Raw genomic sequence first — 54,469 nt, 5'->3', positions numbered from 1 at the left:
GGATTCGTCCGCTGAAGGCGCACGATTTTGCCGACCCGTTTCGCGCCGACCAACTCCGCAATGTAGTCGTGAGCAGCTTCAAAGGCCATCTTGCGGATGATCCACTGTTCGTCGTGATTGTAGACCTGATCGATTCCGCTGGGCTTTTGCCCAACACATAGACGCTGGATTTCGTTGTCGTAGCCACAGCGTGACATGATGGTACGCAAGCTGCGCCTTAAGTCGTGCATGGTGAACTTGGCGACGCTCGCTTCCTTGACCAGGCGGTTGACCATCTTGGTGAAGCCGGACATCTGGCCGCCGGTCTTTGGCGACGGGAAGACATAGTCGGAGGTTGCCCGCTGGAAATGTTTCGCGGCCGTGAGCACCTCGTCAACCAGGTGAGTGCGCGGCACATCGTGGTGCAGTCCCATCTTGGTCCACGCCGCATCGAAGGTGATCCGGTCGTCCATGATGTGCTTTCGCCACTCGATCATGGTAGGCTCGCTGCGGCGCGGGCCGCCAAGCAGGCACATGCGTGCCAGGAGACCGAAAGCCCCGAGCTTGCCTGATGCATCCCAGACCTTGATGATTTCCTCATCGGTCAGAGCGCGCCCCTTCGTTCGGCGTCCGACCCTTTGCGCCCGGGTTTCCTTGGGCGCGCGATAGCCGGCGAGCACGTTGTGCTCGACATAGCCCTCGCCGACACACCATTCGAGAAAGGTATGCACGTGCTTGCGCAAGTCCTTGGCTGCACCGCGCTTGCCGGTCTTGGCAATCTTGTCCACCGCAGCCATGATCTGCCGTCGCGTTAGGTCCCCTACGCCGGTCTCGGCGTGATCCTTGAGCCCGCGCCGCAGCGCCGACATTGCTGGCTTCCAGTTGACGACTTGACGTTCGGTCAAGGACATCTGGTAGGGACCATCTTCAACAATGAGGGCCGCGAGCGTGGTGCGCTGCTTCTCGGCTGCTTGTTGCCGCCTCGCCTCGCGCTTCGGGTCGTTCGGGTCCAAGCCCTTGACGACCTCGCCTGCGGCGATGGTGGCGGCCTTGCGCGCGGCCTTCTCACTATATTTGGGCCACGCGCCGAGGGTCTTGCGCTGGGTCCCCCTCACCCCCGGCTTGGTGAAGAGGTAGACCCAGGTCCGGCCGCCGGTGGCGCGCATGCGCAAGGCCAAGCCGGGCAGCTTGTCGTCGTGGAGATAATGCTGCGACTTACCGGGCGGCAGCGTTGCGTTGCGGATCACCGTATCAGTGAGTGTCAGATGGTTGGCCGGCTCCGTCATGATTCATTCCCTCTCTCTGTACCCGGTGTGCCCCCCAAGAAGGCGTTCAGCCCTCGAACAGAACCGGGCCTCAGACCTTCTCCTTGTTGTGTGCCCGCGCAGGGAGGATCCACAGACCCAAACAGAACCGAGTCTCAGACCTCCCCCGTTTTTTGTGCCCCAAGGGAAAACCCAGGGCGGGCACAACGGGGGCATACAAAATGTAGTAAGGTCACCTATGGGCTCTTATGGCCAAGTATGGCCATAACCACCATCAAATAAAGGAATTTCTACATTCCAACTATGGCTGGATTTGGTTGACTGGGATCTACCGATTGTGGTTCACACGGGAGAGGTCCAAGGTTCGATCCCTTGTGCGCCCACCATCAAAACCACTGATAACAAAGCATTTTTGTCGACTGCGTACTCGCGCCTATTCGGCAGGTGCAGGCACGAAAAAGCAGAACTAAGCAGCAACAAGCGGGGAAAGGTTGGGGAATTTGTTCTCGCCGTGTTCTGGCTTTTACAGCAGCCTCATCTCACCCTCTTCGTCCCACTCGAGATCGCAAAGCACCTCAGCTTCGATTGACGTCTCACCGTTGAAGTTCTTGGCGTGCTCAACAAGCATGCTCCGCGCCGTCTCCTCGGCCTCTGCCTTTGAGCTGCATTGCTTGTGAAATGTGGCCGTCGTCTCTGCCGTTCGCCGAGTCGAGTCCCAACGCATGATGGTTAGAACCGCGTACCACGTGCCCTTGCCGTTACGCCGGCGGGCTTGGATCTCGCGGTAGCGATCGGCGAGTTGCACAACACCCATCCAAATTGGGCGGCTTGTATCTCCCTTGGAGATTTCATAGGCCTCAAAGGAAAACCCCTTGAGGTCGGCTTCGCTTAGCCAGCGCAGCTTGTTGTCGATGCTAGTGATCCGGCCTTGCACCTCCTGTATGGCTTCCTTCGCTTCATACGTCACCCTCGGAGGCTTAGGGGCGGCTCCCTTGGCCCGTTCGATCCTGGGCTGACCGGCTTTTTTTCGCTGCCAGATGTCGTCCGCAATAGCGTCCAAATCGTCCTTGGATAGAGTCCACCGGTTCTCCCGCTCCCACTTCTCACGATTAAGCTTGGGAGTAAGGTCAACGATCGTTGTCTGTGGCTGTTTAAGCGCCCGATCAAGCGCCATTCCCGTCTCGAGCGCCGCGAACCCCGATGCCACCAGGTCCTTGTGCACCTGCCCGTTCTCGTCGAACGTCAGATAGCTTCCTTGTGTCCTCTCAATGCGGACCGGCTTCTTTCCATCGTTTTCGAGGATGACATCAGCGACCCTCTGCCTCGTGCCGGCATATTGCGGCATAGCATCTTTGCCGCGGATCAACCCCATCATCACGCGCTGCGAGATCACCTGAAGCCCATCCTCAGCGAAAAGGTAGAACCGAATTGAAAGACCCATGCCAGCCGCCTCGCCCGATCGAGCAGACATGTTTCTGCACATTGGCGAACTGGGCAACTACTAAGAGGTGGGAGATTTCCGACCGCCGACGGCGGGCCCCGCATCGAAAGCGTTTGCACTCCGGCTGGCACGCTCCTTGCGGAGCCAGCCAATCTCCGTCGGTCTTGGCAGGGAGCCGTTTCACGATGAAACAGAAATCTCGAGTCCTTAAGCCGCGCAAGCCCACTGTGGCACACATGGTCTCCGATCTGGTGAGATTGCTTAAAGCAATGGAGGACGTTGAGCAGCTCAGAGAGAAGGTGCGGCTCGCTGAGAACAGCCAGAAGCCGGATTAACCGGAATCCGCGTATCGCGAGACCGCTCTTACGCCCTCTCACCGGTCGTGCTTCATCCGTATTTTTATCGATCCAGCGAAGGCCCTATTGATCTCGCGCGCTGGTTGAGCTTGCATATCTCCTTCCGATGGGGGATTTCAGCATGCGCATTTTGGTAATCGTGGCGGCCTGCGCCACGTTGGCTGGCTGCATGACGGCCGGCGAGACTGTTTCGTTCAAAACGTCCAACCCACAGCAGCAAGCTCTGATGAGGGACGGGCAACCTGCCCTCGTCTCTCGACAGAAAAGCTCTGTGATCCTCGTTCGGCCGGCTGCCCGTCAGCTACAAGCGAACGGCCGGCCAGTCTTCGTGGTCGGCATCAACAATCTGAGCCGACAGCCTGTCGAGTTTCGAGTCGGGCAAGTGGAAGCGGTGCAGCACGCCGCTGGTTCGGACTTCGAAATGAAGATTGTCACGTACGAGATGCTGGTTCAGGAGGAAAAAAACCGGCAGGTCTCGGCCGCGCTCCTCACGGGGGTCGCGGCCGGTGCAAACGCATACAGCGCCTCGCGAGCCGGCTACGGCAGCTACACGACGCCGAGCGGACGAACCGGCACGTTCTACAGCCCGACGGCCGCGGCAATTGCGCAAGGCAACGCGACCGCTCAGAACGAAGCGATGATTTCTGCCACGATCGAAACAGGCCAACGCAATATGGCAGTTCTCGAGCAGGCGGTGATCAAAGACAATACGCTCCTGCCTGGCGAATGGTACGGAGGCCAACTGCACCTTGCGCCGCCGACGGATCAAGGCGGAGCTCAGAAGAGCTACACAATAGTGATCACCGTTGGTCCTGACCGCCATGTCATTGACGTCGCTCAAGGGCCGCCCGGAGTTTAGCAATGAACGTGTTCCGGCGAAAGGCGCGTACTGAGCGGTGGCACCAAGCTCTCTCGATCATCGTTGCAGCGGCGTTCGTGATTTGCGCGTCTGTCAAGACCGCCCACGCTGATTGCAGCAGCGCAATTTCCTCGTACAACTCCGCATTGAGCGACATCGAAAGTTACCTAAGGCGATACACTCGATGCCTGAGCTCGAGTGACGGGGCAGACGACTGCTCTTCTGAGTTTCGCCGGTTGCGCTCCGCGCAAAATGACTTCGAAAGCGCAGTGTCGGATTACCAGGCGTATTGCCGAAGGTGAACGAGTGTTGGCATTGCTCGCCAACTCGGCAGTCGACTACGAGGTGCGCTCCGCCATGATGGTCACTGACGTCCAAGATCAGGCGATAGCTGCTCGTATGGCCTTGATCGTTGGGGCGGACCGGTTCGACCGACTGTTCAGGGCAGTCCGGTTCGACGAAGTGGACGGCGATATCCTTTACGTCTACGCGCAGGACGAGGACGCAGCAGCTAAGATGGAAGACGAGTTTGCGCTGCACATTTCGATCGTTGCCGCGAAGGTCCTCGAGCGCGAAATCAATGGGGTGCTCGTGCTTCCGCGGCAGCTTATGAAATCGGAACGATAGCTGTCTAGGACGGCCTAGAGCATTGCCGGCCATGGAGTGCGCTACTCGGCGGCCGCTGCCGACGGTAACGGGCTCTGGAGGTGGCGTCGACCATTCGAATGTCCGTGAGACAGCCGAAAACCCAGTAGGAGCGATGGGGCTTCTGTTCTCAGGCGTAGTCGGCGTTCTCAAGCGCTACACTTTCATCCTTTTTAGCTCTCCGCGCCCCACAGTCTTCCTAACGTGGCTAATTGTGCCGGGTATCGTCTACGCATGGCGCCGGGGCCACAGGAGGATCGCTTGTCAGGCCACCCTTTTAATGTTTGCCGCACTCACAATTGATGCTCTTGGCGTTCGTCGTGGCCTGAAGGTCGAGTACTTCGTATTTACTGATCCGTTGATCATTATTGCTGGAATGTTGTTGATGGCCCGGATCGAGTTCGTGCGCTTCCATCGGGCAACGTACCCAATAGGGGCGACGCTGATTGCCTTGCACGTCGTTGTAGGCCAGGCGGAACCTATCAAGATGCTCATTAAGCGCAGCGGGCCAGAAAGTATTTGTGAGTGGCGCCACGATCACTTGTCGCGCCTCGACCTCCCTTGGTGTACGAAGGGATAGGCTTGCCTAAAGGGGCTCGCCCACTCGGGTTCGCCGACCCACAACGCGCGGTAGTAGTTCGCCCGTACTTAACGATTCAGTTCGCGCTTCAACGCGCGAATCAAATCGGTCGAGCGTTTAAACTTGTTCCGATAACGTTTTCCCACGACAGCCTCGGTCACTATCAACGGCCGCTCCGGAATGCGGTCTCTCGACGTCAGGATATAGTCGACAGCCGCCTTATTCTGCTGATCCAGCCTGACCACAACGGCGATACCGGAATGCTGCTTGGAGCTACGACGTAGCGTCCAGACCCGACAGTGCCGTTGGGGATGCTGCCAGCAGCGGGCGACGCGCAATGAAATGAAGGACCCATCCTTCACGGCCAGGCAACCTCCCGCTCGCTCAGGAATGAGACCGGGGCCCACGTTAGGCACGCCAGCAGCAATCGCCGCAGCGAGTTGCTGGATGAGACTCACGCGGTGGTCGCGCGTATCGATATAGCTGTAGTCTTCGGGAGGAACGAAACCGATCAGCGCATACGCTTTGCGAAGGCTGCCGAACCTGCGTTCATATATTGACGCGCAGGGCACACCCTTCGCCCGATTGATCGCATCGGCAGACAAAGTGCCTAGCCGGAGCTGAAGAACGCGCAACTTCTTGAGCAACATATCGGACGACAGCTGCTGTCGCACTCGACGCTCGATGATCCGCTGAGCGTCATCGAACACCTTGCGATGTACAATTGGCTCAAGGGCGCCCTCTTTGCGGATCCACTTGGCCTTGCCGTTGATGACGCGACGCTGCCGCAGGTAGCTCGATGTCCGATAATAGACAGCGTTGCCGATGTAGTTTTCATTGCGAAGCATGCGGCCGATCATCTGGAGATCCCACGGGACGCCGCAATGATTGACGATGCCTCTTGCGTTAAGCTCGCGGGCGATGTCGGTTTCCCCTTTTCCGCCAACGAAGCTTTCGAATATCCACCGCACGATCGCGATTTCATCGGGGGACCCGGCTCGCAGCAAGACTCTGTCGGTGTGCAATGCCTTCTGCTCGCCAGGCTGGAGAAAGCCCCTCGATTTGCCCGTTGCATCGACCAGTTCTCTGCGCAGTGCAAAACCCGGCCGACCACCCACCCGATAGCCGAGCCCTACGATCCGGCAATGTCCTGCAAAAACTTTTGCTGACTTGTCGCGGCTGTCCTCGGCCGCCATCAGGCGTTTCATGCTTTTCCAAAGGCCGGACATCGGGCTTCCATCGTTTTCGAAGATTTCAGCGCAATAGATCACCTTCACGCCGGCCAGCTTGCAGATAAACTCGTAGTAGGCGCTTTCATCCGTGTCCTGGAACCGTCCCCAGCGGCTGACGTCCCGCACCAGGATGTTGGCGAAGTCAGCGGCTCCCGATTGCACGTCATTGAGCAAATCGATAAGACCCTGGCGATTTTTGATCCTCAGCCCGCTAATGCCTTCATCCATATACGTGTGCACGATCTCGAGCCGGTGCTCCGTCGCGTAGCTCGCGATCAAGGCCATCTGATTTGCGATCGAGTATTGTTGTCGATCTGTCGACATTCGGATGTATTGTGCTGCCCGGAGCTCATTCTCGCGTCGTCGGAGCAACCTGGCATTCTGGACAGTGAGCGCAGTTCCCATGGAACGCCCCTACCGTTGGCCACGTCCAGCCTATCCCAGCCATTCTGAAAGCCAAGATGAACTGTGCTTTCCGATCCAGCCCAGCGCAAGCGAACCTACGATTGACGCCAACGCGGACCAAAGCCAGGATCGTCCACGCGCGGCGCTGATCGAACGGAGATATAGAAAGGCACCGAGTACCGGGCCGTAATTCCGTTTGAAATCCCCGTTGAGCTTGGCGATCTTGGAGAGATCGGAAGTCTCGACTTCGTCGGCCATTGCGCTGGTCCTCTCTTCGTTAGAGCCAGCGCTCTATAAACGCCTGTTTTGCCCGACGGAGCAAGTTGCATTTTCTCAATTCCGAATTATTTCCGTTAGTGTCGCGAGCCCTTAGAGTGGTCGCCAACGAACGCCCGCTTGGATCTGCAACAGCCGGGCGGGTGCTTTACCCCGCTATTTCTCTGTGTTGCGGGGGCGATCTGCTTATGGTCGTATTACGATATGAAAATAAAAAGCGAGTCCCACCCCTCCATGCTTCGCGCAACTGCAGCCCTGATAGGGTTAATCGCTATTTGGCTTTCTATAGGGATTGCCGTCACTGTCATTTGGCCAAAGTTGCATTGGTGACATCGCGTCAAATGGTGCGGTTCGCACTTGACCAACCTTTTGGCGCGATATGACGGCAGGTCTCTAGGGCTAGCGGCTTGCCTCTCGCCAGGTTCGCCGGAATCAATCTCGCATGAGCACCAAGTCGCGAGAGGTCATCTGGGGCGGCCGGATCATGGGCGCGAAGATCCATGCTGAGGGAGCCCGCGAGCGTGCCCAGCAGGCCATCCGTGAGGCAGACCGGGCAGAAGCCGAGGCCTGGTCGGTTCGCATGGAGGGTTACGGCGGCCCTGCCCAGCCCTCTCCGACGATCGGTCAATGCCTGAATGGCGGACTTGCATGGCTAGAGGTCGAGTGCGCCCGCTGCAAGACGCGAGCAAGCCTGCCGCTGGACGCGATCCGCCGGCGTCGGGACACCCCCCTTTGGAAGCTGGAAGCTTCTCTTAAGTGCCGATCATGTCGCACCACTCGCTACGCGCCGCCCGCCCGGATGATCAAGCTAACCGAGACAAGGCAGATCACCCCCTATAAGTGGGTGCACCCGACTGAGGAGCGTTAGGTCGGGCTAGGAACTCAGATCAGTGGAACATGTGCAATCTATATTCGATCACCACGACCAGGCCGCTATCAGCGCGCTATTCCGCGTCGTCAACAGGTACGTCGGCAACCTCGCGCCGATGCCCGGTGTCTTCCCTGACTACAAGGCGCCGATCGTCCGGACCGGCGCCGGTGGCCGCCAGCTCGCGACCGCGCGCTGGGGCATGCCGTCCTCATCCAAAGCGCTCATGGACGCGACTAGAAGCGGGCCGAGAAACTGCAGGCCAAGGGTAAGACGGTGGACTTCAAAGAATTGCTTCTGATGGAGCCGGATTCCGGAACGACCAACATCCGGAACGTGAAATCGAAGCATTGGACGCGTTGGCTGGGTCTGGAGCACCGTTGCGTGGTGCCGTTCAATAGCTTCAGCGAGTTCAACAAGGCCGAAGGCGGAGACATCTGGTTCGCACTAGATGAGACCCGGCCTCTCGCATGCTTCGGCGGCATCTGGACGAACTGGACATCCGTTCGGAAGGTCAAGGAAGGCGAGACAACAAACGACCTCTATGCGTTCCTGACGACCGAGGCGAACGCCGAGGTTGGCTCCATCCATCCAAAAGCGATGCCAGTAATCCTGACAATGCTCGACGAGGTCGAAACGTGGATGACCGCGCCCACGGAGGAAGCGTTGAAGCTGCAGCGGCCCCTTCCGGACGGGACGCTGCGCATCGTGGCCCGCGGGATGAAGGAAGACCCGGCATCCGGAACGTAGCGTTCTGCACAGGCACTTGGAACAAGTGGACAAGCCGAAGCCCTGACGATTGCGAATCCCTGCCCGTGCTAACCGTCCGGAACGAGCGAGAGGGCGAAAGGATTCTTCTCCGCAGGAGCGATCTTCTATGCTGATGACGAGGGAACGACGGCCGGCGAGCCGGACGCTGCACGGCTGGGCAATCAGCGTGCTGCAGGAAGCCGGAGCCATCCACGAATGCGAGGAGCACGGGTGGGCCAAAGACCGCTCCGATCCGCATGCGCGCGAACGGGCCTTGGAGATCGCCAGGCAGGAGCCGCCGGACGGAGTCTCTCCGGAAGAGGCGGCAGCGGAGGTCAAGGGCGTGCTGGATTCGATCGGAGACACCTGCCCCGAGTGCTCGCCGGAAAATTAGCCGGCGCGCCGCGCAGTACAACGGCGCGCGGTTAGTGACTACCGGCCGAGGCGCTTCTCGACCCGTTTACGGCTGGTGCCGACCTTCTTGACCGCTTTCTTAACGGCCGGGGCGGACCGCCCGGTCTTTTTCGATTCGTAGCTCACTTCGTAGTCCTGCCCGCCGGCCACGCGCGCCCGGTCCTGCTTGCGTCCGCGTGCCGTCTTCTTCGCTGCCGCCATCGGCTCCTCCTGTTCGTGTGTCGGATCAACGCAGCAAAGGATTCCGGGGTTCCGGAATAGCGGATGGCGGAAGCAGATTAGTCCGTCGCGGCTCTCCGGCCTCTGCCGGCCGTCACCGTCTTGCGCTCGACAACATCTTCGGCGACAGCTTTCGCGCGTTCTTCACAGCGCGCGCGCAGATCCTCCAGCTCGTCCGCGGTCAGGTGCTCGATTCCTACAAAACTGTTCTGGACGATGCCCGTCCGGATCAATTCATCCAGCTTCACCTGGATCGCGGCACTGTCGCGGTTCTGCGAGTTCTGGATCAGGAAGACCATCAGGAACGTCACGATGGTCGTGCCGGTGTTGATGACCAGTTGCCAAGTGTCGGAAAACCGGAACAGCGGTCCCGTGACCGCCCAGATGACGATGACCGCGCAGGCCAGAACAAAGGTCGACGCTCGGCCGGCCGCCTGGGAGGCCTTGTTGGCGATCGATGCAAACAGTCGCCGGTGGCGGCGGTCGCTCTCCTGATGGCTCTGCAGCATAGCACTCCTCCTTTCCGAACGACTCCCGATTAGCCACCGGTCGCGAATCCTGGGTAGAGGCTCATCCCTCCGTCGACGAAACCAGCCAGGCCACCGCCTGCGCGATGTCATCCGGTTCACCCACGGCACGGAGACGCCGTGGTCGAAGCGCGCGACCAATTCGCTCCGCATCTCGACCCGGCCACCGAGTCCTTCGACGATCCGAACGAGGCGATGGGCGGCATGAAGTCCGTGACACGAACGCTGCCGCCGACGGTTCTGAATGTCGTCTCCAGGATCAACGTGCCAAGCCGGTAGCGGCGCTCGGCTGAGCTCGACCCCACGGGCGCGCCGCGCCAAAAGCCGTTGTTTTCGGATCCGAGCAGCCTTGCGAAGCAACTGTCGGAGTCGAATCGAGGCAGGCAAAGCCAGTCGATGGAGTCGAGCCCCACCAGTGCTGCGGTCTCGCAGTCGCCAATCAGTGCGTAGTCTTCGATTCGGGCCATAAGGAAACTACTGCGGGACGGTAGATGCTGCCTCCCGACTCCAGCCGGGTCAGGAGCGCATCGATTTCCTCCAGTTCGCGCTCGACCGCGGCAAACCGTGCGGGCCCAGCTTCCTGACGTCGATCGAGCAGCTCCCGCTTACGTTCGAGAATTTCGGCGACACCGCGCATAGTCGGCTCCGAAGCGTCGCCCCCGGAATGTATTTCCGGCTCAATGCTTCTTGCCCTCCAATGTTCCTTGGGCGCCGCTCGGAGGGCCATCCTGCTGCTCGTGCAGCGCCCGCTCAAGCTCCGCGGCGAGGGTATTGAAGTGGTCCGCCAACCGGGTGAACAGCTCGCGCTTCTTCGGATCAGTCGCCAGGTCGCTGATCATTTCGCATTCCGCGGTCTGGACCTGCAGCTTCTCCAGATGCGCTCGGATGTCCTTCATCGGACGTCACCTTGGCGGCTGCAAGCCCGGCGACGACAGCCATTTGTCGATGCGATCGGCCGTTTCGATCTGCTGGATCTTTTGAAGCAACTGCTGCTTGGCGGGGCCAGACGGTAGTGTCTCCGCCCATAGCTGCAGGCGGATCCTTTCCTCGGCAAGCCGTTCTGCGAATGAATGCGGTTTGGAACGCCGACGCTGCATGGCGCTTCTCCGCGTTTGAGGGGGCGGGAGCGCGATCGGTCTCGCAGTCACCGATAGATGCCACAGGGCGGCGCGATGATCACGTAAGTAGATGCTCGTTTGGTTCCCGAGTCGAGACAAATCGGCAATGACCGCCGGGCTCGCGCTACGCCGCCGCTATTCGCGCGCCCGACGGAGGGCTGCCTCGAGCTTCTCCGTCTGCTTCTCCCACCGGCTCTCCTCGTCCTGAGCTTGTTTTTCGACAGCCGCACGCTCGGCCTCGATGCCGCGCGCGTTGGCCAAATGTTGGTCCCTTGCCCGTTCGAAAGCCGCCTGCGCCTTCGCTACTGCCTTTTCCCGCCGCTCGCGCTTCCTTGCCATGGCGGCCTGTTCTCGCAGGCGCTCGGCATCGCGGCGTTTCTGCTCCTTCTCGAAATCGGCCGCGGCCTTTCGGGCCGCCTGCTCGCTGATCTTCGGAGCGGTTCGCTTCGCAGGCCTCGGGCGACGTCTCGCCCGCTGACCCTCTCTTTCGCTGGACTCCAGGTTGGACGGGAGATCGGAGTGCTCGGCGAAGCGACCGTTCGATCCGGCGGGACGCTTGAGCACCACGCCCGGTTTCGACATCGTCGCGACGACCACATCCGGATCGTCGGTCTCCTTGGCGGCGCCCTGATGGAAGAGATTGCTGCCTGCGCCCCACGCCTCAAGCGCCGCCTTCATCGAGGGCGCCGCGATCGCGAGATCGTAGAAAGCCCAGCGAGGCCTGAAATGTCTTGAGCTTCGGGGGCATCAGGTTTGTGCCGCGGCTGCCAGCTCTCCTAGCGCCGGCGAGCCACCCACACGCCCAGCAAGAAGGCGACAAAGAGCGACTGCAGCGGCGCCTTCACGGCCACCTTGCGCAACTGGTCGGTCCAGCGCATCGCGGCATCCGAGGACGGGCGGAGCTGTCGTGGATTGCCTGCCTCGCCAACAGGCTTGGCTCCTGGCACGAGCGTAGCGCCCTCCGGATCGTCGACGAGACCGGAGGCTTCCGTCATCGCAGAGGTTTCCCGCATATCCATGGCGATCCTCCCGTGGCCGTAGCGGAGCAACCGGCGTTCGGGCCGCTTGGTTCCTGCGCGGGGGCACTAAGCCGACTTCCTCTGCGACCTGGCCGCCGGCTTCTTGGCGACCGCTTCTTTCGCCGGCCTCTTGCCGGCGATCGGCATCAGCATCTCCTTCTGGCCGGCCGCCGCCTTGCGCGGCTTCTTGGCCGGCTTCTTTGTGGCCGCAGTCTCGGCCGCAGCGCCGCCGACGCTCCGCCGCAGCGCCTCCATCAGGTCGACGACGTTGCCGGGGACTGGCTTCGACTTGGGCGTGATCGGCTTGCCGGCGCGCTTCTGGTTGATGAGCTCGATCAGAGCGGTCTCGTAGTGGTCCTCGAACTTCTCCGGATCGAACTGGCCCGCCTTCTGGTTCACGATGTGCTTGGCGAGATCGAGCATGTCCTTGGTGACCTTCACGTCCTGGATCTCGTCGAAATACTCCTGCTCGCTGCGGACCTCATAAGGGTAGCGCAGCAGCGTGCCGACGAGACCCTTGCCCATCGGCTCCAGGCCGATGATGTGCTCGCGGTTGGTCAGCACGACCCGCCCGATCGCGACCTTGTCCATCTCGCGGATGGTCTCGCGAATCACGGCGAAGGCATCGTGGCCGACCTTGCCGTCGGGGCGAATGTAGTAGGGGCGGATCAGATAGCGCGGGTCGATGTCGGACTTGTCGACGAACTCATCGATCTCGATGGTGCGCGTGGACTCCAGCGCGATCTCCTCGAGCTCCTCCTTCGTGACCTCGATGTACTGACCCTTGTCGAGCTCATAGCCCTTGACGATGTCTTCGTTGGCCACCTCGTCGCCGGTGTCGGCGTCGACCTTGAGGTACTTGATGCGGTGGCCGGTCGACCGGTTGAGCTGGTTGAACGAGATCTTTTCGCTCTCCGAGGTGGCCGGATAGAGCGCCACCGGGCAGGTCACCAGGGACAACCTCAAAAAGCCTTTCCAGTTGGCGCGCGGGGCCATGATACGCAGAACTCCACAGACAGAGGCAGCTCGGATTCAAGACGAACCAGACGCGCCAGTTCCGACACCTGCCCGTCGCCCTTGCGATTTCATTCCCAACTCGGTCTGCTGCGCCACCTCAATCCGCAGCACGGGCTTGACTCTGCGCGAACGAAAAGGGAACATTCGACATGCCCGCCGAGCTCGCGCCATCCGCATCCGCCACCGAGGATCTGGAGGCCGCGGCCGACCAGGCCATCGCCGCCTGCGACGCAGACGCCCGGGAAGCGGTGAAGGCGCTGCTGTTGGCGAACGATTTCCTTGAGGCCGAGCTCGACGCGCTCCGGTCCGAGGTCTCGGCCGGTTACGCGCGCGGCCGCGGCCGCAGAGCGCGCGATCGCAAGGAGTGACCGCGATGGACGTCGCCTACTACGTGGCGCTGCCGTTCGTGCTGGCCGACGACGGTGTCGCGGCCGGCGAGGCGGTGGAGTGTCTGAGCGCCAACGCCGCGATCATGCGGGCCGAAGCGCTGTCGCGGAAACCGGGCTGCGCCGGCGCGGTCGCATTCAGCCGGACCGGAGATCCGAGCACTGGCGAATTCGGCGACGCCATGCTGATCCGGAAATTCGGCGACGTGCCGGACGATCTGAGCGCGCTGTAAGGCGGATTTCGGCGCCTCTTCGCGGAGCCCGGTCGATCCGCTCCGAGGCGACGACGGTAACGTCCGGAAAATGGCCGGCAAGGCGGCCGTCACGCGGCCCTTCGCAGCGGCCGGCGAAGTGCCTCAGCGCTCGAGCCGGGACACCTGTTGACGGTTCAACCGATCCAGGGCGTGGACCAATTCGTCGCCGTCGAGGACGGCCCGCAGCCGCCGCAAGGTCTCGACGGGATCCAGAGAGCCCATCTGGTCCTCGCTGAGGACTCGTCGAGCGTCCAGAACCGCGCGAAACAAGCCATCATGATCGGGGCTGTTCATGTTCTGGCTCCAATGCAGATCAATCCGGCAGAACGGCGCGACGTTCCTGGCTTCCTTGCGACGATCTTTGAATTCGAACAGGCGGTCGGGAAAGATCGGAAACATTGGCCTGGAGGAGGCGTTGGGCCCCGAAACGGACCAGCTTTGCTGGAGGCTTGTCGATGGCGGAAGAGCAGACCCTGAAACGGGCAGTCGAGACGGCGTGGACGCTGTATCTGCGCAGGCACGATGACGTCGATCCGGCGGACGGACGCCGATGTCTGCTCGAGCGGCACCTGCAGCGGAGTGGTGAAACGCGCGAGATCGACGCCGACGAGCTCACATACACCGGGATAAATTATCTCGAGCGGCTTCCGCCGGACGATGAATGACGAGGCGCGATTTGAGAAAGGCGATTGAATTCATCGGACGCGTGGCTGACGGGAGTTCGAGACCGGACTGGACCCTGGAAGTCGTTTCCTGCCTCCTCGCCGGCGGGTGCGTCGTGGTTCTCCAATTTGCGCTCGGCCCCTAGGCATCCAAATTTCGATGGGCGGCGTCGATCCTTCGATCCGTACGGAGCCCGGCCCTCAATCGGGATACGGACTCGTTTTCCTCGCCGTTCTGCGATCGGCGGTCGGGGATGAACGAGGCTCGCGTAACGGGGCCGCCCCGGTCCGCGGCGTCACGGCTGCTCGCCTTCTCCACTGGTTGTCCTTCGGATCGAGCCACGTCAGAGCGGTTTCGATCTGCGAGAGCACCCTCTCGATCTCCTCGCGCTCGTTTGGGCCGGGATCGTTCTCGAGCTGATCCATGAGCCGCTGCTTTCGTGCCAGGAGCCTTGCCAAGGTCGACATTGGACGTTCCGAGATGTTAGCCGTCTGAAGAGCAACTATTTGGCCGCAAGGGAGCGTAGCTCAGAAGATACCCAGCAGCACGAAGAAGGCGACCTCCGCCAGGAATGCGACGACCATGATGGCGACCGTAGCAAACATGTCGCCCAGCGGCATGAGGGGCATGGCTGTGCCTCGCGTCCTAAGTGCCCCTGTCCTGAAGTCATGAAGCCACGAAAAAGTTTCGGTTCCGGCTGCCGGGTTCCGGGGATAGGATCCGTTGCGGCAGGGCCATTCATTGGGGGGCCCTTCATGCGACTCCTTGAACTGTCATGCTGGTGCGTGACCGCCGCAAGCCTGGGCTTGGTGATTGCGGTGTTCGCGCTGCTCTGAGCTGGCGCAGCCGCCGTCAGACCGAGGCGGCCCTGTCGTCGCCAAGACGGCTGGCGGAAGCGTCAACTGATGCGTGTGCACCGCCCTCTCTCACTGCCCGCGCGCCGCCGGCTGCGACCACGTGGTTTCGGCAGCTTGCTCCAGAATTTCGGCGTGGGAGTTCAGGGTCGGCGCGCGCACCGCGTCCGTACGGGATGCGTCGGCCGGCCGGAACAAGGCGCGCCTGCCGGGCGAGGCGCACCAGGCGCGTGTTCATCGCTTCTGCAGCACCGCCGAGAACACCGAACCGTCGTTCAAGATCGACAAGACTTCCCGAGACGAGAGATGCGCAGCGGCTTGCTCGAAAGTATCGCTCGCATCGACCTTGGCACGGCCGACGGCCAGGTTCGCGTCGATCGTGTCGGGCCGGACGGCGCGAGGAGTCGGCAACTGCGCAACGTGGAAGGCTAAGTCCTGACCTGATAGCCGGGGAAAACTGTGCAAGCCAGAAATACGATGGCGAGGCGGCAGTTTCTATTGAAAGTGGTGCGCCGTAGTTGGCGTGCGCTGCTTATGGCTAAACACACCACATCGCGAGCGGGGGTTGGGCTTTAGATAGCGGAGGACGACAGCCCCGGCCGGGGGGCTTTTGGGGTGGGAGGCCGGGGCCGCTGGAGGTCTGCTTGGACCTTGGGGAAGGTCAAGCAATTGCGAGCTTACTCCCAGCTCGCAGCGTCGTTCTGTTCGTTTCCGAACATTGGTGACTCTGTTCCTGACGAGAACTAAGCGAGGCGGGGCGCAACACGCCCCTTTCGTTTCAGTCGCACGGACCACCTGCCAGGCTACGTTCCGCACGCGTGCACACCAGCTTACGGGAAGCCCGCCGAGGTTTACCTTCGACGAGAGGCAGGCGTAACCCTGTAACTTCACAGGTTGACTCGACGCATCGTCGCCCTCGGAGCCCCAACCGCCTCGAAAGCCGATGCCGCAAATAGGAACGTGACCGTCCTGCCCGAGTTTGGTCTGCATGCGTTTTAGACGCATCTGGCTATCTAACTTGTTAGCCCGAGCGGCCCCAGCCCTGGGTCCTTCCCCTTGGCCTGGGGCCGTTTCTTTGTTGCGAGCCCAGAGTGAAGCCGCTCGTCCCGCTCGCCGTAGCTTTCTCAAGCTGTAAGCCACGCCCTCGGTCCTCGTCGCCAAGGCTGCGCTTCGGAACGTTCAGCATGGCGCGCGCTTGGGAAGCAATGACCAACTCCATCATCCTCATTCCCGGCATGCTCAAGCCGCTACGGCTGGCGCGCGTCTACGGCTTTCTCGTCGAGCGCAGAGACGGCGTATATCACCCGGGCGGCAGCCAACCGGCATGTTCGCTGGTTTGGCGCAGAAGATGGTTGAAGGTGGCTGGCTGGTGAAGCACGGTCAGCGCTACGAGCCCACGGAACAGGGTCTGAAGGCCGCAGAATGATTTAATAGGTCGCACAGGCCGCTGAGGCGTTCGGGACATTCGGGGCACGCAGGCGCTTTTGATTCACATTTGTTGTGGCCGGAACCGGAGGTGCCGGGAAAATTCGGCAAACCGGGGCTGGCGTTCATATTGCACCTAACTCTTTCACCCGGTCTTTTTGACACGGCGCAGGCCGCAGCGAGTCTCAATCGCTGCGGCCTTTTCGTCGAGCCCGCCGGCGGGAACCGGCAGGCCATAGAGCTTCACCATAGTCGGCTGGAATCGTCTCCGCTAAGGGCGTGTTGCCGTCGCGATCCCCAATTCCCGAATCCTCCTCGTCTTGCTCACGACCCTGCTACCAGAGGTCCACCGTGCCTGATCGCCGCGCCACATCGAGGGATCGACGCTGCCAAGGATGGTTCGTCGTCGTACTCGTTGTCCACAGTATAGCCGGCGCTCCAGCTGGTTTGATCGGTCGGCCGGTCGCACTGCAGCAATCGAACTTCGATCGGCAGTTCATGTTTCGGCTCAGTCACACCGGCGCCTACTCAGCTGTAAAAGATCAATGGCAAGCAGATGTAGGTCCAGCAGAACAGGATGGCCAAGCCGCCCAGGACTATGATGTCTTCAGTCATGTCGAATGCCGCCATTTTCCTGACATTGTTCGACGGAATTTGCGAAGGCAACCTGAGGCACAATAGCAGCGCGCCGGAGCACGTAGGCCGCGAGCCGCCCCTCCCTGCGTAATGCGGTGTGGCACGGAAAAGCCGGCCTACCGCGGCTTAGGCGCCCCACCCCTTAATTTGAACACTTGGCAGGTGACAGTCAGTGTGATTGCGGCCGAGCGCTCCGTAGCCATAGCAGGAGCAGACGTTGTTTTGGACGAGCTAGAGCCCAAATCGGTGCCCCGCTCAATCCCCAAGCATACGCCCAGCCACACCGGCCCTGGCCAAACGGGGCCTAGTCCTGGTGGGGAGCCAGGGTGAACTGGAAGACGGCGCCCCGAGGCTTGTTCCTCGTGACCCACAACCGTCCACCATGAGCTGCGATGATCGACTGACAGATGGCCAGGCCCATACCTAAGCCATGCGATTTGGTCGTGTAGAACGCTTCGAAAACGCGCTCTTCACTCGTCGAGTCGAGCCCCGGACCCGAGTCTCGCACGGAGACGCGTACGTCGCCCGCAACGTCTCTTTCGGTACTGACCTGCAGCTCCCGCATGCCATCCTCAACGCTGTTCACGGCCTCGATGGCATTGAGGATCAGATTCAGGAGCACTTGCTGCAGCTGAATGCGCTCACCTTCGATCTGCGGCAGGTCCTCCGCCAGTTGGGTCTGTAGCGAAATCTTATGCCTCACCGCCTCGCTTCGGACCATCGCGACGACGTCCAGCACGGCTTCGTTGAGGTCGATGCGGCTTCTGGGTACCGGCGCTTTCCTGACCATAGCGCGGATCCGGTTGACGATCTCGCCAGCTCGTCGGCTATCTGCGACAATGTGCTCGAGGGACTCGCGGGCCTTGTTTAGATTGGGCGGGTCATTGCCCAGCCAGTTCAAGGCGGCGTCCGCATTGGTGAGCACAGCTGAGATCGGCTGATTGACTTCATGGGCAATCGAGGCCGTCAGCTGCCCAATGGTCGCGACACGACTAACATGAGCGAGTTCGACCTGGGTCTTTTGGCGTTCAATGACAGCCTTCCTGAAAATTTCGACCGCACCCGCCATCGCGCCGATTTCGTCACGCCGATCAATCCCGGGCACGTCGACGCTAGTGTCGCCCTTGGCGAGTGCGGTCATGGCGCCGGTCATTCGGGTGATCGGCGTCGCGATAACGCGCGTCAGTAGGATGCCCATCAACACCGCGATCAGGAGCGAGGCTGCGGCGCCCAGCGCGGTCGCCGTGTATGCAGTGGCGTACGCCTGCTTCTGCACGGCGTCGCGCCTCGCCAACAGATCGCGCTCAGCCTTCTCGATTTCATTTGCCTTGGCACGGATTGCATCCATGGCAGCTTTGCCGGTCGCCCCCTCCAACGTGCGCGCTTCCTCGCGAGTCGCGGGATTCGCCATCAGCGCGATCTCGCGCTCGGCGGTCTCGATGCGCCACATAGTCGCCAGCTTGTTCAATTCATCAAGCCGGTTCTGTTGGTCTTGGTTATCCGATGTCTGTGCTCTAAGTTTCCGGCTCGCCGCGATAAAGTTGTCGCCGCCCTCGCGGTATGGAATCAAGAACTTCTCGTCGCCGCTGATCAAATAACCGCGCAGATTCGTTTCTTGATCAAGCGCTGCGGCTACCGCCATCTCTAGCGTGTCCAACACGTCAGTGGTATGGACACGCCAGTTTTTGGCATCTTCGATCACGCCCAGTCTGTCATATACGATTGCGCCACTCACAAATATAACGGCTATCACGGCTGCAAACGCGGCCATCAATTTGTGCAAGATCAGTAGATTCGAGAATGGGGACACGTGACCCTCAAGGCCGAAATCCGTGGCCGACCAGCTAGCTAGCGCAAAATCGCTCCCAAGCGCTGCGAATTCGCAAGAATTTGGCATGGGACTGTGTGGGGCAAAGCAGCGCAGCCTTTCCCTGAGTGGAGAGCATACAGCATCTCGTCGGACAACTGAAATTTTAGGCATTGACGTGCCGTGGGACACAACGGGGCCATCGGACACAACAGGGCCATCATATCGATGCGACCTTCGTGATCTCCAATGTTCCGCGCCAGATCATCTCAACTGCCACATAGAGAATGACGGCCAGTCCGACGTAAGCGAGCCATCGATGAGTTTGCAGAAGGCCGGCAATGAAAGAAGCGGCCAGGCCCATCATCGCGATGGAAAGCCCCAGGCCGAAAATCAGGACTACTGGATGATCGCGTGCCGCCCCTGCGACGGCAAGGACATTGTCGAGAGACATGGAAGCGTCGGCCACGATAATCTGCCAACTCGCTTGGAAGAGCGTTTTGCGGGGTTTGCTTTCTGCAATGGCTCCTATAGTCCCTTTCCAAACAGTGGACCCTGCGGGAGACGTGCGCAACTCTCGCCACATTTTCCAACATACCCACAGCAACAGAATCCCGCCAGCGAGCAAAAGGCCGACGATCTGCAGGATTTGCGTGGCTATCCCAGCTAAGAGAAGACGCAGTATCGTCGCGGCGACGATCCCGATCAAAATGGCCTTGGCTCGTTGCGCTTGGGGAAGTCCCGCTGCAGCAAGGCCGATGACGATGGCGTTATCACCAGCGAGCACGAGGTCAATCAAAACGACCTGCACGAGTGCGCTAAGAACATCCGGATGAAGATGGTCTATCAAGGGTCATGGTCCCAGGTTCGGCTCCGAGCGAGGCGCGTATTTATCTGCCAGCTCGACCCATACGAGTTACCTCCAAAGCCCTTATACAGATCTAGTTCTAGTCCCTCGCGGCTCGATCGCTAAGGTAACTATCTCCGGCAGCGGCGTCCGAATGTGGTCCGGCGGTCTGCCCGAAAAGCAGTGCTACTTGATCCGGCTCGCCAAGAATCGCTGCGGCGCAACCGATCATTGTGAACGCACCTGCAATATCCCACAGAGAAATTTTGCCTACTGTTGCAGCCCCTGACTTTGCCAGGGCCAAGAGCGCGGTGATCATCGCATCCGAGAAAAACAGAAGACTGACCGCTGGTAAGACGAGTTGCGAGTCCAGCAGGAATATTATCAAAAGGGCCGGAGCCGCGACCAGCATGCTCAACAGCGCGAAGATACAGAATGTCTCTCGCCAAGGAGCATTCCAACTTGCATGAGCGACGATCATTTGATCCTCCTGCATACGAGCATCTTGTAGGGCCACTTACTTTGCGGAACCACCCTGGTCCAGCTGGCCTTTCTTTTGGTTCTTGCAGCTAACGCTTTTTGGTCCTATTGCGCCGCCCCTCAATCAGCGTAAGAACGCCAGCGGTCATTACGGCAACAACGACGATGGCTGCCAGCCCCTCGACCGAGGCCAGGGACTCGAACCACTTGATCCAAAGCTCAATCATGTGCTGGCCCCTCTGAAAGAGCGCACCCACGATCGATAAAATTGCCTCTCTAAAAAACGACCCGTACAATCAGAAAGACAATGCTACGCATTGTCGCGCGCGTTTTAACCGCGCGGCAAGATGACCGCGAGCCGTTTAGCACGCACCATCCCCTTCCATTGGAACGTGCCCCTGACGGCGCGAGTGCAGGTGGGTGGTTCGACGCCCTCGAACCGGCGAAGCTCGGTAGCGTTGCGGCCTGATCACCCACAGGATGCGCGCCCGTCAAAACATCGCCGGCGACGGCTGAGCCCGGAAGTGTCGAGGTGCCGCTGCATCGCTGTCCGCTACGCTAACGTCCTTACCTGACCACCGAAAGCCGCCGGGCAGTCGGACACCTCCAAGCCCGGCGATCGCGAATGCCGCCGCCGAACGTCGCTCTAAAGCCGGGTCTGCTCGCCACCCCCTTATGCGGAATCGCCTTTTCGCAAATACGGATGATGTGCGAGGAAACTTTTGCGGGCCGGTGCGTTCGTTGTCGTACAAAGTGCGCGCTGCGATGGGGAGGACTGCTATGCGAACCACAATCGTTGCGATGCTTGTAGCTGTTGGAATTACGTTCGCCTTGCCGGGGCTGGCCCAGCAGCCGACGGCACCGAATCCGCAGATGCAGGAGGAGGCGGACAAGGGCATCAAGACCCGCCAGTCCGGCGAGTCAGGCTATGTCGGTGAGCAGGAAAAGCCAGGTGCTTCTGCTCATCCCCCTGGAAAGACTGACACTGCTCCGCCGACAACCGGCTCGACCAGTGGCACCTCCACGGGGGCGCCGGGTAGCGGCGAAAAGCAGCGGTGAGCTGAGCCTCGCCAAGGCAGGCGCGACCGCGCGCCTGGCGTGTAGTCCATTGCTCTTGCGTCTCGCCCGAGAAGCCACACGTGCCTGACTTCGAGGCTCTCCAGCGTGGAGACGGACCAATGCGAAGTCGGAAGCAAACGCGACGCTCACTTTTCTTCGCCACGCTCGGAGCGTTTCTGACGGCCAGGAGCTTCGCTGCGGCGCAGGAAGACCAGCCCGGCACCAGCGATCGGCCGAGGAAAGGCGATCTTCTTGTGGTCTCAGAGGGTGACCGCGCCGGCGGCATCATCGTGCCCGACGACGTGAGGCTCGGTGAGGCGCCGCTGCATGCCTGGCCAAAGGACCCAAAGACTTCGGTTGTCCGCAACGGCTCGCGGCTGAACGAAGTCCTTCTCATAAGGCTTGATCCCGGGGAGATGGATGAGGAGACGCGCTCGCGCTCCGCTGAGGGCATTGTAGCCTATTCGGCGATCTGTACTCATGCCGGATGTGCTGTCACCGGCTGGCTGAAGTCCGACGTAGGCGACAACGACGTTCTCAAGTGTTTTTGTCACAATTCCGAGTTCAATCCCCGGGAAAGCGCGCAAGTCGTGTTCGGACCCGCGCCCCGACGCTTGGCAGCGCTGCCGCTTGCAACTGCCGACGGCTCGCTCACCATCGCTGCAACATTCGTTGGAAAGGTAGGTGCTCAACAAGCAGGGTGACGAGTAGTCGCATCGTTTCCCGTGCCTCAGCTGATCACATTACTGATGGTGGGCAACAGAAAGAGCTTAGGGAGATGACGTCCATGACCAAAAGGCAATGGCTATTGTCCGGTTGTGTTGCGTGCACGACCTTTTTCTCGGCCGCCGCATTCGGCGGGCCGATTGAAAATTACAGCCCGGTAACCCAGGCCCGTCTGGAAAATCCCGAACCCGGCAACTGGATGCTGTATCGGCGGACCTATGACGGACAGGGCTACAGTCCGCTCGAGCAGATCAACACCTCGAACGTCAAGAATCTGAGGCCAGTGTGGACCTTCTCCACCGGTGTGATCGAGGGCCACGAGGCGCCGCCGATCGTTAACAACGGTGTGATGTTCGTCACCACCCCGATGGGGCAGGTGATCGCGCTGAACGCCAAAACAGGCGAAGAGTATTGGCGCTACAAGCGCCAGCTACCAGATGATTTGTTCCAGCTGCATCCGACCAATCGGGGGGTCGGTCTGTGGCAGGACAAGCTCTATCTGGCCACAACCGATGATCACGTGGTTGCCCTCGATGCGAAGACCGGCAAGGTGGTCTGGGACACCAAAGTCCAGGACTATAAGAAAGGTCAGTATCTCACCCTGATGCCTCTCGTCATCGACGGCAAAGTCATTGTCGGCGGCTCTGGCGGCGAGCTCGGCGTCCGTGGTTACGTCGTGGCCTTTGACGCCAATAGCGGCAAGGAGCTGTGGCGCACCTTCACCATTCCAGCGCCCGGTGAACCCGGCAGCGAAACCTGGACGGGCGACGACTGGAAGACCGGCGGCGGATCGGCTTGGATGACCGGTAATTACGACAAGGACACCAAGACCATCTACTGGGGCGTTGGCAATGCTGCGCCGTGGCCGGGAGACGCACACCCGGGTGACAATCTCTATACGAGCTCCGTGCTCGGCCTTGATCCCGATACCGGTAAGATCAAGACACATTTTCAGTACCATCAGAACGACTCCTGGGACTGGGACGAAGTAGAGGCACCGATACTGGTCGACCTGCAAAGAGATGGCCGCACGGTCAAGAGCCTGATCCATCCGGGCCGCAACGCGATCTTCTGGATCTTGGAGCGTCAGCCGGACAAGATCAGCTACGTAGCCGGCTGGCCCTATGTTCATACCGACGTCTGGAAAGGCATCGAGCCCGAGACCGGCAAGCCGATTGTCGACCCTGCGCACAAGCCGGTGATCGGCAAGCGGGTCGAGTTCTGCCCGTCACTGTGGGGCGGCAAGGACTGGCCTTCGGCGGCCTATAGCCAGAGAACCAAGTACGTCTATGTGCCGGCCAACGAGAACACCTGCGGCGGCTTCACCGGCGAGAAGGTTGCGCTGAAGCCTGGCGAACTATGGCTTGGCACCAAGCCTGAGGACATCGGTCTGACGCTCCGTCCCGGCGCCACACACATCGGCGAATTGCAGGCTTGGGATCCCGCAACCGGCAAGAAAGTCTGGTCTCACAACTTCCCGAAATCGCAACTGTTCGGTTCGGTACTGGCGACCGCGGGCGATCTCGTCTTTGTCGGCGGGACCAACGATCGCAACTTCCGCGCTTTCGATGCGAAGAGCGGCGAACTCTTGTGGGAGCTGAAGACCAACTCAGGCATTATGGGTATGCCGGTATCCTATGAGATGGATGGCACCCAGTATATCGCGATCCAGTCCGGCTGGGGCGTTGACGCGCAACGCATCCAGGATGCGCTCGCCACCCAGAACGTCGGGGTTGAAAACAACGTGCCGCAAGGCGGGGTGGTCTGGGTATTCGCTGTGCAGAAATAGCCGCGCCACGACGCGATGAGCGGCGGACAGAACATCCGTCGCTTCAATTTCTGCCGACCCTCGAAATCTGAGATATAGCTATGCGTTCTCCGGAGCGGATGCGCTCCTCAAGATCATTGCGGGCATCCCGGGGCAGCGTTAAGGCCGAAAGGGCAACGAGGGTCCGCCATGAAAGCTTGGAGGTAATTTCCTCCCGATCGACATAGAGCCGGCATACCCGCATGGCTTCCGACGCTTTGGCCGCTTCTATGTCGAACTGCTTCCGCACGAGCTCGCCGAACTTGCGATTGTTCGGGGTCTGCGCCCGGAGGGCCAGAAGCTCCCGCCCCAGTTCGATCTTGGCGCGGTTCTCAGCAACGCGTGTAACCGACCGAGGCAGCTTCTTCTCCGCCCTCTGCCGTTCCGGCTTTGGCGGTTGGATGAAGATCTTCGCCAGCTCCCGGAATAGTCCGGCGGCCACGCCATGACGCTGCGGGACCGCCTGGCGGTTCGCTCGGGCTTGGGCGCGTATCTCGCCAAGGTCGATTGAATCGAAAGCCTCCAGCCAAGCCAAGCCTTTCTGAGGCCATTCCGGGTGGGCCAGCATTACATCGCTCAACCCACGCAAGACGAAGTCATTCACATGGACAGAGTTACCCTCTGTCTCCAGGAGTGTCCGAAGAAGCAGCACAAAGTGCCCTTCGCCATGATCCTCGTAGAGTGAATGAAGTACCGACTCGGCCTTCGTTTGCCCTGCTTGCAGGCGCTGGTTCGTTGGAAGGATCTCCAAACCCAGCTCGGCGCAGATCTCCAGCACTCGCGGATAGCGTGCCAGCTTCCTGCCCTTCCGTCGAGCCTGGACGGCCTGAGACGCTCTGTCCGGATCCAGCTGCATCAACTTACGCTCCTAATCAGTTCTCTCGCGGCCCGCATCAGCGCAGATACCTCTCGCCGCCTTGCGATTGCCTCAGCCGAGTAATGCCCATGCTTGAAGTTGTGCTTGTTGCCCTTTGGAGCTCCGGGCGATGGCCCACCATGCATGCGGCAGCGACCGTTAGGCATCGCGAGCGACTGGCAGGGCTTCCCGCTCCGGGTTTTCGCTCCGCACCGCATGGGGTTGTTCCTCCAATTTCTTGAGCCCCCCGGGCCCCTGGGTCTCCACTACTCCAACCACCGCCTGGCCGCCGGCGTGGACGTGCACATGCTCAACTGTGACCTTCTGCTGGCCTTTGCCGCGGTGACGGTTCAGGGCTTCCAGAAGGGTTGCGAAGGTCCGGGAAAGCTTATTGGCCTGGGTCAGCGCCTCTGAGCGGCCGACAAAGGGTTGCTCGGGGAGCATTGCCCGGCGGTGGCACTCCATGGCGGCATTGTGCGTCCCGATCATTTGCGCCATGAGCATGCCCTCGAACTCGTCCTGGGGCTTCATGCAAAGCATGCCGACTAAAACGCCCTCCTCGCGTTTGACATCGGTCGCCAGGTCGCCACTCTTCCACAGGGTCGATATGGCCTGACTGGCGACGATTTCATTCCAGTCGTCTGCCTTCGATCCGCCAATGGGCTTGAGGGCGCCTCTAAGCACCTTGTGCAGATCCAAAAGCAACGTCTTCGGCATGGCGCCAATGGGATCCTCTTCCCGTTGCTGCTCGGACGCCACCGGAGAAGCTGGCTGGATCGCCTTCACTTGGCGCGAGCGAACGGACTTCGGCCGGACCGATCCCTCCTTCGGCCTTCCCGGCGAACGAGTGCGGCTTGAGTTGCCCACTGGCGGCATCCTTCAAACGCTCAGCCGGTCAGCGAGCGCTCTTTGGGGATTGGCGTACATTCTGTCTCCTCATTACGTTTGATCTTGCGCCCATGTCGGATAATTCCGACGCCTTTTGCGAAGGCGAGCAATTGACCTTCCATTCACCTGGCTACATCTTCAGGACTGAAGGCCGACATGCATGCGGAGGCTTGAGACAGGCCCGTGACCCGAGAACCGATACTGACGCGAACTGGCCGCGTGGCCATCCCGGCGTTTGCCCTATCCTTCGCACTCCTGGCCTCCGCGCGCGCGTTTGGCTTCGAGAGCAGTGTTCTGGGCACCCTCGGTGTGTTGGTCTTCACCCACGTCATCTCCGGGATTGCGAACGCGATCCTTGAGTATCAACGTCGTCAAGAAGTCTATTTCGCAGAGCTGGACCGGATACGCCAATGGCGAGAGTCGCAGCCTGACCCGCTTGATCAAGACGTTTCTGAAGACCAGACAACCTTGAACGATCGGCTAGAAGCTCTTGTGTCAAAGCGTTGAAATCTTGCGCGCCCATCTTGCGCGTGAGCAAAGGCGCTATCTGACTGTAAGCATCCGAGTAGCGCTGCGCTCTAGCGCCCTCCATAATCGTCTGAGGCTTCATCCACTCTGGGATGAACGACGCTGGTCTGGTGAAATCCAGGTTTGACACGTATCCCATCTCGCTGGGCGCCGGGAGCATCGCGCCTACCCGCTCCCGCTTTGGTGTGGTTTGGCTGCCGCCAATGACATTCTCGACTTTCCCTTTGCCGAGAACCTCGGCTTCAAGGTCGGCGACCAATTGGTCGGAGCGCTTCTTTCCGAAGAGCAACTCGAGCTTCTGTCGACCGGCCTTTGTCAGCAGCATATTGCGCGCGGTCGTATCGCCTCGAACGCTGTTCTCTATTACTTGCTGGATCGCATCCCGCGCACCTTGCAGGCGCGCAGCGCGTTCAGGTGTCGAAAGGTTGATCAGCTCATGTGCCAGCTCGTCATATCGGGTGTTTCGGGCAAAGGTCTTCTGACCCTCCTCGATTTGGTGAAGCAACTCGGAGTGCTCGGCATACGTCTCCCTGGCCTTTTGCCAGACCTTGCCGGCCGGCGTCTTATCGATTTCCGCCAGGAGCTCACCTTTGAGGTTCAGCAGCTCCCTCGCCAGCTCCTTGTCCGGCTTGCCTTTGTCCAGAGCCTGAGAAATGCGGCGATCCAATCCCCGCTTGACATAGTCCCAGGTCTCGGCCGTCGGAAATTCCTTCTGCGGCCCACCGGTAAAGAACTTGCGGTTGATCGGGTTGCCAGAAATGCCGGAAAGTTCCTCCGCGAGGTCGAACGCGCCAGCCTTCTCTAACCGGGGGATCAACGCCTTGACCTGCTTGGTGGGCTGCACGGCCATTGTACGGAATTGGTTGTACAGCGGATCCGCGCCGGTGGCGCGGGCCTGCTCGATGCCCCTCGTCATGTCGGCGACGGAAACGTAAGGTACCGTGTTTTGATCGAGGGACTGCATAATGCGACTTCCCTGACCCGCTGCGCGCTGCCGAAAAGCCTCACGGACAATCTGCTTGTGATGCCCCGGGATATCGGCGAGACCGCCAGCGAGGTCGGTGGTCGCCTGATTGACGTCCGCGAGCATGCCGGAACTGCCAAACCTGCGGCGCGCCTCTGCGATAGACGCTGGCGTCTCACCTTCCAGAGTGTTCACAAGCATGTTGCGACCAACCGAGTTGACTCCGGCGAGCTCGCCCGTTCGACGCGGAAGCCACTGCATGAGCTGGTTTGCGCCTGAGGAAATCGCCTCACCGAACATCGGCCCCAAAGCGCCACCTGCTGCGGCGATAGGCACTGGCCCCAGGAAGCCCTGGTCGAGCGGATTGTTGCCCTTTAACAGTTGGTTGGTCGTCTCAAGAGCCCCCATACCGGCTGCGCCCTGGTATACACGTGCGCCCAGGGAATTGCCGCGGAGACCCATCATACGAGCGCCAAGTGCAGTCTGCGACGCAGGACCGAGCAGCAATCCGGTACCCGCAATGTCAGCAGCGGTAGAGGCAACCGGCCGCTCTTCTGCATAACGACGGTTTGCCTCGTCCTGCATGGCCAGATTTTCGGTGTAGCGCTCGCCGAACGTCTTCTTGCGAGCATCTTCGCTCATCAGAGGCTGGATGGCCGCGCCGGCGGCAGCCGTCGCCTTGTCGAAAAGCGGCCCGACGACGGGAATGCTCGACGCCATCCTGTTATTGAAACCGGACATGTCGAGCTTATCCCCTCGAGGGCGAGGCCGCGCAGCAATCCGGCCATTCGGCCTGTCGGAGGCTAACTCTTCCGTTTTGCGTTCATATCGGCTGAAGATATCGTCATCTATCCCGACAGATGCAGGAGCGGCTCGAGCGGCGCCGCGCGAGTAGCGATCAAAAATATCGTCACTAGTCATCTGTCCGGGCATCAGCGTGTTCTCTACTGCCGCTCACGCAGCCTACGCTCACGAGCGTCTTCCTTGCGATTCCACTCATCGTCGGAATCGTGGCCAGAAGGCCGATCGCTCTGGCCAACTGAAGCGACCGGAGACAAGATGCGTTGCCGCCGGTACTCACGAGTGGCCGGGGCCAGCCGATTGATCGCAATCACTCGCTGGAGCGGCGGCAAGTCCATAGGTTGGTGGGCTCTCTCAAGATCCTTGCTTAGCTCAAACAGTGTCGCGTTCATGCCCTCCGGGCAAAGCGACGTATTAATCTGTCCGTAGTCTGCCATGTTCAAGCCTTCACAAACTCTTGGGCCGCGTTAGTACGTCGCCAAGCCGAGCTGGTTGCCGGTCTTGACGCAAGTTGCTGTGCCTTGATTGTAGACCGTACAGGGTGCGCCGCTCGGCCGCGCATTAATGACAGTCGTGAAGTTGGCCGGCGTGCCCGTCTCAATATTAATCAGGTTGGTCGCCGGACCGAGCGCTCCGATAATCGTGGTCATCGGGGGCGACGCGCCTGCACCATTGATCGAGATGCAGTTGGTAACCGAGCCCTCACAGTGCAGGCCGTTGACGAAGTTTGTGCCACCGTCGCCGAACCGAACGCCGGCACCGCCTGCGGACGCTCCTGAAATGTGGGTCTGGCCGTCAATGACGAAACCGAAGTTGCCGGACAGGTCTAACGACGGGCCGCCGCTGGTGAAATAGGTTGGGTTAGGGACGCACCACGAGCTGTGGATGCCGAACTCCGACTGCCCCCCATATCCGATCTCGTATTTCACGCAGCCGCGACTGACGCCAAGGATCGCAACATGGACCAGACTATCGCCGCTTTGTGAGTTGTTCGAATAGACCATGTAGGCGCTGCCGGATCCAAAGCCGCCGAATAGGGTCATGTCCCGGATCTTGTTCTCGAAGTTACCCAGGCGGCTTTGTGGATCGCCTAGGGTAATGAAGTTCTGCCCAGCGGTGTCAGAGTTGCACTGTTTTATGGATGACGAACCAAAGCCGACGCCGGTCAGAGTGGTCTGGTTGTAGACAACGGCACCATTGCAAACGAGGTAGCTGCCTTGGGGAACTAGGACTGTGCCGCCACTCCAGCCGCCAGGCGTATCTGCTGACCTGCTGCCGATATTAGCGTATTGCAGCGCCGCCCTTAGAGCCGGGCCGTTGTCGGTAGCATCGGGATCGGTCCCCGTGACCAAGTCAGCGATGGCCCCGAATTGTTTGACGTTGATTACGTCGCTGGGGTTGTACTGAACAGCATTGCCGCCACCGTCCGTGAAGCTGGCAAGCGTCGCGGTATTGGTGGCAACCTGAATGACCGGGGCCGTGGTGCAGCCGGGGATGGAGCCGAGGGTTAGTTGGTCGCCGATCTTGTAACCGCCGCCTGGCGTGGTTTGCGTGAATGATGAGAGCGTGCCCCCCGTGATGACCGCGATGCCCAGCAAGCGGTCCCCCACGCCGCCGGTTGGCTGAACGCCATAGTAGGTCCCGTTCGTGCAGCCGGCGCCAACATTCGCCGTGCTGAACGTCGCGGTGAATGCGTCGACCAGCGTTCCGTTGCCGACGGAAATCACCGTTATCTGGGGCGCGGTTGCACAGGAGCCGATATTCACGCACGAAGCCGTAAGGACGTTCCCCACGGCGTAACCGTTGCCTTGAGAGCCGATGCCAGCCAAGGTTATCGACGTTGCAACCCCACCGGAGCACACAACAGTGGCGATGACCCCCGTGCCCGAACCTCCATTGAACTTCACTCCGGGCCAGGTGCCGTTGGCACAAGCGCCAACGCGAGTGATGTTGTAAGCAAGGACGGACGAATTACGGAGATAATAGGTGGCACCGCCGCCGTCACCAGCCGTGTAATAGCCCTGAGTGGTGATGCCCTGGAAGGCCGCGAGGTTCAACGTGGCGGCTACAGCGCGCGACGGCAGCACCGGGTTGAGCCCGCACTGCCAGCCAGTGCCGGCTACCCACTTCGTGATCTGGTAGGTGAGCGTGCAGGCAGTCAGCGCGATGTCGGAGGTCGCAGACCCATTCAACGAGCCCTTGAACGTGTTCGCCGCCCCGGGAATGATATTCGCATTGGCGACGAACTGGCTGCTGGCAGAGATTCCGCTGTCTTTCAGAAGCCCCGTGGTGCCGTCGAAGCTGGCGAAGTTGTTGTTGCCCACCGGTGCCGTCGGCATGATCGAGTTGATCACGTCGTTCTGAAACGTCCGAACGCCGGATGGCGTGATCTGCCCCGAAGTTTGATCGGGAAAGGTCGTTCCGACTTCTGTGTTGAGCTGAGCCTTGGTCTTCTGGGCTTGGACGGGCAGAGCCAGAAGCAGCGAACCTGCGACGCAAAAGCCGATTGCTAGTCTGAGATGGGCGTTGAACATTGTCAGCGTCCCGTCTCGAAGGCCGGAGAGAAGGACGAGTCGAACGCCCCCCTCTCGCCGAGGCCAAAGGCGAAGACGGCTGCGGAAGCAACAGCGAGCGCGAGCCAAAAAAGCCAAAAGCGATGGGAGCGACGCATCACGCTGCTCCGGGCAAACTGTTGAGATCGAAGCCGTCGCGCTGAAGGCGATCGATCACCGCAGTCCTGATGTAGTCGCTTCGCGACGTGAGCCGTTGACCGGCCGCGCGATCGAGCGCCGCAGTCAAATTTTCAGTCGCCCGTACTTGCAAAAGAATGTTTAGATGGATGGTTCGCTCGGGGCTCATGCGTGGTCCAGACACGATTGGCACGCGTGCTCTGCGCACCTGCCAAATTAGGATTTTTGTGGGACCTCACTCGCCCGAGCTGTGAGGAATTGGCGGGCGCAAACGCACTTGACCCTAGCGGCGGGGCGGAGCACGAGGCCGCGGTACGTGCAGAACTACGTCGCTTTAAGCCGCGATCGAGGGCTCCGTGGCACATCACGTCATGTGCTGCACATGACGCAAATATAGAGAGGCCAATGCTCTGGTTCAATTCCTCCAGCGCCGAGGCCGAACGCAACAAGAGTGGATCATTGCGCCAAGAAGCGCTTCTGTACCGCTTTCCTCGGTTGCCCAAGCTGACCGGCTCGCCAGCCCTCTTGCTTTATGCAAGCTGGTAGCGGAGGATCGGCCCGGTTGAGGGAGGGGCACCATGCGCATTTGGATTGCAGCGGGGCTGAGCCTGGTACTGTTTGGATGTGCCGAGTACCAGGCACAACAGGCTGCCGAAATCGCTTCTGGGGACGACGCACAATGCAATTCGTACGGCGCCAAGCCGGGCTCCGATGCTTACATCCAATGTCGTGTCAGTCTAGACAACCATAGGCAGGCCAATAGGCGCGCCGCGCTGGGCGCCTATCTAGAGATGCAACGGCAGAACAACGCGCAGCCAACGCCCGTGTATCAAATGCCCACCAACCGGCAGACCAACTGCACCAGCGTCGTCAACGGCCAAGTGATCAACACGACTTGCAACTGAATGTGGTCGAGGCGCATGTCGTTAGGCAGAGGCAACGGGTATAACTAATGTGGGTCCAAACAGCCTGTGAAGCGCTTTCGAAGGGTTGCGTTCTAGAGCTTGGCTACGACGGATACTTCCGTTGTGTCGAGGTCCACGCCGTCGGCTTCACCCAAGACGGAAATGCGGTTATGCGCGTCTGGCAGACAAGTGGTGGCAGCGTCAGCAATGAGCCCGTCGGTTGGAAGCTTCTGAGGCTGGATGAGGCCAGAGGAGCCAACATCACCAATGTTGCCTCCGCAGCTCCGCGCCCCGGCTATCGTCGAAACGACCGTGTCATGACTCGCATCGTGTGCCAACTCTAGCCCACCGCAATCGCACTCGCCACGCGGTAGCGCCGGTTCATTGTAAATAGCACAATCCGAATAGTGCTTCATTGCTGTTTTCAGTTTCCAAGAGCGACTGTCGGGTCGCGGGCTAGAAGATGTGGCTTTGAAGTGTTCGTGGACGCCCGTCGGCGCCCAACGATTCCCCACCAACACTTGACACTTCAGTCATTGGGGCAAGGGTCTTGGCCCAGGATACGGCTCCGCCGGGCCTACGGCCTGCGCGCCTTCGCCGCGCATCCTTTCGATGGACCGTTGTTCTCTGATCTGTGCGGCCCTGCGGGCCTCTAGAACTGTGCTGGACAGATGCAGTTGACCATAGCGCTTTCCTTCTTGAGATATCTGTCCCCCGAAGTTCGGGGGTATCTCAGATGCCTCTTTGGGGGTATCGGTACCCCCGACATCGGGGGGTATCACTAAAGAGCAGGGCCATATTCTTCTCTGCGGACGCCCATTGATGAAGACGCTTGCCCGAACAATAGCTCCGCCCCGGTCCAGGGCTGTTAGAGCGTGCTGCACATGCTTAAGCGCCATTCCGGTCTCACGCGCAATGAAAGCGTCCGTCGGGAAAGCGAAGCCGTCTTTCCCAAACAGCCACTCCAGTATCCAAGCAACGCGCAGGCAGGACGCTTGCGCAGAGAATTCCCGGCTCACACCGCCTCGCCACTTGCGGAGTGCGACGCTCTTGGCTCGAGGTCCGCGCCAGACTAACGCGGTGGCAGGGCAGCCATCCCTTTTAATGAATTTACGCTTATGCCGCTGCGCATCGGCTCCGTCGTCAACTGCAGAGATGGCCGCCCTCATGCGCGCCCCTTGGGCGTGGGCATCGATAGAAAAGGATTAGCCCGGATCGCTGCATCCATGCAGCGGAGCTCCCGCGAAATAACTTCCTCGTCAACGCCTCTGCGACGCATTGTTTGCGCTTGCGTCTTGAGCTGGTGCTGGATGTACCTCTCGCCAGCTTCCTGCCTCATACCCGCGGCGATCTGCGCTTGGCGCGCAATGAAAGTCCGCCGGCGTGTTATTGGAAACGGTACGACCTCAGCCATGGGCCTCCCCCTCACCGCACCAAACGGCGTTCCTGGCCCTCAAAATCGTATCGAAGTTACCGAGGGTGATACGGTCCGATCGGATTGCCTCAAACACTTTGCCGCGCTGAACAGTCCAGCCAAGATGGCGGCGCCCATCGTAGACGGATTGGGCATCATCAGGGACTTCTACGGTTTTGGCGTCAATAGCCGGCGCCCCCACCTCTCGCGTAGGCATGCGTACTCTCCTATTCAATGTGACCGGGCGGACAATTCGCCGCCCGATTTCGGCTTAGGATTCGGACCGTAGTGAAGGATCAATCCAGAGAGCGGCAGACTCAGCCCATTTTGCGCCGGATCTCCCCAAGCGCAGAAAGATGCGGGCCATGAAACGACGGATCCGAGCCCTCCAAGAGCGCTTCGAGACGGGAGATCCTGGCTCGTAATTCTGCGAGTGCATCCGTATCCGCCTTGTCCTGGGCGCGCCGCTTTGTGAGCGCCCGCAATTGCTCGAGCTCCTCACCTCGGATGCTCACGCGGCAATCTTGATACCAAACGTCACGAACTCGCGAGGGAGACCAATCCTTGAGTTGCCGTCCTACGCGACGCAAAGCAGACTTGACGCTCTCGCCCGCGGGGCCCCTCCCCGCCAGCTCTCGGATCAGCGTAGACGCCTCTTGCAGAGCAAGCTCACTGGTCATCGCTAAAGACGCCTTATCCCGAATTTCCGACATCACCTATGCTCCTATGTTTAGGAGGAGCGCAGATGTGTCGGCGCACTCAAATTAGTTGCGGACCGTTCAGTTTGGCGACGGCACGGACCGCGATTGACTACTTCTTGTTGGCGCACTGGCGCCGCTTCTGATCGGAAGAGGAAACGACTAATGATGTTGAGGCACCGCGCAAATCCGACTCCGAGGACGGAGCGAGAAGTCCTTCGAGTTGCTGCGATACTTCGGTTCCGGGAATGGGATGCCAATTTGGTTCGCCAGCATGGCCAGCTTTACTATCGATCCCTTGGCCTTCCTCTCCACTAACGGACGGGGCAGCGGCCTCTGCAATGGGGCGGGTCACGTCTCCCGGCCAGTCGCATCCATCAGGCCAATTTTGATCGAACCAAGCTTGAACCTTATCGAACGTGCGCACGGTGAAAGATCCATCGGCCCTCTGCAGCCGCTCGAAGAAGCCGCTGTCGTTTCGACAGCGGCGAGCGAGAGTCGAAAGTCCGCAGCCAGTGCTCGTTATGTACCGAGTGGCAAGTGCCAACAGATGGCCTCGAAGCAGCTTTTCCATTCTTTGTTTATGATGGATATTTCCGTCATTGTCAAGCGATTGATGGATTTTTCCGTCTTTGCGCCTTCTAGACTCATGATGGATAAGTCCTTCATGAGCGAAATTGCGAAACGAATTCAGGAGCGCCTTGATCTCCTCGGGAAAAGCGCCTCCGCCGCCTCCCTTGAGGCCGGCCTCGGCCGGTCGGCTCTCCAAGACATCCTGACAGGCAAATCACAGAATCCTCGCTTAGATACGCTCAGGAAACTGACAGAGCCCCTAGAATGCTCGCTTTCATACCTGACCGGGGACCCACCAGGGCGATTGGCCGAGGCTCCAGCTATCGAATGGGGCGAGCAGCTAAACGAGGGTGAAGATGTTCATCGGGTCGAGGTTGTTGGGATTGCCCAACTGGGAACGATCCGCGGTACCGACTACGATTATTCGAAATACAACCCGGTTATCTTCACGGAACGGGACCCGAGATTTAAAGCAGCTGACCTACTCGGCTTTCTTATCAACGACACGACGTTGGAGCACATCCACGTCCAGCCCAACGATGTATTGCTGGCGGTTCCGCCCGCTGCCCTGAAGAGTCTTAGAACGGGCGCGATTGTCGTGGTCGAACGGCACCTTCCTCATGCATTCGACTCTGAAGATCACGTCGGCATCGAAACGACTGCCCGAGAGGTCCAGTTTGTCGGAAATGAGCTCCACCTAACCGTTGGAGAGAAGGGCGCGAGCTCAAAGCCAATCATCATCTCTGAGAAACAGCAGGACCGCTTTTTAGCGGGCAATTTGCTGGACCGGCCAATGGTGCGCCTGGTCGGCATAGCGGTCAAACTAACGCGGGAATTACCGGCCTGACTGATTTTTCCGTCACTAGGCTTGACATGATGGATTTTTCCATCATGATGTCCCCGTTCATACCGGGAGTTGTGACAATGGCACTTGCGCATCAGACGAAAACCTCGATCCCCGTCATCAATTTCGCCTGCCCCACCCTGACATCACTTCCACAGCTGCTCGATACTTTTTGGGCTGCAGATCGCGAGGTGAGAGCAGCATCCGATGCAATTGCCAAATTCCCCACCGAGCAGGAGCGAACGCCAAGGGTTCGCGGCGGCTCCACTAAGGCCATCACCATTCTCACGGAAGGCGAGGAGCCTTCCGTCATTCCACCTCGTGACTGGTTCTACAATTCGATTGAGGAGATCGATCGAGACCACGCAAGGGCGCTGAAGGACGCGGCCACGGAGGACGAGCGCGACGGAATCAACGCACGGTTCGCCAGCTATCGCCAGGAGTACGCGCGCCAGGAGAACGAAATCGCCAGATCGATCCCGAGGGGCAAACGATCTGCCGAACGTAGAGAACAGAAGGCGCTCCGCGCCCTTGAGCAGGCTGAAACCGCCATCATCGAATATGAGCCGCGCGATCTCAATGAAGCTGCTCAATTGCTCGAATTTGTATGTCGCGGTGAGAGCGAGCACTGCTTTACTGCAGATGGCTGGGAGCTGCAGGCGATCATGCAGAACGTGGCAGCGACGATCCGCTTGTTCGCCTGAGGTCTGGTTCTTTGCGATGCGGCAAATGACGCTCGCTGACCTTGTGACGTTGGCCGACGAGAACAGCGGCCTCATGAGGCCGCTTCGCTCCGTTATCGCGGGCCATGACGTGGTGGTTGGCATCTGGCCGGACCGAGCTCAGCCGGAGGGCTGGGGCACAAGGGTGCTCAAAGGCGTTCCGGTGGTCCGGGAGGCCGCCGGCAGCAGTGGCGACTATCAGTGCCGGCTCACGGCGATCAGGTGTGAAAGCGCCTCTCAGGCCCACGGCCTGGCGCTCGTTTTCGGCGATCAGAATGATCATAGTGTAGGAGTACCAGTCGATGACGGACGATCCGGTCGAAGCGAAACTTGATTTGTTGGTCCACTCAGCGATGGAAGCTCGAGGAGAGACTGGGCGGTCTCTCAGGGCAATCCTGAGAACCCAATGGCTGACTTGCGCGATCTGTGTTTTTGCCGTCCTGGCCACTGCAGTCGCCATCTTCAAGTCCCTGCCGGCCTGAACGAGGCCGCGATTGGTCGAACCCTCAACCGAGCAACCGAAAACCCTGGATGAGGCCGCGGCCTTCTTCCGGGTAAGCCGTCGCATCTTCCAGGACTTCATCAAACAAAACCCATTTTACCGACCGTTCGGCCGGCGTAAGCTATTTTTCCCCGAGGACCTCGCCCGCCTCAAGGAGGCGCTGCCAAAGCCATGCCCCTCAGCCTCCGCCCTCCCCGCAAAGGGAAAACGCCCAACTACGAGATCCGCGGCACCTACCTCGGAGTCTACGTTGAGCGAACTGCGGGCACTCCTGAACTTCGGGTCGCCAAGCGGGTCCTCAAAGGCATCAAGGAGGCAATCGAACGTGGTGAGTATCGGAAGCGCGAGGAAGTAGCCGAGGCGCCCAAGCCGCCAACGTTCGCCGACGCCACCCTCGCCTACTTGAAGGCAGGCGGAGAGGCAAAATTCCTCGGGAGGATCATCGAGGCGACCGGCGACAACGCTTTACGCGACAAGCCGCTTGCCGAGATTGACCAGCTGGCGATCGACAATGCCGCCCGCGGCGTCTACCCCCTGGCTCTTGCGACTACCCTCAACCGCCAGTTCTACACGCCGGTCTCTGCCGTTCTGAAGCACGCTGGGATCGAGCTCAAGATCAAGCGGCCCAAGGGCTGGCGTGGCAGCAAGGCGACCGAATGGCTTGAGCCGGACCAGGCCTTCGCTGTGATCCGGGAGGCCTACGGCATCGAAGCGGAGTTCGGCCTGTTCTGCCTGACCCTGCTCTACACCGGCATGCGGCTCGGCGACGCCACGGAAGAGGCCCTCCTGCGAGGCCTCCGGCTCGACCAGGCCCTGCTCTACCTTGGCGCTACGAAGAACAGCGAGCCCCGCCCGGTGCATCTCCCGCCGATCGTGGTCGAAGCCTTCCGGAAACAGCCCCCACGCCCTGAGAGGCCTCGCAAAGCCTCCGGGGTGGTGTTGGCAAACGGGGCCGCCGGCCGCAGCAGGTCAGGCGCCGGCGTGCCATTCCTCGAGCGCCATCCGGACGAAAAGCTCTTCCGGTTCTGCAAGGGAGGCCGGCTCTACAAGATGCTTTACCTCGCGTTGGACCGCGCCGGCGTCGTGCTGCCGCGGCGCATGCGCGGCTTCCACATCTTCTGCCACACCTACGGGACCTGGATGCACCGCTATGGCGGCCTCGATACGTACGGCCTCACCCGGACCGGGCGGTGGAAGGACCCGGACTCGGCAGACCGCTATAAGCACACTATGGCCAGCGCCGAGGCCCGGCGAGCGGACTTATTGCCAGTACCAACGCCTCGGTCCCGTGCACTGAAGCGGCTTTAGCTCAGTTTCTACGCGCACTGGCCTGCTCAGCCGAGTTGATTAAAAAGGCAATTCCCAATGCAGGGGAAAATTTGCCTGCGTGCGCCTTGATGGGCTCGCCGTCAGCGTGTCATGGAGGCGTAGAGCGATGGGACAAGAGACCCCGATTCTGAAGCGGGCGCGCCCTCTGCCCGATCTCGTGAAGATGCTCCAGGAGCTCGAGAACTTGAGAGAAAAGGTGCGGCTCGCCGAGGCTCGCCGGGTGTTGCATTAGAGCGTCCGTTCGTGTGGACGTCCTGCTTCCCCTCAGCCTGTTTTCTGTGGTACCATAGTTTATGGCTAAGACAAGCGTGGTACCCAAGAAAAAGCGCGGCCCGGCGCCGACTGGTAAGGGCATCCAGGTTGGCGAGCGCTGGCATCCTTCCGAGCTCGCGGCGATCGATTCTTGGATCGCATCCTCACGCGACAAGACCCTCACCCGAGCGCATGCTATTCGCCGGCTCGTTGCGATTGGCCTTAGGATCAAGATCGAAAGTTCGGGCAAAAGCGAAGGCACGAAGGGACGTCTAGATGCCAAGCAACGCGCTCGCGAACTAGCGGCCGATGCGATCAACGAGATCGCCGATACGACAGCCAGTCCAGAGGCCCAAGTCAGCCGTAAGCGGCGACTCGTCAAAGGGCCAGAGGAGTTTCAAAAAATCCGACGGGACCGGCCAGACCGGACATGAAGAATTGGTTGATGCAGCTTCAGCTTCCTCATTGGCTCATCATTGCCGGTATCGTTCTGACGACAATCGGGACTCTTGGAATGCTCTTTCGGCGGCGAAAGGACGCGTCTTCGGAGCAATCCGCCAAAGAGCGGTAGCTGAGCCCCGGCTCGCTCATCAGCAGCCACCCCGTATCTGCTCGACCTCGTGAAAATACTTTAGAATCTCAAGGAGCGGGAGAAGGTCTCCGGCTCGCCCAAGCCGCCCGGGTCTTGCATAAAAGGGCAGCGGGCTCGCGCGGCATCTCCGGCTGGGCAACATGGGATTCCGCTGCCATGGAGGGTTTCACTATACTCTGGCTGCTGGCGGCCGCATTCATCGGCGGCATCGTGGTTGGGTATGTGATTAGAGCGTTCATTTCCTTCAGACGCCGAGCAGGAGCTCGTCGCAGGCGCCGTGATTTCGAATGATCATGGGCACCACGGGATGCCGTCAGAGGCCGTTGTCCCGCTTCCTGAACGGGATGACCCTGCCCGGGCTTCTCGGCTTCGGAGAGAGCGGTTCGGTCCGATGCGGCCGCGGCAGATCCGCCTCAAATGGCGGTCCATTCCACGTCGGCTCGCCCGTAGATGACAAACCACCATGCCTCGGTCAGAGAGGCGCCGGTCCACGGAAGCTCCTCGATCGGCGACGTATCATCTTCCGGATCACCGCGGTCGAGTGGCACAGGCTTCGCCGGGCTTTCCCACATGACGCCGCCAGCAGGCAGCTCGACGTACTCGCAATCCGACACATCGGTGCACTCATCGACCACGAGCTCGAGATCGTCCTCATCATCGGCGACGAAGATGCCGACGAGGTCGCGGGTCTCGATGATGCGAACGAGGTAGGCTGGCAAGGCGGATTCTCCGGGATCGGCCAAGTATGCAGGCTATCGCTCTACGTGCAAATGCCCTTCTGAACTATTGCACTCGCCTGCCGGTTGCGGTTTGATGGTCAATATTGCTTCTGATTTGATTGCGGAGCATGCCATGAAGACCTTTATCGTTGCGGCTGAAGTGCTTGGCGTCATCGGAATATTTCTTTCCTTCTCGCTTCTCGCCTGGACCAAGTTAACACTTGGGAGCTCTCTTGCTTTTCTGGCGGTGTTTTTCCAGAACGATTGGGGAAAGAACGCCAACCCGGCGGGAGGAAAAGCCACAATCAAAATCGGATCAGTATCTGTCGGGTTGAACGGCGGGTTGAGATTTGCCCTTGTGATCGTCGGACTTTTCATTGTCATCAGCGGTACAATGGAAGCCCGACGCGATACGGCGTTCGCTGCCGCTAAAGCATCAGGGATTTCCGCGTCTGATCTCCTGAATGATTCTGATCTCAAAGATGATGAGTAGCCCGCGCTGCTTCTAAACGTTTGAGTGTCGTGGCCACTGTTTGACTGAAGGCCCTTGCGCCATCGGTTAGGGTAGATGGGACAACTTCCGGCAAGAAAGTGGGGTAGGGATGCATGCTAAGATGTTCGCAAGCGTCGCGCTATGCTGTGCGCTCTGTAGCGGGTCGGCTTTTGCGCAGTCATATTATTGCGACCGGCCGCGCAAGCCATCTTGCATAGACACGATGGCGCTTCTCCGCGACGAAGTCACATTCCAGACCTGCAGATCGGAGGTCGATCCTTCAGGCATGGTGGAGTCGAGGGGCGCGGGAGGATGCTCTTCTCGATAGATTCTTGATGATGATCAACCCGGGTGACCGCAGCACCTTCTGCTCGCTGGGCTTGGGAATAGGTGGCCCTTTCGCTCGCCATCTGCGCGATCAAAGATGCTCCTTGCAAGGCCAAGCCTCTTGGATAGCGCTCGCAAGTCCGCTCAGTCCGTTCCATCTTTGCTTCTCTGGATGGATTTTTGACCAGTTGATGAAGGCCATGAGGGCTAACTTAGGTTCGACGGGTGAGCAGGCCGCTCCCGCGAGTTGCAGGATACTTCTCGCCTCCTCACTCATTCGTCCGCCCATGTAGAAGTTGCCATTGGCCTGAAGCTGGCTGAGCACTCCTGTTGCCAACCCGAGGCACAAAGCTTGTGTCTCAGTATTTTGTGCTGTGCACCTCGCCGACAATTCAGCCACCGTCATTCTCTGGATCTCATCGGCGTTGGCGGAGTGTGCAATTGCGAAGGCAAGGGCGGCCCCCTTGAAGATGTTTCTCGTCTTCATTTGGTTTGTCTCGACCGTTGCAATAAAGGTTGTGAATAGGTGGGATAAGCGCGATTATTGCCGCCGCCACCCGTTCTGCGTGTCATCATTTCGGCCATTGCGAATCACCTGATGGAAAACCAATGGCGAGTAAATTGCGCGCGGTACCGTGGAAGCGTAACCTTAAGGCGGCCCCCGACCACATCCTGAAGCAGATCGCGGCATTTCATTCTGACGTGTTTTTCGTCGGCGTAACCAAGACGTTCACTCCAGATCAGATCAATGCTGAACCGCTAAAGCAGCTAGGCATTCCGAGCGCAGAAGGCCAATTGCATGAGACGATCCCTGCGGCCGACATGGGCAAGTATTCGGATCGAAACCGAAACGGATGGGAGGTCATCCGCCATGATCTGCCAAAGACTACTAAAAGCTATTTTTGGGAAACTCCAAACTTCGGCGATGCATCCAGATATGGCACTCACACGCACTATCGGGTGCGGGAGGTCTATCAACGTGAATTCCAAGAGCCTCGCTTCTATTCGATTGTTGCGCATACGCTGAGGGTGAATCCAGCCGGAGCGTGCGCCGTCTTGCTGCGCGTGAAACAAGAGCTCAGTCGAGCCGCGGCGGGTTTCGAGAACGAACTTCTGCTCATGCTCAACCTCCTGCAGGAAAACTGCGGAGCTGCGGGCGTCGTGAGCAGCGTTACCCCTATCGCCGACTATATCAAAACCATAACTCTGGATTGGGAAGTTTTCCCTCCCGGGAATGCGGCGGAAGTTGTCGAGCGCCTGACACGTGGCGGAACGATCCGCAGCGAGATTCGCAGCAAGATCGACGAGCGGGTTCGCCTGTTTTCGAAACTGAACCCAGCAGCCTTCTTGAAGGGTGCAGGGGGCTTCGGCTCGTATATTGGAGCCAAGTTTGCTGATGACCTCGTCGTTTTCGAGAACGTTCAGTACGGAAACGCGCTGTACGTGCTCTATGACGATTGGGAGGACATCTCCAAGCGTTCACGGCTTGAACTTCTCAAAGGGACCGACGCAAAATTTGATCGGCTGCCTCACAGAACAGGATGGGACGAGGCATTCGAGAAGATGCTTCGTAGCGAGAAGAAAAAGCGCGGACTGAAGTGAACGCGATCCAGGCATCACGATTCGAAACGTATTTCATTCTCCGAAGAGGTAGGAACCGTGCAGATTGAAGCGATAGGCACTGCAGCGAGGCGGGCGGATCTAATTCCGGGCGACTGCTTTTTCTTCCATGATGGAAAGCAGTCGGCATTCGCTATTTGGAGCAAAGAAGAAGAAGGCGGGCATACAGCCGCGATCGTGTTTTCCCGCGAAGGCGGCGATCGTCTGCCATGGGCGGCAACTGCCGGGTTGCCTCATACTATCTTATTGACGCGGCCACTTCTGCTCCGCAGCGATCCGACTAGCGTGACGTTTGGAAATGAAGTGCCGTTGGGAAATCTGATCACCGCTGGCGGATCGTTTTACCTAGCTGCCGCCCTTGGCAGGATCGACGTTGTTACAATCAATATTGTCACCGGAATGACGGAAAACATTCCGAATACAGGATCATTTGTTTCCTTCTCTCGTTGGGCTGCCGGCATCGTCGAAGGCGAGCGATGGATACCGGTGTTCGAATTTCCGCTGAGCCCGCCGCGGTAAGGGCCTTTGCGCGGGCTCTCCGGGTGCGGGATTGTGGTTACTTAGGAGCTTCCGATGGACAACATGTTAGAACGGCACATGGCCGTTGTCGGACGTGTGACGGCAAAGTTCGTTTCAACTGGCTTGATGACGCACAATATCGATTCGCGCGCTGTCGAGCGCTTCCTCGGCGTAGCAGAGGATAAGCAGGTATTCGAAGCTGTCATTCGTTGGATGCTTGATGAAGGCATCATTCGCGCGAAAAACGTCAGCCAGACGATGGACGGTACGGTGTATGTAGCCGCAGCTCAGCTTACGGCGAAGGGCCTATCAATCGTGAAGCAGCAGCTCGCTGGAGGCGACTCCGTCGAGAAGCAAATCCGTGAAGCCGATGCCGGAGGCGGCTCGAGCTGGTCCAGCATCGGCGATCTGATCGGGGGAATCGCAGGCGGGCTTATCAAGTCCGTATCTTCCGGCTGATCCAGATCAACATCATCGTGGATCATTCTCTCATTCAAGAGCTTTCTAAGCTTGCCCTTCAATTTTGTGGGGCTCTCCTGATCGCGTGGCTAACTGTCCGATGGGCGCTCGCTAGGTTCAAAAGTGAGAAGGCCTGGGAGCGCAGGATCGAGGAAATCCAGGGTACGGAAGTCGCAGTAAGCACCGCCATGACCTGGCTAATCGACCACTCGAAAGGCTATCGCTCCGACTAATCAGTAGGCAGGCGCCTGTTCGTAACTTGGCCGAATGCCTACGCTGTTTGTTGCGTCGAGTCGGCGCCCGGGTGTCCAATCCTGCTCATCCAGCACCTTTGATTCTCGCAATGCGGCGATTTTCGCGGACCGGCCCCTGCTATGCGTCTTCCTGCCAAACCAGATGACATTATCGAAATCTACGCTGACGAAAGCAGCCAGAATAAACATCGTTATCTGGTTTTGGGTGCCATTGTCGTCAGCATGCTAGACACACCCGAGTTGATCGAGGCGATCAAAAAAGCCCGTTTACCGGAACTACCTCAAGGCGAGGCAAAATGGGCAAAAATCTCAAAAGCCAAGCTAGCAGCCTACAAGCGCATGGTGGATGTGGTTTTTGATAATCAGGACAGATGGCATTTTCACTCGCTTTTCGTCGACACGACGCAGCAAAACCACAAGAAGTACAACGATGGCGATAGCGAAATCGGCTTCAACAAGGAGCTGTATCAGCTCGTGAACAAAATCGGCCAACTCTACTCGAAAGCTTATTTCCACATCTATCCGGATTACCGCGACACAAAGAGCTCGCCTGAGGAGCTACGGCAGATCCTTTGTCACGGCGCTCGAAAACGTGGCGATACGAGAGATTGGCCGGTCAGGCGTTGTCAGTTCCGCGATTCGAAGAAGACAATCGCCCTCCAGGTCGCCGACATTCTGATCGGCGCAATCGCTTACCAGCTGAATGGCCACGATAAAGCTGCTGATGCAAACCCTGCAAAGGTGGCGCTGGCGAAATACATCATGAAGCGCGCCGGCATTGCCAATGTCACAAACGGCACGAAGCGAGAGGCTAAATTCTCGGTCTGGCCCCGCAAGTTGCGAAAATGAAAGGGTGGTCCCTAGCCTCTAGATCGAAGAATCGATCCCCACCTTGGGGTGGGTGCCACCGCCTAGGCGGTGGCGTCAGGCTAGGGAGTTACCGATAACATAGTGATTCACGGCCAACCTGTGAATTGTCGGGATAACTATTTTTTCTTTCAGCATTTAGAAGCCATTAACGATCACCGGCGATCCACGAGTCTGCCTAAGCCCTCATCGGGCACCACGTTGACGCCCTGCTCCACGGGTTTGCCGGCACAAACGCCGCCCAATCGGCCATCATCCGCCGCCGCTTCTCCAGCATATCGCCACGGCGGTAGGCCGCCTCCACCTTGTCGGGCACGGTGTGCGCCAGCGCCATCTCGGACATCTCATTCGGGTAGCCAGTCTGCTCGGTGCACCAGTCCTTGGAGGTCGACCGGAAGCCATGCGGCACAGCGTCTCTGTCCAGCTTGGGATAGGTCCAGCGCGGCCGCCCAGCCGCCCCCCCAGAGCCTCGGTCATGAGATCGATCACCGCGGCCAGTGCGGCGGTGCTCAGATCCTCGCCGGGCTCGTCGCCGGGGGACGGGCACCGTCCCCGGCGGCCCTCCAAGACTGCCAAGGCCGTCAGAGATCGCGACGTCATTCTTGGACCCGATCCGGATTTGGGAGGCCTTTCAGGATCAGGGGAAAAGACGGGGAATTTGACCCGGCCTGGAAATTCGCCAATTGCATCAATGGCAGGACTGGCCTTCACACGGGAGAGGTCCAAGGTTCGATCCCTTGTGCGCCCACCATTCAGCCTAGATTTCGAGAGCGCTGAAGGTTCCCTTGCCGCATACGTCCGCCTTGCTCTCGCAACCGGAAATCAAGCATCCGACTGACATTGCCACGAAGGCATAAATAGGCGACATCGCTGATAAAAGCCCCAGCCAACGGTGCATAGCGCGATGAGTTGGAACGAAACTGAGATTCTGGCGGCCCGTCGCAGGATAGTCAAAGCCGCGCAAGACATGCTGGCTGGAAAGCTCTCGTACCTTGCGGGCGCGCGGAAAATTATTGCGGCTGGCACAACAGCACGACTCGATGAGCACGACGCCGACCTGCTGCCTTTTGTTGGCATTGTTTCCGAGACAGACGCGCTACCATTTGGTGAGGTGAGAAAGCATTGGCAGGCAGCTGCGCTGGACGCCCTTCAGCCGGAGATCGACGAGAAGGAAGCTTGGGCCCGCGGATTTGGCGAACGCCACTGCCAAAGCCTCGTCGAGCGTTTTTCAACAGACAACCCAGGCGGCCTAACGCCTTGGTAGGTTACAGAACGAGTGGTCTATTCCAGACAGCGCGGCCTTTTCCGTATCCGGGAAACTTCTCTTTGAACTCAGCCAAGAACACGAGCCGCGCTTCGTGAAGGCGAGCGAGCGCCTCTTTTGAATAGGCTAGCTCTCGCGCCTCTTCCTCTACGTCAAAGAGCTTGAGCATGAATTGCTGGTAGGCTTCAGCTGGGTCGATATAACGCCCGTATCTGTCTATCTCATCGCCCGTGTCCGACGCGGGCAATAACTCACTTGGGGCCATAAAGTCTGCATCATCTTCGTGGACACAAAAGTTGCCTCCAACAACAAACCCATGCCATCCTTTCCCTGATAGGGCGTAAACTCGGAGACCGGCTTCCATCATCTCAAGCGGATTACTTGGGAAATCACGGAGATAATTTCGATCCACCTCACTTATTTCAAGACCTTCAAACCAAGATCGAAGTTCCAACGCACGGACGTCTTTGATGAGCACGTCGATGCGGGTATGGTGCTCATCAGTCTTTCCACTTCTGAGCAACAGAGGTCCGCGGCTTATTCCGTAGCTAAATACGGAGAACTTTCTGGCCGATTTGAATGATTTTAGATTCGTTTCCATCGGATCATCCGTCTCGACAAGGGATCCAAGATAGCAGATCGGACATCCGCCGCCATATCTGCAATACCTGTACTGCCGAGGTCACGGGTAGTCGACTATCGTTATTCATTTGATGGCCCTCTCCCTCCGAACCCGGGGACTCTGGTTACGGATCGCGATCGCGATCCTCGCGGTGGTCGGCATGGGCATCGCAGCCATGCTTGGCCTAATCTGGTACGCGCTCGAAGCGTTCGCCGACTGCCGCAACGTGATCCTGAGTTCGACCCGATCGCCCGACGGCACCAAGGCCGTGTATGTTTTCAGGCAGGAGTGCAACGCTACGGTACCGGATTCAATGTATGCGAGCATCGCGCCGATGGACCGGCCCTTTTCGCCCGACCGTAACCATGCATTCCTCGGCTTCGTTGGTAACGCCGAAGTGCTGTCCAGCTGGCGTGAGAATGAAGTCGTCGAAATCGCTCTTATGCCCGGGCGCGAGCGAGGCTTTATCAGGCACGACGAAAGCGTCGGCAACATCCGAATTGACTACAAATAGTCTGCCTTCTGCCCCCCATTCCTTGGGCCTAAGCAGAATGCCGCTCTTGCAGACTTTGAGCTCAGGCTCGCCGAAGACATCACGGGAACGTCGACAGACCTCTCCCGATCGAGGCAACGACCATCTTCTTCTAAATTTCCGAAATTAACGGCGTGCAAAATGTGTGCAGCAGGCCGTCAGTGCTCAGAATACCCTTTTATTGTAGGCTATTCTGAATACGGCCTCCGCCTTCACACGGGAGAGGTCCAAGGTTCGATCCCTTGTGCGCCCACCATTCATTACCCCGTCCCGACGATTGCTGACGCCTGCCAGCCTTTTGGGGCCGTCCAAATCAAAATATCGAAAACCCATGCACAGTAGCCGACGCCAGTCGGATCAATGGGTTACGGTTTCCCGAATCCACCTGTTTGCCCTGTCGGGCAAAACACCGGCATGGTGGTGCCTCAGCAGAAAGCAGCCTGCGCGCCAGAAACTCTGCGCGGCCACATCACCCCCGCCTTAGTACTTGGCGATGAGGGGCCCTCCAAAGCGATAGTTCAATCGCACGAGCCCGATGTCGATATCCTGGCCGATGCGCTCTCTGCGGGTGAAGGCGCCAGCGGCCACGCCACCAAAACTGCCGGTACCGGCGAACGTGACGTCGCGATGGCCGAGGAAGATGTGGTCGTACTCCACGCCCAGCGACCAGTTCGGAGCAAAGCCGAATTCAACGCCGCCGCCGACGACGCCACCCCAACGCGTTTCGCTGGCCCGATCGAATTCCAGCCCGGTGACGACGTCGTTGGTACGGTATTTGTCGGCCACGACCGCGCCGCCACCCTTCACGTATAGGAGGACATTGTTCCAGGCATAGCCAACTTGCCCGGTGATCAGGCCGAACCCTTCGACATGCGAACGATTGCGAAGACCGGTGGGCGCGAAAAGCACCGTGGTGACGTTATCGCCCGTGAAATCCGCCCAGTTGCCCTGGCCCTCGACGCCGAACACCCAATTGACGGACTGCCAACGATATCCGATCTGCCCGCCTGCGGTGCCGCCCGTGGCATCGTGGCACCCTTCCGGGACGATGACGCCAGTTCCGGGAGAAATCAGATCCCAGCACTTGCGGCTCGATCCGCCGCCGCCGTTGACACCGATGTAGAAGCCGCTCCAATCGTAGACGGCGGCAACCATCGGCGGCGCCTTGGTATAGGGACGTGCCGCCAGATCAGCGGCGCTGGCGCCTGTGCAGGCCAGTCCGAATGCTGCAACGGAAAGCAGGAATTTCTTCATCAGCGTCCCCCACGAATCTAATGCGTGTCATGCAATTGGGCATGATCTTATCGATTTTTGGCGGCTTGGATGTGACCCACATGCAACACCTTGGGGCCACTTTGCTGCGGCAAGCTCGTTTCGCCATCAGATTCCAGGAGTAGCGCATGGCGACCATATTCATCACCGGCAGCACCGATGGCCTCGGCCGCGCGGCGGCGCAATCCCTGCTCGATCAAGGACATCAAATCGTGCTGCACGCACGCTCGGCCGATCGTGCCGAGGCGCTCGGCGCGCTGAAGTCAAATTGCCGAGGGATCGTGGTCGGCGATCTCAGAAGCGCGGCCGAGACGAAGGCTATCGCCGATCAGGTCAACGCGATCGGACGCATGGATGCGGTCATTCACAACGCCGGCGTCTACACGCGGCCCGGCCGCGGCGCGACGCCGGAAGGCCATGCCGAAACTCTGGCCATCAATACGCTTGCGCCCTACATGCTGACGGCCCTGATCGAACGTCCGGGCCGATTGGTGTATCTCAGCAGCGGTTTGCACCGGGGTGGAGAGAATTCGCTCGACGACCTCGACTGGACCAGGCGTCCCTGGGATGCGGCCAAGGCCTATGCCGAGAGCAAGCTGCAAATGGTCGCGCTCGCCTTCGCGCTGGCGCGGCGTTGGCCAAAAGTCCTGAGCAACGCCGTCGATCCCGGCTGGGTGCGCACGAAGATGGGCGGCGCGGGCGCGCCGGTCGATATCGACACCGGACAACGGACGCAAACCTGGCTGGCGGTGAGCAAGGATCCCGCCGCCTTGGTGACGGGGCGCTATTGGCATCATCTCGCGCAGCAGCAGCCGGCGAGTGAAGCGACCGATCCGAAGTTTCAGGACGCGCTCATCGGTCAATTGAGCAAGCTAACAGGAGTCGAGCTGCCGGAGGAGTAGCGCACGAGACGAAAAGCTCTACACCGCCCGCTCTGGCCGCCACGCCGTGTAGAGACCGACCAGGGTCCCGAGGGCGGCCAGCGCGGCGGCCAGCAGCACCTGCAATTCGCCATCGTCGGTGGGGCCGACGGACGACACCAGTCTGGTCACGATGATGAACAGAATGCCCACGGCGGCCGCGGCACCCACGCAGAGATAAGCGAGCTCGCGCGTCAGGTTGCGGCCGAGGAGTCCGAGCGCGGTGAAATACATTGCGCTGGCGTTGGGATGAACGAACAACGCAATGCGCGCGTAGGGACCGTAGGCATCGAACAAGGACTCGCAGCGGCTTAAGGCCGCCTTTGAGGCTACGCGCTGCAGGAACGGCCTGAAGAAACGAGCCTGTCCGTAGCTGACAACGGCGCCCAGCACGATGGCGAGCCACGCCACGATGAAGACGGAGCCGTCCACGGCCTTCGGATTGAGCGTCACCGACATCAGGATCAGCGCGGTGCCGGGGAAATAGCCGAAATACGGGAAGATCGCCTCCAGCAGCACGCAGGCGAACATGAAGCCCGGAAACCATGCCGACCCGGCCGCGCCATGGACAATCGCGTTCAGATCGAACAGGCTCGTCCGGTACAGAACGAGGTACATGCACATGGCCAATCCGGCCAGCGCGTAGAACGGCAACGCTCCCGACAGAAACCGTCTCATCCAACCATCGCGCTTTGTTTGGCGGAGACGACGGCCTCGCGCTGTTCCGGATCATGCTTTAGGCGAATGGGATTGCTCCTGTCGATGGCGCGCTTTGCCACGCAATGCTCGACTGATCCTGCGCTTTGCTACCCGATCGACAAGATCTCGATCTCCTGCGCGCCTGCCCCGACGACATCACCCACCGCCTTGCCCATCAACGACCGCGCCACCGGCGCGACGAACGAGATCGTTCCCGCCTTCGGGTCGGCTTCGTCCTCGCCGACGATACGATAGGTCTGCACGCGGCCATCAGCGCGGCTGAAGGTCACGGTGCTGCCGAAGGCGACGACATCGTTCGACGCCGGATTGGGGACGACCTGCGCGGTGCGCAAGCGTTCCGTCAGATAGCGGGTGTCGCGCAGGGGCACCGCCGATTGCCGGCGCTTCTCGTTGACGTCCTCGATGGCTTGCGCGGCTTCATAGGCCGCGCGCGCTTCCGCAAGCTGCGCCTGCAACGCCTGCAAACCTTTTTCCGTCACGAGGTTCGGATGCGGCGAGATCGGGCGATCCGGCAACAGCGTCTCGGACGCGGTCTCGGCGCTTTCTTCCTTGGTAAAGGCGACGCTCAATTCAAGAATCCTGTCGAACTGTCTTGGCTGCCGGCGGACGCGTTCCGCCGGTGATTGAGCCAGACTATATCTCAAGTTCGGCGAAACGACGGAGCTTGAAGACGATATCCGGCAGGGCCTGGCGGAACCGCGTTGCATTCTGGAAATTGGTCGAGAACGGGGCGAAGGTGATCATCGCGTTCCAATGCCGGTAGCCATAGACCGTGACCGAGACGCCGGTTGCCGGAAAATCCTCCAGCTTGCGCAGCTCGCCCAGCACGAGATCGGCAATCGCTTCGGCCGGCAGCAGCTGTTTGCCATCCCGCGTCGTGACAATTTTTGCAGGCTGCTCGACCGGCTCCGCGGTGACCGGCTTAGCGTCGGACGCATCCTCGTGCCTGATTGACGTCGCCTCGGCGCTGGGCGCCGAAACCGCTTCCGCTCCGTTCGAGGGCACTGTCGGCGGCCCTTCGGTGAGCGGCGGCGGTGCAACAGGGTCTGCGCGCTTGTTGCCTCCGAGGATGCTGCTGATCATGGCCACAAGGCCAGCATCCTTCACGTCGTCACTCATCATTCCCCCCGGGCTTCGGCCTACTCTAGCACTGCTCTCGCAGACCGCCACCGGGGATGTGAGGAGGGAGTCCCCCGGCCGGGGCCATCCTTCGATGGCGTGTCGCTCGAAGTTGCCGGCGGCGCAACGGCTGATCACGTCGCACCGCCATGGAAGCGGCTATTGCTTATCGAACGGAATATATTGCTGGTACTGCTTGGGCACCGAGCTGCGATAGCGCGCAGGCACGGTACCAGTGTCGACCGAGTGATCGATCTCCTGCTGTCGCGTCATCTTTTTCTTCGCCGGCTTCTTCGACGCGCTCTTCTTGGGGTCGGTCGGCTGGCTCGAGCTGTCGGTGGTCGCAGCCGGCGCCGTCGTCGCGGCCGGCGCAGTGCTTGTCGCCGCAGGCGCCGCAGTTCCGCCGGCAGCCGGCGCGGTCTGTGCCGATGCGAGCGGCATTTGCATGATGAGCGCCAGCACCGCTGTCGCGGCCAGCAAATATGATTTTTGCATCAGAACCTCCAAATTTGCCCGATCCGAACAGGCCGAACGTACGCCTGCGGCATCGACGCGTGCAAGTCTGTCAACATTAGGTCCGATCCCGCACGAGAACTGTGGCCGAGATCACATTGCATGCCGCCGGCCGCGTCACGATGGACCTCGCCCCGAACGCATCCGGCGTTGCGGCGACCAGCACAACATGACCATGCGTCAGACGGTCCACGGGAACGCCAGGCCACGGGAGCACCAAGGCTCGGCGTTCCACCTCACAATCGACACCATCTTCACGCTTGCATCGTTCGCAACCTTGATCGCCGCGTCGTTGTCGGCTGCCCCGGCCCAGGCCGGAAGCGACAGATACTGCCTGCAAGGCCGCAGCTGGGGCTATCCCCGCAACTGCTAGTTCGCCAGCTACCAGCAATGTGCGGCGACCGCCTCCGGCACCTCGGCCTATTGCGGCATCAATCCGCGCTACGCGTATTCGCAGCCCTATTACTGACGACGTGGCGGCGGCGTGCGCGCCGCCATGGCCCAGCAACGACAGACTAACGAATCGAGAATTGCGCTACCGATGTCGTCGGGTTGAACGGTTGCCTATTTTGGCGGTTGCCCGGATTGCACCCCGCTCCAGCCCGTGGGGCTCACAAGCTCGTCGCGTCCGATTGCTCTCCCAAGGCGACGTTGAAACCGACACGCACCAATGTCGGCCTTGGGCCCAATAGCGGACGTAATCCGATTTTCGATGACACGGAGGCGCTTCAGCGAAAGCCAGCCGCGAGATCAACCACTTGGTCGTCGAGGCCCTTGAATCCATGATATGCGTCTGCGTAGCAGGGATTGCCCTGGTTGACGCCGCCCAAGAGCCAACTCACTCGCGCGCGGCCCCCCGCCCATTTGATGAAGGGTTCAACGCCAGCGGGCCGCGTCAGATTGCATCCGTCGTAGCGGTGATGAATCACCAGCGTGCGCGAGAGCACCGACGGCGAGCCGAGGATAGATTCGACGTTGCTCGACGCTGGTCCTGATTCCGGGCTGAGGATGCCCGAAGTCAGAACCAGAGCGTCCGGCTTGGCGCCGCGTGCGATCCTCTCGGCCGCGCGACGCGTGCCAGCGCTGGTGGCGATTACCGTCACCGGCCGCTTGATCTCCGCCATATAGTCGACCGCGCTCATGAGGTCGGTTCTGACATCGACGACCAGTACCGCGAGCCCACGCGCGGCGTAGGCGTCGCGGGTGCGGACGAGCTGGTTGCCATTCAGGCCGTGGATGTCGCCATGGTCGCCGGCTAGGATCGCACCATCGCTACCTGGCATCAGGATCACGCTCGCTCGCAATGAAGCCGGCATAATCAGCACCGCGCGGGACCCTGCTATGGTGACGGTCTCGGCGGCAGATGCGGGGGCGTTGGTGAGGATGGCGATGAGACCGACAAAGATTGCACAAATGCGATTCATTATAAATCCGTAGCGTTGGTGGAGTACGGCGACTGGACTCGGCATATTCTGCCAATCCGTCCGATGCGTTACGGCCCAACCGAACCTAGCATATGTCAGGATTCGGGATCACGCACCAAAACACCGACTCGATCAGCGGCCCTTCCGTTAGTCGAAGGAGGCATGGTGTCCAAGCCCCAATGCCTGCTTTGGGTCAAAAGCTGAGGTCGGGGCGAGTACGCATCCGCCTCCGCTCTACGGCCAATTGCCGACATCCAAACTGGCCCAGTTGATTCAGCTAAGGGCCAAGAGCTAGCGTCGCGCCAATTGCTCAATTTCTCCGAACTTGGTCGAATGAATCTTTGGAAAGGCGAGGCTAATTGTGAGATTAGTACTTACCTCGGGAACGAACGATGAGATGGCTCAGGTGGCAGTTCACGCGCAATGACGTCTTCGTCGTCCTTTTTGCCGTTGTTCTGATATGCGTCTGTGCTGTCGTTCTTGTTCGATATCCGTCCGTTCATCAGGCATCTGGCTTCGGCCCGGATTGGGATTGCAAGAGCGTCCCCAACAGTGAGCCAGTTTGCATTAAGAAAACTAGCCACTAGCTTGACGACCGCTGTGGGTTACAAGCGATCGATGCTGGCCAGGTGGAGGGCTCCCGCTTCATCCTCGAAGTCCGACCTATATGAATACACGCGCTACTGCGCGGCTCCGAGCCCGACCTCCGCCAGCCGGGTCGCGAGCCAGCGCGACAGCGCTTCGTCGAGGAGGCCGCTCACATAGACCTCCGACATCGTCACGTGGTGCCTGTCCAGCACGAGCAGCACGCCGATCCAATAGGGAAACCAGACATGCACGTCGGTCAGCGCGCGCAGCTTGTGCTGGTCGTGCTCCAGCGGCGTGTGATTGCTCGCTTTGCGGATCTCCACGGTGAGGAGATTGTTCGGGATCTCGCGCTGATGCACGGCGATATCAGGATAGATCGACTTCCCCAGATGGTCGTCGGTCGAGATGATGGTGCCGTGCGGCAGATGCAGCGTGCGCTCGCCGAGCCGGTCGTAGTTGCAATCGACTGACCAGCCGGCGAACTGCTTTTCCAGATGCACGGCGAAGCGGTGCGTCACCGCGCGCTCGCCGATGTCCTTCTCGAACAGGAAGTCTTCGTGGGCGTAGAAGTCCCGGAGCGCCGCGATCACCTTGTTCAGCTCGGTCTGCATCTTGCCTCCGGGCCTTTGGCGCGTGCGGCGCCGCGTTTACATCTGGACTTCGATCAGCCGCGGGCCGGGCTCGGCGACGGCTTCGGCCAGCGCCTTGTTGAATTCGTCGGCATTGGTGACGGCGCGGCCGGGCACGCCCATGCCCTTGGCCAGCGCGACGAAATCCAGCGTCGGGCGGTCGAGCCGGAGCATGTCGTTGGCACGCTGGCCGGGCTCGCCGGCGCCGACATTGTCGAACTCGCCGCGCAGGATCTGGTAGATGCGGTTGGCGAACACGATGGTGACGATATTGAGGTTCTCGCGCGCCTGGGTCCACAGCGACTGAATCGTGTACATCGCACTGCCGTCGCCGACCATGGTGATCACCTTGCGGTCGGGACAGGCGATCGCCGCACCGATCGAGAGCGGCGTCGAGAAGCCGATCGAGCCGCCCATGTTCTGCAGCCAGTCGTGCGGGGCGGCCGCCGCTGTCGGCGGGAAGAAGCCGCGGCCGGTGGTCAGGGACTCGTCGACCATGATCGCATTCTCGGGGATGGCGCATGCGATGGCCTGCGCGATCGAGGCGAAGGTCAGCGCGCCGGTCGGCTTGACCAGCTCCTGCAACGCCTGCGGCTTGACGTCCTTGGCGCTGGCCTTGACCGCGCCGGCCAGCGCTTCGAGCGCGGCGACGGAGTTCTCGCCCCAGGAGGTCATGCGATGGACGTCGCAGCCTTGCGGCTTGAGCATGCTCGGCTTGTTCGGATAGGCGAAGAACGCCACGGGATCGTCCGACTCGACCAGCACGATGTGACGGAATTTTGCCAGCATCGGCAGCGCGTTCTCGATCACGTAATGGATGCGGTCGATCGAGAAGCGGCCGCGGCCGCGCGCCATCTTGGGACGGAAGGTCGGGCCCATCACGGTGCAGCCGGTCTTGGCGGCAATGCGCTCGGCCAGCGCCAGGCCCTGCTCGCTCAGGGCGCTGCCGGTCATCAGCAGCAGCGTGCCCTCGCCGTCGCCATGCAGGATCTTTGCGGCCTGCTCGACCGCCTGCGGCGAATAGCTCGCGCGCTGCTGCTCCGCCGGAACCTCGGCGATGCCATCGGCCTCGTTCCAGGCGGTGTCGGCGGGCAGGATCAGGGTCGCGATCTGCGGCGGCGCGCTTTTGGCGGCGG

Annotated in this window: 62 protein-coding genes and 2 pseudogenes (2 of these 64 only partly in view); 28 read left to right on the top strand and 36 right to left on the bottom strand. The window is 60.1% G+C overall.

Features of this window, described 5'->3' with window-relative positions; translation table 11 throughout:
* Together IVA79_RS08355 and IVA79_RS08350 are read right to left on the bottom strand one after the other, a co-directional pair.
* Positions 1-1,265: the 5' portion of an integrase arm-type DNA-binding domain-containing protein gene (locus IVA79_RS08355; protein WP_247551756.1), read on the bottom strand. Its footprint begins 67 nt before the window's first position; 1,265 of the gene's 1,332 nt are visible here — the first part of the coding sequence; the start codon lies at positions 1,263-1,265; its stop codon lies beyond the left edge, outside the window.
* A 502-nt stretch (positions 1,266-1,767) separates the two neighbouring features.
* On the bottom strand, positions 1,768-2,685 hold the full coding sequence (locus IVA79_RS08350; RefSeq protein ID WP_247551754.1) for a hypothetical protein: 918 nt from the start codon (positions 2,683-2,685) through the stop codon (positions 1,768-1,770).
* A 477-nt stretch (positions 2,686-3,162) separates the two neighbouring features.
* Here IVA79_RS08350 and IVA79_RS08345 point away from each other — a divergent pair, with 477 nt between their 5' ends.
* The 3 genes from IVA79_RS08345 to IVA79_RS36910 all read left to right on the top strand — a co-directional run bounded on the left by IVA79_RS08345 (position 3,163) and on the right by IVA79_RS36910 (position 5,125).
* Complete coding sequence (locus IVA79_RS08345; RefSeq protein WP_247551752.1) at positions 3,163-3,900, top strand: hypothetical protein; 738 nt, start codon at positions 3,163-3,165, stop codon at positions 3,898-3,900.
* A gap of 309 nt (positions 3,901-4,209) precedes the next feature.
* A complete protein-coding gene (locus IVA79_RS08340) occupies positions 4,210-4,527 on the top strand; it encodes a hypothetical protein (protein ID WP_247551750.1) in 318 nt (105 codons plus the stop codon).
* A 298-nt stretch (positions 4,528-4,825) separates the two neighbouring features.
* On the top strand, positions 4,826-5,125 hold the full coding sequence (locus IVA79_RS36910) for a hypothetical protein (protein ID WP_346658159.1): 300 nt from the start codon (positions 4,826-4,828) through the stop codon (positions 5,123-5,125).
* 68 nt (positions 5,126-5,193) lie between these two features.
* On the opposite strand, the gene IVA79_RS08330 is transcribed toward IVA79_RS36910, so the two are convergent.
* Positions 5,194-6,762 (bottom strand): recombinase family protein, encoded by a 1,569-nt coding sequence (locus IVA79_RS08330; RefSeq protein WP_256465557.1) that lies wholly within the window; start codon positions 6,760-6,762, stop codon positions 5,194-5,196.
* 30 nt (positions 6,763-6,792) lie between these two features.
* On the bottom strand, positions 6,793-7,020 hold the full coding sequence (locus IVA79_RS08325; RefSeq protein ID WP_247551746.1) for a hypothetical protein: 228 nt from the start codon (positions 7,018-7,020) through the stop codon (positions 6,793-6,795).
* Between the two features lie 460 nt (positions 7,021-7,480).
* Here IVA79_RS08325 and IVA79_RS08320 point away from each other — a divergent pair, with 460 nt between their 5' ends.
* The 3 genes and pseudogenes from IVA79_RS08320 (at position 7,481) to IVA79_RS08310 (ending at position 9,050) form a co-directional block, all read left to right on the top strand.
* The gene (locus IVA79_RS08320) at positions 7,481-7,906 is read left to right on the top strand and encodes a hypothetical protein (protein ID WP_247551744.1); all 426 of its coding nucleotides are present in this window, start codon (positions 7,481-7,483) and stop codon (positions 7,904-7,906) included.
* Positions 7,907-7,935: 29 nt separating this feature from the next.
* A pseudogene (locus tag IVA79_RS08315) lies at positions 7,936-8,656 on the top strand (SOS response-associated peptidase family protein).
* A gap of 127 nt (positions 8,657-8,783) precedes the next feature.
* The gene (locus IVA79_RS08310; protein WP_247551742.1) at positions 8,784-9,050 is read left to right on the top strand and encodes a hypothetical protein; all 267 of its coding nucleotides are present in this window, start codon (positions 8,784-8,786) and stop codon (positions 9,048-9,050) included.
* Between the two features lie 38 nt (positions 9,051-9,088).
* Here IVA79_RS08310 and IVA79_RS08305 read toward each other — a convergent pair whose 3' ends face one another.
* From IVA79_RS08305 to IVA79_RS08265, 9 genes are all read right to left on the bottom strand, one after another.
* On the bottom strand, positions 9,089-9,271 hold the full coding sequence (locus tag IVA79_RS08305) for a DUF3606 domain-containing protein (RefSeq protein ID WP_247551740.1): 183 nt from the start codon (positions 9,269-9,271) through the stop codon (positions 9,089-9,091).
* Between the two features lie 77 nt (positions 9,272-9,348).
* Complete coding sequence (locus IVA79_RS08300) at positions 9,349-9,798, bottom strand: low affinity iron permease family protein (protein ID WP_247551783.1); 450 nt, start codon at positions 9,796-9,798, stop codon at positions 9,349-9,351.
* A gap of 116 nt (positions 9,799-9,914) precedes the next feature.
* A complete protein-coding gene (locus tag IVA79_RS08295; RefSeq protein ID WP_346658158.1) occupies positions 9,915-10,283 on the bottom strand; it encodes a trehalase-like domain-containing protein in 369 nt (122 codons plus the stop codon).
* Positions 10,256-10,453, bottom strand: a complete 198-nt coding sequence (locus tag IVA79_RS08290) for a hypothetical protein (RefSeq protein ID WP_247551738.1) — start codon at positions 10,451-10,453, stop codon at positions 10,256-10,258. Before IVA79_RS08290 ends, IVA79_RS08295 begins: the two co-directional genes overlap by 28 nt.
* Positions 10,454-10,493: 40 nt before the next feature.
* On the bottom strand, positions 10,494-10,712 hold the full coding sequence (locus IVA79_RS08285; protein WP_247551736.1) for a hypothetical protein: 219 nt from the start codon (positions 10,710-10,712) through the stop codon (positions 10,494-10,496).
* Positions 10,713-10,718: 6 nt separating this feature from the next.
* A complete protein-coding gene (locus IVA79_RS08280) occupies positions 10,719-10,913 on the bottom strand; it encodes a hypothetical protein (protein ID WP_247551733.1) in 195 nt (64 codons plus the stop codon).
* Positions 10,914-11,069: 156 nt separating this feature from the next.
* Entirely contained in the window at positions 11,070-11,612 is a 543-nt protein-coding gene (locus IVA79_RS08275) for a cell envelope biogenesis protein TolA (RefSeq protein ID WP_346658157.1), read from the bottom strand.
* Positions 11,613-11,710: 98 nt separating this feature from the next.
* Complete coding sequence (locus IVA79_RS08270; RefSeq protein WP_247551731.1) at positions 11,711-11,953, bottom strand: hypothetical protein; 243 nt, start codon at positions 11,951-11,953, stop codon at positions 11,711-11,713.
* A 66-nt stretch (positions 11,954-12,019) separates the two neighbouring features.
* Positions 12,020-12,949 carry a Ku protein gene (locus IVA79_RS08265; protein WP_247551728.1) on the bottom strand — a complete coding sequence of 310 codons (930 nt, stop codon included), beginning with the start codon at positions 12,947-12,949 and terminating at the stop codon, positions 12,020-12,022.
* Positions 12,950-13,119: 170 nt separating this feature from the next.
* Between IVA79_RS08265 and IVA79_RS08260 the strand changes: the two genes are divergently transcribed.
* Entirely contained in the window at positions 13,120-13,338 is a 219-nt protein-coding gene (locus tag IVA79_RS08260; RefSeq protein WP_247551725.1) for a hypothetical protein, read from the top strand.
* Between the two features lie 5 nt (positions 13,339-13,343).
* The gene (locus tag IVA79_RS08255; RefSeq protein ID WP_247551723.1) at positions 13,344-13,589 is read left to right on the top strand and encodes a hypothetical protein; all 246 of its coding nucleotides are present in this window, start codon (positions 13,344-13,346) and stop codon (positions 13,587-13,589) included.
* Positions 13,590-13,712: 123 nt separating this feature from the next.
* On the opposite strand, the gene IVA79_RS08250 is transcribed toward IVA79_RS08255, so the two are convergent.
* Positions 13,713-14,009, bottom strand: coding sequence for a hypothetical protein (locus IVA79_RS08250; RefSeq protein ID WP_247551721.1), 297 nt, complete (start codon positions 14,007-14,009; stop codon positions 13,713-13,715).
* Between the two features lie 56 nt (positions 14,010-14,065).
* Here IVA79_RS08250 and IVA79_RS08245 point away from each other — a divergent pair, with 56 nt between their 5' ends.
* Complete coding sequence (locus tag IVA79_RS08245) at positions 14,066-14,275, top strand: hypothetical protein (RefSeq protein WP_247551719.1); 210 nt, start codon at positions 14,066-14,068, stop codon at positions 14,273-14,275.
* Positions 14,276-15,361: 1,086 nt separating this feature from the next.
* Here the strand turns inward: IVA79_RS08245 and IVA79_RS08240 are convergent.
* Positions 15,362-15,592, bottom strand: a complete 231-nt coding sequence (locus IVA79_RS08240; protein WP_247551717.1) for a hypothetical protein — start codon at positions 15,590-15,592, stop codon at positions 15,362-15,364.
* 740 nt (positions 15,593-16,332) lie between these two features.
* On the opposite strand from IVA79_RS08240, the gene IVA79_RS08235 reads away from it, so the two are divergent.
* Positions 16,333-16,500: a hypothetical protein gene (locus IVA79_RS08235; RefSeq protein ID WP_247551715.1), complete on the top strand. Its 168-nt coding sequence runs from the start codon at positions 16,333-16,335 to the stop codon at positions 16,498-16,500.
* Between the two features lie 992 nt (positions 16,501-17,492).
* Here the strand turns inward: IVA79_RS08235 and IVA79_RS08230 are convergent.
* From IVA79_RS08230 to IVA79_RS08220, 3 genes are all read right to left on the bottom strand, one after another.
* Positions 17,493-18,998, bottom strand: a complete 1,506-nt coding sequence (locus tag IVA79_RS08230) for a CHASE3 domain-containing protein (RefSeq protein ID WP_247551713.1) — start codon at positions 18,996-18,998, stop codon at positions 17,493-17,495.
* A 217-nt stretch (positions 18,999-19,215) separates the two neighbouring features.
* Positions 19,216-19,845: a TerC family protein gene (locus tag IVA79_RS08225; RefSeq protein ID WP_247551710.1), complete on the bottom strand. Its 630-nt coding sequence runs from the start codon at positions 19,843-19,845 to the stop codon at positions 19,216-19,218.
* Between the two features lie 97 nt (positions 19,846-19,942).
* Complete coding sequence (locus IVA79_RS08220) at positions 19,943-20,323, bottom strand: hypothetical protein (RefSeq protein WP_247551707.1); 381 nt, start codon at positions 20,321-20,323, stop codon at positions 19,943-19,945.
* Positions 20,324-21,102: 779 nt separating this feature from the next.
* Between IVA79_RS08220 and IVA79_RS08215 the strand changes: the two genes are divergently transcribed.
* The 3 genes from IVA79_RS08215 (at position 21,103) to IVA79_RS08205 (ending at position 23,896) form a co-directional block, all read left to right on the top strand.
* The gene (locus IVA79_RS08215; RefSeq protein ID WP_247551705.1) at positions 21,103-21,381 is read left to right on the top strand and encodes a hypothetical protein; all 279 of its coding nucleotides are present in this window, start codon (positions 21,103-21,105) and stop codon (positions 21,379-21,381) included.
* A gap of 119 nt (positions 21,382-21,500) precedes the next feature.
* On the top strand, positions 21,501-22,085 hold the full coding sequence (locus IVA79_RS08210) for a Rieske 2Fe-2S domain-containing protein (protein WP_247551703.1): 585 nt from the start codon (positions 21,501-21,503) through the stop codon (positions 22,083-22,085).
* Between the two features lie 83 nt (positions 22,086-22,168).
* On the top strand, positions 22,169-23,896 hold the full coding sequence (locus IVA79_RS08205) for a methanol/ethanol family PQQ-dependent dehydrogenase (RefSeq protein ID WP_247551701.1): 1,728 nt from the start codon (positions 22,169-22,171) through the stop codon (positions 23,894-23,896).
* 43 nt (positions 23,897-23,939) lie between these two features.
* Here IVA79_RS08205 and IVA79_RS08200 read toward each other — a convergent pair whose 3' ends face one another.
* The 6 genes from IVA79_RS08200 to IVA79_RS08180 all read right to left on the bottom strand — a co-directional run bounded on the left by IVA79_RS08200 (position 23,940) and on the right by IVA79_RS08180 (position 30,810).
* Entirely contained in the window at positions 23,940-24,770 is an 831-nt protein-coding gene (locus tag IVA79_RS08200) for a hypothetical protein (RefSeq protein WP_247551699.1), read from the bottom strand.
* A complete protein-coding gene (locus IVA79_RS36880; RefSeq protein WP_276577467.1) occupies positions 24,770-24,988 on the bottom strand; it encodes an HGGxSTG domain-containing protein in 219 nt (72 codons plus the stop codon). Before IVA79_RS36880 ends, IVA79_RS08200 begins: the two co-directional genes overlap by 1 nt.
* Positions 24,930-25,487: a hypothetical protein gene (locus tag IVA79_RS08195; RefSeq protein WP_247551697.1), complete on the bottom strand. Its 558-nt coding sequence runs from the start codon at positions 25,485-25,487 to the stop codon at positions 24,930-24,932. Before IVA79_RS08195 ends, IVA79_RS36880 begins: the two co-directional genes overlap by 59 nt.
* Positions 25,488-25,986: 499 nt before the next feature.
* Positions 25,987-28,071, bottom strand: a complete 2,085-nt coding sequence (locus IVA79_RS08190) for a hypothetical protein (RefSeq protein WP_247551695.1) — start codon at positions 28,069-28,071, stop codon at positions 25,987-25,989.
* Between the two features lie 347 nt (positions 28,072-28,418).
* Entirely contained in the window at positions 28,419-30,485 is a 2,067-nt protein-coding gene (locus IVA79_RS08185) for a hypothetical protein (RefSeq protein ID WP_247551693.1), read from the bottom strand.
* 136 nt (positions 30,486-30,621) lie between these two features.
* On the bottom strand, positions 30,622-30,810 hold the full coding sequence (locus IVA79_RS08180) for a ribbon-helix-helix protein, CopG family (protein ID WP_247551690.1): 189 nt from the start codon (positions 30,808-30,810) through the stop codon (positions 30,622-30,624).
* Positions 30,811-31,046: 236 nt separating this feature from the next.
* Between IVA79_RS08180 and IVA79_RS08175 the strand changes: the two genes are divergently transcribed.
* The 6 genes from IVA79_RS08175 (at position 31,047) to IVA79_RS08150 (ending at position 38,314) form a co-directional block, all read left to right on the top strand.
* Positions 31,047-31,187 carry a hypothetical protein gene (locus IVA79_RS08175; protein WP_247551688.1) on the top strand — a complete coding sequence of 47 codons (141 nt, stop codon included), beginning with the start codon at positions 31,047-31,049 and terminating at the stop codon, positions 31,185-31,187.
* A 32-nt stretch (positions 31,188-31,219) separates the two neighbouring features.
* Entirely contained in the window at positions 31,220-31,546 is a 327-nt protein-coding gene (locus tag IVA79_RS08170) for a hypothetical protein (protein ID WP_247551686.1), read from the top strand.
* A 2,365-nt stretch (positions 31,547-33,911) separates the two neighbouring features.
* Positions 33,912-35,078, top strand: a complete 1,167-nt coding sequence (locus tag IVA79_RS08165) for a helix-turn-helix transcriptional regulator (protein ID WP_247551684.1) — start codon at positions 33,912-33,914, stop codon at positions 35,076-35,078.
* Positions 35,079-35,104: 26 nt separating this feature from the next.
* Positions 35,105-35,779, top strand: coding sequence for a hypothetical protein (locus tag IVA79_RS08160; RefSeq protein WP_247551682.1), 675 nt, complete (start codon positions 35,105-35,107; stop codon positions 35,777-35,779).
* Between the two features lie 691 nt (positions 35,780-36,470).
* Positions 36,471-37,607: a site-specific integrase gene (locus IVA79_RS08155; RefSeq protein ID WP_247551680.1), complete on the top strand. Its 1,137-nt coding sequence runs from the start codon at positions 36,471-36,473 to the stop codon at positions 37,605-37,607.
* A 329-nt stretch (positions 37,608-37,936) separates the two neighbouring features.
* Positions 37,937-38,314, top strand: coding sequence for a hypothetical protein (locus IVA79_RS08150; RefSeq protein ID WP_247551678.1), 378 nt, complete (start codon positions 37,937-37,939; stop codon positions 38,312-38,314).
* A gap of 571 nt (positions 38,315-38,885) precedes the next feature.
* On the opposite strand, the gene IVA79_RS08145 is transcribed toward IVA79_RS08150, so the two are convergent.
* A complete protein-coding gene (locus IVA79_RS08145) occupies positions 38,886-39,215 on the bottom strand; it encodes a hypothetical protein (RefSeq protein WP_247551676.1) in 330 nt (109 codons plus the stop codon).
* Between the two features lie 109 nt (positions 39,216-39,324).
* On the opposite strand from IVA79_RS08145, the gene IVA79_RS08140 reads away from it, so the two are divergent.
* Positions 39,325-39,684 (top strand): hypothetical protein, encoded by a 360-nt coding sequence (locus IVA79_RS08140; protein WP_247551674.1) that lies wholly within the window; start codon positions 39,325-39,327, stop codon positions 39,682-39,684.
* A 418-nt stretch (positions 39,685-40,102) separates the two neighbouring features.
* Here the strand turns inward: IVA79_RS08140 and IVA79_RS08135 are convergent, their stop codons facing one another.
* On the bottom strand, positions 40,103-40,498 hold the full coding sequence (locus IVA79_RS08135) for a Rap1a/Tai family immunity protein (protein WP_247551672.1): 396 nt from the start codon (positions 40,496-40,498) through the stop codon (positions 40,103-40,105).
* A 122-nt stretch (positions 40,499-40,620) separates the two neighbouring features.
* Between IVA79_RS08135 and IVA79_RS08130 the strand changes: the two genes are divergently transcribed.
* From IVA79_RS08130 to IVA79_RS08115, 4 genes are all read left to right on the top strand, one after another.
* Positions 40,621-41,613: a hypothetical protein gene (locus tag IVA79_RS08130; RefSeq protein ID WP_247551670.1), complete on the top strand. Its 993-nt coding sequence runs from the start codon at positions 40,621-40,623 to the stop codon at positions 41,611-41,613.
* Positions 41,614-41,670: 57 nt separating this feature from the next.
* Positions 41,671-42,150, top strand: coding sequence for a hypothetical protein (locus IVA79_RS08125; RefSeq protein WP_247551668.1), 480 nt, complete (start codon positions 41,671-41,673; stop codon positions 42,148-42,150).
* A gap of 54 nt (positions 42,151-42,204) precedes the next feature.
* Positions 42,205-42,609, top strand: coding sequence for a hypothetical protein (locus tag IVA79_RS08120; RefSeq protein WP_247551666.1), 405 nt, complete (start codon positions 42,205-42,207; stop codon positions 42,607-42,609).
* A 374-nt stretch (positions 42,610-42,983) separates the two neighbouring features.
* Entirely contained in the window at positions 42,984-43,712 is a 729-nt protein-coding gene (locus IVA79_RS08115; protein WP_247551664.1) for a DUF3800 domain-containing protein, read from the top strand.
* A 196-nt stretch (positions 43,713-43,908) separates the two neighbouring features.
* Here IVA79_RS08115 and IVA79_RS08110 read toward each other — a convergent pair whose 3' ends face one another.
* A complete protein-coding gene (locus tag IVA79_RS08110) occupies positions 43,909-44,139 on the bottom strand; it encodes a hypothetical protein (protein ID WP_247551662.1) in 231 nt (76 codons plus the stop codon).
* Positions 44,140-44,634: 495 nt separating this feature from the next.
* Here IVA79_RS08110 and IVA79_RS08105 point away from each other — a divergent pair, with 495 nt between their 5' ends.
* On the top strand, positions 44,635-44,994 hold the full coding sequence (locus IVA79_RS08105) for a hypothetical protein (RefSeq protein ID WP_247551660.1): 360 nt from the start codon (positions 44,635-44,637) through the stop codon (positions 44,992-44,994).
* Position 44,995: 1 nt separating this feature from the next.
* On the opposite strand, the gene IVA79_RS08100 is transcribed toward IVA79_RS08105, so the two are convergent.
* The gene (locus IVA79_RS08100) at positions 44,996-45,595 is read right to left on the bottom strand and encodes a hypothetical protein (protein ID WP_247551658.1); all 600 of its coding nucleotides are present in this window, start codon (positions 45,593-45,595) and stop codon (positions 44,996-44,998) included.
* 112 nt (positions 45,596-45,707) lie between these two features.
* Here IVA79_RS08100 and IVA79_RS08095 point away from each other — a divergent pair, with 112 nt between their 5' ends.
* A complete protein-coding gene (locus IVA79_RS08095; RefSeq protein WP_247551656.1) occupies positions 45,708-46,130 on the top strand; it encodes a hypothetical protein in 423 nt (140 codons plus the stop codon).
* 498 nt (positions 46,131-46,628) lie between these two features.
* Here IVA79_RS08095 and IVA79_RS08090 read toward each other — a convergent pair whose 3' ends face one another.
* Entirely contained in the window at positions 46,629-47,402 is a 774-nt protein-coding gene (locus IVA79_RS08090) for an outer membrane beta-barrel protein (protein WP_247551654.1), read from the bottom strand.
* Positions 47,403-47,548: 146 nt separating this feature from the next.
* Here IVA79_RS08090 and IVA79_RS08085 point away from each other — a divergent pair, with 146 nt between their 5' ends.
* Positions 47,549-48,322, top strand: a complete 774-nt coding sequence (locus IVA79_RS08085; protein WP_247551651.1) for an SDR family NAD(P)-dependent oxidoreductase — start codon at positions 47,549-47,551, stop codon at positions 48,320-48,322.
* Between the two features lie 18 nt (positions 48,323-48,340).
* Here the strand turns inward: IVA79_RS08085 and IVA79_RS08080 are convergent, their stop codons facing one another.
* From IVA79_RS08080 to IVA79_RS08065, 4 genes are all read right to left on the bottom strand, one after another.
* Positions 48,341-49,018: a hypothetical protein gene (locus IVA79_RS08080; protein ID WP_247551649.1), complete on the bottom strand. Its 678-nt coding sequence runs from the start codon at positions 49,016-49,018 to the stop codon at positions 48,341-48,343.
* 128 nt (positions 49,019-49,146) lie between these two features.
* Positions 49,147-49,629, bottom strand: coding sequence for a transcription elongation factor GreA (gene greA, locus IVA79_RS08075; protein WP_247551647.1), 483 nt, complete (start codon positions 49,627-49,629; stop codon positions 49,147-49,149).
* Between the two features lie 64 nt (positions 49,630-49,693).
* Complete coding sequence (locus IVA79_RS08070) at positions 49,694-50,179, bottom strand: hypothetical protein (RefSeq protein ID WP_247551781.1); 486 nt, start codon at positions 50,177-50,179, stop codon at positions 49,694-49,696.
* A 159-nt stretch (positions 50,180-50,338) separates the two neighbouring features.
* A complete protein-coding gene (locus IVA79_RS08065) occupies positions 50,339-50,674 on the bottom strand; it encodes a hypothetical protein (RefSeq protein WP_247551645.1) in 336 nt (111 codons plus the stop codon).
* Positions 50,675-50,942: 268 nt separating this feature from the next.
* Here IVA79_RS08065 and IVA79_RS08060 point away from each other — a divergent pair.
* A pseudogene (locus tag IVA79_RS08060) lies at positions 50,943-51,161 on the top strand (DUF3551 domain-containing protein).
* 259 nt (positions 51,162-51,420) lie between these two features.
* Here IVA79_RS08060 and IVA79_RS08055 read toward each other — a convergent pair.
* The 3 genes from IVA79_RS08055 to IVA79_RS08045 form a co-directional block, all read right to left on the bottom strand.
* Complete coding sequence (locus tag IVA79_RS08055; RefSeq protein WP_247551779.1) at positions 51,421-52,116, bottom strand: alpha/beta hydrolase; 696 nt, start codon at positions 52,114-52,116, stop codon at positions 51,421-51,423.
* Positions 52,117-52,796: 680 nt separating this feature from the next.
* A complete protein-coding gene (locus IVA79_RS08050) occupies positions 52,797-53,315 on the bottom strand; it encodes a hypothetical protein (protein WP_247551642.1) in 519 nt (172 codons plus the stop codon).
* A 36-nt stretch (positions 53,316-53,351) separates the two neighbouring features.
* On the bottom strand, positions 53,352-54,469 hold the 3' portion of the coding sequence (locus IVA79_RS08045; RefSeq protein WP_247551640.1) for an acetolactate synthase large subunit. Its footprint extends 430 nt past the window's final position; the window shows 1,118 of its 1,548 coding nt (coding positions 431-1,548); its start codon lies beyond the right edge, outside the window; its stop codon occupies positions 53,352-53,354.

The sequence above is a fragment of the Bradyrhizobium sp. 138 genome, assembly GCF_023074075.1.
GTDB lineage: Bacteria > Pseudomonadota > Alphaproteobacteria > Rhizobiales > Xanthobacteraceae > Bradyrhizobium.
Note: the sequence above shows the minus strand (reverse complement) of the source record. Positions and strands in the feature narration are given on the sequence as shown.

Excerpts from the sequence above, each read along its gene's own strand:
- IVA79_RS08345 (WP_247551752.1), top strand. The coding sequence starts at position 3,163 with ATGCGCATTTTGGTAATCGTGGCGGCCTGCGCCACGTTGGCTGGCTGC.
- IVA79_RS08330 (WP_256465557.1), bottom strand. The coding sequence starts at position 6,762 with ATGGGAACTGCGCTCACTGTCCAGAATGCCAGGTTGCTCCGACGACGC.
- IVA79_RS08350 (WP_247551754.1), bottom strand. The coding sequence starts at position 2,685 with ATGGGTCTTTCAATTCGGTTCTACCTTTTCGCTGAGGATGGGCTTCAG.
- IVA79_RS08190 (WP_247551695.1), bottom strand. The coding sequence starts at position 28,071 with ATGACTAGTGACGATATTTTTGATCGCTACTCGCGCGGCGCCGCTCGA.
- IVA79_RS08135 (WP_247551672.1), bottom strand. The coding sequence starts at position 40,498 with ATGAAGACGAGAAACATCTTCAAGGGGGCCGCCCTTGCCTTCGCAATT.
- IVA79_RS08095 (WP_247551656.1), top strand. The coding sequence starts at position 45,708 with ATGGCCCTCTCCCTCCGAACCCGGGGACTCTGGTTACGGATCGCGATC.
- IVA79_RS08235 (WP_247551715.1), top strand. The coding sequence starts at position 16,333 with ATGACCAACTCCATCATCCTCATTCCCGGCATGCTCAAGCCGCTACGG.
- IVA79_RS08175 (WP_247551688.1), top strand. The coding sequence starts at position 31,047 with ATGCTCTGGTTCAATTCCTCCAGCGCCGAGGCCGAACGCAACAAGAGT.
- IVA79_RS08215 (WP_247551705.1), top strand. The coding sequence starts at position 21,103 with ATGCGAACCACAATCGTTGCGATGCTTGTAGCTGTTGGAATTACGTTC.
- IVA79_RS08165 (WP_247551684.1), top strand. The coding sequence starts at position 33,912 with ATGCCAATTTGGTTCGCCAGCATGGCCAGCTTTACTATCGATCCCTTG.
- IVA79_RS08305 (WP_247551740.1), bottom strand. The coding sequence starts at position 9,271 with ATGGCGGCAGCGAAGAAGACGGCACGCGGACGCAAGCAGGACCGGGCG.
- IVA79_RS08265 (WP_247551728.1), bottom strand. The coding sequence starts at position 12,949 with ATGGCCCCGCGCGCCAACTGGAAAGGCTTTTTGAGGTTGTCCCTGGTG.
- IVA79_RS08185 (WP_247551693.1), bottom strand. The coding sequence starts at position 30,485 with ATGTTCAACGCCCATCTCAGACTAGCAATCGGCTTTTGCGTCGCAGGT.
- IVA79_RS08090 (WP_247551654.1), bottom strand. The coding sequence starts at position 47,402 with ATGAAGAAATTCCTGCTTTCCGTTGCAGCATTCGGACTGGCCTGCACA.
- IVA79_RS08050 (WP_247551642.1), bottom strand. The coding sequence starts at position 53,315 with ATGCAGACCGAGCTGAACAAGGTGATCGCGGCGCTCCGGGACTTCTAC.
- IVA79_RS08310 (WP_247551742.1), top strand. The coding sequence starts at position 8,784 with ATGCTGATGACGAGGGAACGACGGCCGGCGAGCCGGACGCTGCACGGC.
- IVA79_RS08160 (WP_247551682.1), top strand. The coding sequence starts at position 35,105 with ATGATGGATTTTTCCATCATGATGTCCCCGTTCATACCGGGAGTTGTG.
- IVA79_RS08200 (WP_247551699.1), bottom strand. The coding sequence starts at position 24,770 with ATGCAGCTGGATCCGGACAGAGCGTCTCAGGCCGTCCAGGCTCGACGG.
- IVA79_RS08205 (WP_247551701.1), top strand. The coding sequence starts at position 22,169 with ATGACCAAAAGGCAATGGCTATTGTCCGGTTGTGTTGCGTGCACGACC.
- IVA79_RS08325 (WP_247551746.1), bottom strand. The coding sequence starts at position 7,020 with ATGGCCGACGAAGTCGAGACTTCCGATCTCTCCAAGATCGCCAAGCTC.
- IVA79_RS08290 (WP_247551738.1), bottom strand. The coding sequence starts at position 10,453 with ATGCGCGGTGTCGCCGAAATTCTCGAACGTAAGCGGGAGCTGCTCGAT.
- IVA79_RS08085 (WP_247551651.1), top strand. The coding sequence starts at position 47,549 with ATGGCGACCATATTCATCACCGGCAGCACCGATGGCCTCGGCCGCGCG.
- IVA79_RS08105 (WP_247551660.1), top strand. The coding sequence starts at position 44,635 with ATGAGTTGGAACGAAACTGAGATTCTGGCGGCCCGTCGCAGGATAGTC.
- IVA79_RS08170 (WP_247551686.1), top strand. The coding sequence starts at position 31,220 with ATGCGCATTTGGATTGCAGCGGGGCTGAGCCTGGTACTGTTTGGATGT.
- IVA79_RS36880 (WP_276577467.1), bottom strand. The coding sequence starts at position 24,988 with ATGCGGTGCGGAGCGAAAACCCGGAGCGGGAAGCCCTGCCAGTCGCTC.
- IVA79_RS08080 (WP_247551649.1), bottom strand. The coding sequence starts at position 49,018 with ATGAGACGGTTTCTGTCGGGAGCGTTGCCGTTCTACGCGCTGGCCGGA.
- IVA79_RS08295 (WP_346658158.1), bottom strand. The coding sequence starts at position 10,283 with ATGGCCCGAATCGAAGACTACGCACTGATTGGCGACTGCGAGACCGCA.
- IVA79_RS08260 (WP_247551725.1), top strand. The coding sequence starts at position 13,120 with ATGCCCGCCGAGCTCGCGCCATCCGCATCCGCCACCGAGGATCTGGAG.
- IVA79_RS08065 (WP_247551645.1), bottom strand. The coding sequence starts at position 50,674 with ATGCAAAAATCATATTTGCTGGCCGCGACAGCGGTGCTGGCGCTCATC.
- IVA79_RS08300 (WP_247551783.1), bottom strand. The coding sequence starts at position 9,798 with ATGCTGCAGAGCCATCAGGAGAGCGACCGCCGCCACCGGCGACTGTTT.
- IVA79_RS08285 (WP_247551736.1), bottom strand. The coding sequence starts at position 10,712 with ATGAAGGACATCCGAGCGCATCTGGAGAAGCTGCAGGTCCAGACCGCG.
- IVA79_RS08130 (WP_247551670.1), top strand. The coding sequence starts at position 40,621 with ATGGCGAGTAAATTGCGCGCGGTACCGTGGAAGCGTAACCTTAAGGCG.
- IVA79_RS08195 (WP_247551697.1), bottom strand. The coding sequence starts at position 25,487 with ATGCCGAAGACGTTGCTTTTGGATCTGCACAAGGTGCTTAGAGGCGCC.
- IVA79_RS08115 (WP_247551664.1), top strand. The coding sequence starts at position 42,984 with ATGCGTCTTCCTGCCAAACCAGATGACATTATCGAAATCTACGCTGAC.
- IVA79_RS08255 (WP_247551723.1), top strand. The coding sequence starts at position 13,344 with ATGGACGTCGCCTACTACGTGGCGCTGCCGTTCGTGCTGGCCGACGAC.
- IVA79_RS08245 (WP_247551719.1), top strand. The coding sequence starts at position 14,066 with ATGGCGGAAGAGCAGACCCTGAAACGGGCAGTCGAGACGGCGTGGACG.
- IVA79_RS08210 (WP_247551703.1), top strand. The coding sequence starts at position 21,501 with ATGCGAAGTCGGAAGCAAACGCGACGCTCACTTTTCTTCGCCACGCTC.
- IVA79_RS08220 (WP_247551707.1), bottom strand. The coding sequence starts at position 20,323 with ATGATCGTCGCTCATGCAAGTTGGAATGCTCCTTGGCGAGAGACATTC.
- IVA79_RS08320 (WP_247551744.1), top strand. The coding sequence starts at position 7,481 with ATGAGCACCAAGTCGCGAGAGGTCATCTGGGGCGGCCGGATCATGGGC.
- IVA79_RS08140 (WP_247551674.1), top strand. The coding sequence starts at position 39,325 with ATGAAGACCTTTATCGTTGCGGCTGAAGTGCTTGGCGTCATCGGAATA.
- IVA79_RS08275 (WP_346658157.1), bottom strand. The coding sequence starts at position 11,612 with ATGAAGGCGGCGCTTGAGGCGTGGGGCGCAGGCAGCAATCTCTTCCAT.
- IVA79_RS08180 (WP_247551690.1), bottom strand. The coding sequence starts at position 30,810 with ATGAGCCCCGAGCGAACCATCCATCTAAACATTCTTTTGCAAGTACGG.
- IVA79_RS08070 (WP_247551781.1), bottom strand. The coding sequence starts at position 50,179 with ATGAGTGACGACGTGAAGGATGCTGGCCTTGTGGCCATGATCAGCAGC.
- IVA79_RS08280 (WP_247551733.1), bottom strand. The coding sequence starts at position 10,913 with ATGCAGCGTCGGCGTTCCAAACCGCATTCATTCGCAGAACGGCTTGCC.
- IVA79_RS08100 (WP_247551658.1), bottom strand. The coding sequence starts at position 45,595 with ATGGAAACGAATCTAAAATCATTCAAATCGGCCAGAAAGTTCTCCGTA.
- IVA79_RS36910 (WP_346658159.1), top strand. The coding sequence starts at position 4,826 with ATGTTTGCCGCACTCACAATTGATGCTCTTGGCGTTCGTCGTGGCCTG.
- IVA79_RS08055 (WP_247551779.1), bottom strand. The coding sequence starts at position 52,116 with ATGAATCGCATTTGTGCAATCTTTGTCGGTCTCATCGCCATCCTCACC.
- IVA79_RS08270 (WP_247551731.1), bottom strand. The coding sequence starts at position 11,953 with ATGGATATGCGGGAAACCTCTGCGATGACGGAAGCCTCCGGTCTCGTC.
- IVA79_RS08155 (WP_247551680.1), top strand. The coding sequence starts at position 36,471 with ATGCCCCTCAGCCTCCGCCCTCCCCGCAAAGGGAAAACGCCCAACTAC.
- IVA79_RS08120 (WP_247551666.1), top strand. The coding sequence starts at position 42,205 with ATGGACAACATGTTAGAACGGCACATGGCCGTTGTCGGACGTGTGACG.
- IVA79_RS08250 (WP_247551721.1), bottom strand. The coding sequence starts at position 14,009 with ATGTTTCCGATCTTTCCCGACCGCCTGTTCGAATTCAAAGATCGTCGC.